The sequence below is a fragment of the Mesorhizobium sp. P160927 genome, from assembly GCF_057766385.1.
Genome location: NZ_JBYMDW010000001.1, coordinates 5,746,988 through 5,804,658 on the forward strand (window position 1 = coordinate 5,746,988; position 57,671 = coordinate 5,804,658).

Below are 57,671 nucleotides of genomic sequence, written 5' to 3' on the forward strand. Positions count from 1 at the left end.
CCTCCAAGGAAAAGACACAGGTCGAAATCAAGGCCCTGCAGGATCAGTTGAAGGCCTACGCCGATGGCGCCACCTTCTCCGGCACCAACATGCTTTCGGTGTCCACCGCTTCGGGCACGGCGGCCGACGTGAAGGTCGTTTCGGCCTTCAACCGCAGCGCCACAGGCGCGGTTTCGATCTCGACGATCGACGTCAACGTGGAAAGCATCAAGCTCTATGACGCCGGCGCAGCGCCGACAGCCAAGGGCATCCTCGACACAGCCCGTCTTGGCACCACTGGCGCTGCAACCACCACAGCACAGGCCCCGACCATTGGCGGCGCTATCGTTGCCGGCGATACCTATTCGGTCGCCAGCCTGGCCATCTTCTCGGGCACTACGGCCGCCAGCGACGCTCAAATCTCGCAGATGATGACGGTTGTCGACGCCGCGCTCAAGGACATGACGACCGCCGCCACCAAGCTCGGCGCCGCCAAGAGCTCGATCGACCTGCAGAAGACCTTCACCTCGAGCCTGATGGACTCCATCGATCGCGGCGTCGGCCAGCTCGTCGATGCCGACATGAACAAGGAATCGACCCGCCTCCAGGCCCTGCAGGTCCAGCAGCAGCTCGGCGTCCAGGCGCTGTCGATCGCCAACGGCTCGTCGCAGTCGATCCTGTCGCTCTTCCGCGGCTGATCCCTTTCGACCGAATCAAACTAGGCAAACGGGCCGCGCCAAAAGCGCGGCCCGTTTTGCGTTTGCTCCAGCTCCGCGCAACCCCCGTTTCTTAACCCTCGAAGGCCGGCTTTTAACAGGCCGTTAACCATAACGCGCTAGTCATGGTTAACCAATGACTTACAACGGATTGCCGAATCGGCCCGATCGGGTGACGGTAATCCACGAGCGGGTCGAGCGGCTCGCGAGGGCAACGCCGGTTTGAGAAAGACCGGTCTGGAAAAGGAGCGAGTTTCTTGGCGAGCATCATGACGAACGCCGCGGCGTTGACCGCACTTCAGAGCCTCAACGCAACCAACAAGTCGCTCGAGCAAACGCAGGCCCGAATCTCGACGGGCTACAGGGTCTCCGAGGCTTCCGACAACGCCGCCTATTGGTCGATCGCCACGACGATGCGCTCCGACAACCAGGCGCTGTCGACAGTCCAGGATGCGCTTGGCCTCGGCGCCTCGAAGGTCGACACTGCCTATACCGGCATGAACAATGCGCTGGATACGATCGGCAAGATCAAGACCAAGTTGCTTTCGACCATTGGCCAGACGGGTGCCGCCAAGGCAAAGACGCAGACTGAAATCACCGCGCTCCAGGCGCAGATGAAGTCCTTTGCCGATGCCGCCACCTTTTCGGGCTCGAATTATCTGTCGGTGACATCTACGCAGGTCGCCGCCCCCAATGATGGCGTCCAGGCAGACGCCAAGATCGTGTCGTCCTTCAATCGCTCATCGTCGGGCGCCATCTCGCTCGGGACGATCGACATTGATGTCGAGAGCACCAAGCTGTTCGATTCCGGTCTCTCCACCGCCGTCAAGAACCAGGGCACACTTGACCGCCAGACCTCGGTCTATTCCACGGCGGCGGCCCAGGACCTGTATGATACCGCTTATGCGGCCGCAATCGCCGGCGGCGGCACGGACATTGCCGCCAACACCGCCGGCCAGACCGCGGCCGGGGCGGTGGTTCCCAGGATCGACAATGTTTCCGCCTACAATCTCGATATCACCGCGGCCGGCGTGACCGACGACATCATCAACCAGATGGTCGGCAAGATCGACAAGGTCATGAGCCAGTTGACCGACTCCGCCACCATCCTCGGCGCGGCCAAGAGCTCCATCGACCTGCAGAAGACCTTCACGCAGAGCCTGATGGACTCAATCGATCGCGGCGTCGGCCAGCTGGTCGATGCCGACATGAACAAGGAATCGACCCGCCTCCAGGCGCTGCAGGTTCAGCAGCAGCTCGGCATCCAGTCGCTGTCGATCGCCAACAGCTCCTCGCAGTCGATCCTGTCGCTGTTCAAGAACGGCTAACCTCGGCGTAGCTGACGCATACTCCGAAAATCACGGGCCGCGCCGCAAGCGCGGCCCGATTTCATTTTCGCACAAGCTTCGGGGGCTAGTGTTCCGGCGGACAGTCATGCTGGGAGTCGCTCAATCGTGCCGGAACAGATCCAGAGCATCATCTCGAATCTCCGCGGCTTTGGCGTCAGGCGCCTGGCCATGCTGGCGGGCATCGCCGTCCTGGTGATGGGCGTCATCGGCATCGCCTCGGTCTACCTCAACCGCCCGGCCTACGACACGCTCTATGTCGGGCTCGATCGCTCCGACGTGAACCAGATCGGCCTGGTGCTGGGCGAGGCCGGCATCGGCTTCGACGTCGGCGCCGACGGAACCTCCGTGCTGGTTCCGGCCGGCACCACGGCGCAGGCGCGCATGCTGCTTGCCGAAAAGGGCCTGCCGACCAGCGCCAATGCCGGCTACGAACTGTTCGACAATGTCGGCGCGATGGGCCTCACCTCCTTCATGCAGCAGATCACCCGGGTGCGCGCGCTCGAAGGCGAGATCGCCCGCACCATCCAGTCAATATCGGGTATCAAGGCGGCGCGGGTCCACATCGTCATGTCCGAGCGCGCCAATTTTCGTCGCGACGAACAGCAGCCCTCGGCCTCGGTCGTCATCCGCTACGCCGGCATCGACGCGGAGAAGAGCGCCATGTCGATCCGCCATCTCGTCGCCGCCGCCGTCCCTGGCCTGTCGGCCGACAAGGTGACGGTGCTCGATTCCAACGGCAATCTGCTGGCCGCGGGCGATGACCCATCCAACACCAGTGCCGCTCGCACGCTCGGCGTCGAGCAGACCGTGGAAGCGCAGATCGGCGACAACATCCGCCGCGCGCTTACGCCCTATCTCGGTCCCGACAATTTCCGCGCCAGCGTCAAAGCCGATGTCAACACCGACACCCGCCAGACCGAAGAGACGATCTTCGATCCGGAGTCCCGCGTCGAGCGCTCGGTGCAGTCGGTGCGCGCCAACGAGAACAGCAACCAGAAACAGGCCTCGACCCCGGCCAGCGTCGAGCAGAACCTGCCGGAGACCCAAGCGACCAGCACCGAGGGTCCGCAGACCTCCTCGGCCAACGACCGCAAGGAGGAGATCACCAACTACGAGATCAACTCCAAGAAGATCGCCACCGTCTCCAATGGCTACAGCGTCACCAAGATGTCGATCGCCGTCGTCGTCAACCAGGATCGGCTGAAGACGATCCTGGGCAAGGATGCGACACCGGACCAGATCGCCAAGCGCGTCGCCGAAATCCAGAAGATGGTCAGCTCCGCCACCGGCTTCGACGACAAGCGCGGCGACGTCATCGACGTCTCGGCCGTCGAGTTCATCGACGGGCTGGACGGCGAGGCGGTGCCACAGGCGGGAATGCTCGATTCCATCGGCCAGCATGCCGGCACGCTAATCAATGCCGGCGCCTTCATCGTGGTGGTGTTCCTGGTCGCCTTCTTCGGCTTGCGGCCGATGGCGGCCGCGCTGACGGCAAAGGCGACGCCCGCTATAGCAGGCCCCAATTTCGATGAAGTCCAGCGCTCCCTGCCCACCCCGGAGGCGGCCGCTTCCGCCGATGCGGGTGCCGCCATTGGCGCTCTGCCCGGCACGCGTGCCGGCGCCACCCCGCTCGACGATCTGCGCCAGAAGATCAGGCCGGCTCCGCAGGAGCGGCTTGCTCGCATGGTCGACATCAACGAGGAACGCACCGCGCAGATCCTGCGCAAATGGGCGGCCCAGGAAGTCGCGGCGTAGACCATGCCCTCCGCAGCCCTCTTTGATCTTCTCCCGGATTTCGGCACGCGCGCGCAACGCGCCAGTCAGCCGCAGGCCACCGCCGAGCACAAGCCCGAGGCGGCAGCATCGACGGCCGATATCGGCACGCTGATCGCCGAAGCCGTTTCCCAGGCGGAGGCGGCGCTCGGCGAACGGCTTGCCGCGGCCCATGAAACGGCGCTGCAAGCGGAACGCCAGGCAAATGCCGACGAAGCGAAGGCCTTTCTCGACAGCTTCGGCGGCGATGTCGGCAAGGCGGTCTCGTCGCGCATCGACGCCATGGAGGCGCGCGTGACGGATCTTGTCGCCGCCACTGTCGCCCGCATCATCGGCGGCGTTGTCAGCGACGATCTGCGGGAGCGCTCGCTCGAAGCGCTCGCCGGCGCGATCCGCGAAGCCGTTGGCGATGGCGAAGCGGTGCGCATTGCCGTTCGCGGGCCGCTCTCGCTGTTCGAAACGTTGAAGGCGTCGCTTGGCTCCCGCGCCGCAAATCTCGACTTCATCGAGGCGCCCGGCTTCGACCTGATGGTCACCATCGACGAGGCCGTGTTCGAAACGCGCATGGCCGAATGGTCGGTAACCCTGTCCGAGGTCCTGTCATGAGCGTCGCCGAAGCCGATCATGGCAGGCACGAGATCATCATCGTGCGGCGCGGCCATGACGACCACGACGAAGGTCATCATGGGGGCGTCTGGAAGATCGCCTTCGCCGACTTCATGACCGCGATGATGTGCTTCTTTCTGGTCATGTGGCTGATCAATGCCGCCAACGAACAGACCAAGACGGCCGTCGCCAGCTATTTCAATCCCGTCAAGCTGGTCGACCGCGAGTCTAGCCGCAAGGGCCTTAAGGATCTCGGCAATGGACCGCGCGCGGCCGGGCCGACGGCCGACGACCCGCAGGAAGCGACCACCAAGGCTGGACAGGACGGCACCGGCGCCGCGGGCTCGTCCAATCGCAAACAGGACAAGCAGGAGCCACAGCAGTCGCAACAGTCCGACGAGCATCTTTTCGCCGACCCCTATGCGGTGCTTTCGGAGATCGCCACGGATACCGGCGTCATGCAGAATGTCAGCCAGAAGGGCGATGGCGGCGCGCAGAATTCCGGCCCCGCGACGGGCGCCTCGGGCGGCGCGTCCTACCGCGATCCTTTCGAGCCGGACTTCTGGTCGCAGCAGGTCGCCGCGCCCGGCGCCGAGGCGAGTGCCCAGCGCCCCAGGGTCGAGGGCGATCCGCTCAAGCCCGGCGACAAGGCTGCCGAGACACAGATCGCCAAGGTCAAGGCCGTGCCGCCGGCGCCGCCGGTCAAGGATGCACCACTGGAGCCCCTGGCCGGGGATGGCAAGGACACCGCGGCGAAAATGGTCACGACTGGCGATGCCAAGATCGGTGATGCCAAGGCGGGCAGCGCTAAAGCTACGGACAACAAGGCGGACGTGGCTAAGGCGGACACGGCCGCAGCGAAGCAGGAGGCCGCAAAATCCGAGGCGGACAAGGCTCCGACCGCCGCCGCGCTGAAGGCCGCCGCGGACGTTAAGCAGCTGCTGGCCGACGCCTTCAAGCCCGGCGACAAGCTGCATGACGGCGTCTCGGTGGAAGCCACCGACAAGGGTGTCGTCATCTCCATCACCGATCAGCTCGACTTCGGCATGTTCGAGGTCGGCTCTGCGGTGCCGAGCCGCGAACTGGTGCTGGCGATGGAAAAGATCGGCCGCATCGTCAACAGCCAGAAAGGCACCATCAGCATCAACGGTCACACCGATGCGCGTCCCTTCCGCGGTGCCAGCTACGACAATTGGCGGCTGTCGACGGCGCGCGCGCACTCGGCCTACTACATGCTCGTGCGTGGCGGCGTCGATGAACGCCGCATCACCGAGGTTGCCGGCTTCGCTGATCGCCAGCCCAAGGATGCCGCTGATCCAATGTCGGCGGCCAACCGCCGCATCGAAATCCTGATGGCGACCGGCGGATGAAACGGGCGGCGCTCACCAGCCGCATGATGGCGCTGCTGCTGCTGCTAGCCACGGCTAGTCCGTCCGTGGGCCTCGCCCAGGATGCGCTGCAGCCTCATCAGCTGGTCCGCTCGTTGCAGCTCGTTCAGGACCGCATCGCCGCCGGCGATCACGCCGCGATGCCGATGCAGGCCAAGCTGCTCGAAATGACCGATGCGCGGTTACGCGCGGCGGACGCCGAGGATTTCAAGGATGCCAAGAATTTTCGCGCGCTGCTGGTCTACGGCATGAGCGGCGGCAATCCGGTGACCGTCGAGGCGGCCGTATCGCGTGCCGCCTCCGATCCGCAGAACCTTGCCATAGCCAAAGGGGTAATCGACTATCTGAACGGCCGGCCAGGCGAAGCGATCGAAGCTCTGAGGCCGATCGACCCGATGACCCTGTCAGGCGATCTCGGCGCATTCCTCGCTTTGGTCAAAGGGTCACTGCTTGCCACGGATCAGCCGGCGGCCGCACTCACGCTGCTCGATGAGGCCAAGCTGCTCAGCCCCGGCACTCTGGTCGAGGAAGCGGCTTTGCGGCGATCGGTCGGCATTGCCGTGACGCAGGGCGACGCGGCGCGGTTCGCGCTTGCCTCCACCCAATATGTCGAGCGCTACCTCTATTCGCCTTACGCCAGCCAGTTCGCCGACTCCTTCGTCTCCGGCGTCATCGCACTGCATATGTCGATCAGCCAGGACAAGCTGGCCGACATCACCTCGATGATGGACCCCGAGCGCGAGAAGGTGATCTATCTGCGTATCGCGCGCCGCGCCGCGATTGACGGCATGAGTGACTTGTCGGCCTTCGCCTCGGCGCGGGCCGAACAGGGTCGCGACGGCAACACCAACCAGGGCGATCCGCGCGCCCTGCTTTATTCCAGCCTGTCCACGGTGACCTCCGACACCATCGAGGACGTGCGCACCAAACTTGGCAAGATCGACCGCGGCAAATTATCGGACGGCGACCGGGCCTTGCTCGATGCGGCCCAGGCCATCGCCGGCGAAGTGGTGGCGCCGCCTGCTTCCCTTCCGGTCGCCAATCCGGCGCCCGCGTCGGTCGTACCATCGCCAGAACCCGAAATTGCGGCCGCATCGACCACGGATGCCGCCGGATTGCCACCCGTCGAGGATGCCGTGTCCGAGAAGCCGGCCATGGCGCCCCAGGCGGCGGCGCCCGCTGCGCCGAACGTATCCGCGCCGGCAACCGACGCGGCAACCGTCCTGCCGGCATCGGCCCCGGCGGTCGCGGCCAGCGCCGACACGACAGACCCGACCGACGCCGCCATGACGAAAACCCGTCGACAGCTAGACCTGATCGACCAGATGCTTGGAGCCGCCCCGAAATGACCCCCAGCCTCGGCCCGGCCCTGCCAGGATTTACCACCGCGCGTACGGCCGAGCAGCCGGCCGCGTCCGGAAAGAAGGACGACACCGGCTTCGGAGAGATGGTACACTGCGGCGCAAGCCCTGCCCATTCGGAGAAGCAGCCACCGGCCGAGCCAGGCTCCCGCGATCCGCGGTGGAGCAAGCTTGCCGCGGAGCTTGCGGCAAAGGCAGGCGAGGACGAGCCCAGGCCGGCCAGCAAGGCAAGGACCACGCCGAGCGGATCGTCTGCCGCGAAATCCATGAAGGACGGCAAGGACGCCGGGACGGACAAGGATGCCTATGCCGACGCGCCGGCTGCCGAACCGGGCGCGACGCCGCTCGACGAGCATCTAGCGCTGCTGATGGCGTTTCATGACCTGCGCCATTTCTCGACATCGGCCAAAACGGCCGACCAGAGCGCGGCCGGAACGGGACAGGACGCCACGGTCGTTGGACAGCTTCCGCCGAAGGCTTATCGGCAGAAATCCGCCGCCGGGCGTGACGGTCTCGAGCTCATGGCCAAGCCCGAGCGGGTATCACTGGTCGACGTACCGCTGACGAAACTCGACGGCCGGCTCATTCGCGATGCCGCCGGCACGCCGAAACATGACAGTACGATCGCGGCCGGCCCCTTGCCCGAGGTGCCTGCGGAAGTGCCGGGCATGGAGACGAAACAGGCGGCGCCGCAGCTGAAATCGATCGCCGATCTCCAGTCCTCGTTGCGGTCCGAGCCGGGAAAACAGCAGTCGGCGGCGGCACGCATCGACGTTGTTTCCGAACGCAGCTTCCCCGCGCCGCCGCAGGCACCGATAAGCCAGGCAGCCCTCAACGTGATCGGCGCCATTTCAGCCGATGGCGGTCCGAACCAGGCGCTTTCCACCGCTTCCGCGACAGCTCAGCTGACGGGCTCTGTTGCCGTTCCGACACATGTGTTGAAGATCGAACTTCACCCGGCCGAACTGGGCATGGTCACTGCCCACCTTCGGCTCTCCGGAGAACAACTGTCGATTGAGTTGAAGCCCGAAACACACGATGCCTATCGCCGGCTTTCCAGTGACGGCGAGGCGATCCTTAAGTCGCTGCGCGGGCTGGGCTTCGAGGTCGACAAGGTCACCATCCTGCAACCTTCGGTCGCAATTCCCTCCACAACCCGCACGGATGCAACCGCCTCGGTGAGCGCTGCACCCGGCCGCGATCCGTCATCCTTCCAGCCCGGAAATTCCAGCGGCGGCAACAGTGGAGCCGGCGGCCAGCAGCCAGGTCAGCAATCCGCAAGGGGTAATCATGATGAAGCGCAAGCACACGGCCGCGCCGCTTCGCCTTCTCGCGAGCGCGCTGGCGGCGATGTTTTTATCTAGCCTAGCGAGCAGCGCAGGCGCCGCCACCAATCCTTGCGAACCCGAGATCCTGCGTGCCGCCGACCGCTATGGCGTGCCTGCTGGCATCCTCTATGCGGTCGGGTTGACGGAAACCGGAAACAAAGGCAGCCTTCAACCCAACGCATTGAATATAGAAGGAAAAGCAGTCTTCCCGAGAAGCCGGGACGAAGCTCTTGCAGCCTTCGCGGACGCCCAGCGCGAGGGCAAGACGCTGATCGATCTCGGCTGCATGCAAATCAACCATCACTATCATGCCTCGCATTTCCGAAGCGTCAAGGACATGCTCGACCCGCGCCAGAACGTCGACTACGCGGCACGCTTCCTGGCCAGCCTCCATGCCCGCCATGAGACCTGGTCCATGGCCGTCGCCCGCTATCATGCCGGACCCGACAACGACCCGGCGCAGAAGGTCTATGTCTGCAGGGTGATCGCCAACATGGTGGCCACCGGCTTTGGCAAATGGACGACGAACGCTCGCGCCTTCTGCAACCCGTAAGCGCATTCTCCACTTCTAATACATCAGTCCCGCGGCTGCGGAGCGGTCGATTCGACTTGGCCGGGACTTGGACCGCAAGCATATCTGGCTGCACGCTAATGCAACCGACACGTTCCAGACTCCCAAGAAACTAGTTACAAGAAATGACGGTTGTTCAGGATTCCCGCCAGCGGATACGCCTTTCTCCACGGGGCAAATGTGCTGATTCGGAGGCGGGGCCGATGATCGTTATCGTTGACGAGCGAGAGCTCGTGACAGAGGGCTACAATTCACTTTTCGACCGCGAGGGGATCGCCTGCGCCGGTTTCGCGCCGGGCGAGTTCGGCGAGTGGGTCAACTCGGCCGCCGACACCGATCTGCGATCGGTGCGGGCCTTCCTGATCGGCGACTGTCGCGACGGCGCGATCTCGCCGCGCCAGATCCGCGACCGCACCGGAGCTCCGGTCATTGCGCTCAGTGAGCAGCATTCGCTTGAAAACACGCTCCGGTTGTTCGAGAGCGGCGTCGACGACGTCATCCGCAAGCCGGTGCACATCCGCGAAATCCTGGCCCGCATCACCGCCATTCGCCGCCGCGCCAGCGAGGACGTCGCCTATACCGAGATCGGCGCCATGCGCATCTTCATGGACGGCCGCGATCCAGAGATCGACGGTCAGCCGCTGCCCTTGCCGCGCCGCGAGCGCCGTATCCTGGAATATCTAGCGAGCAACCGTGGCCGCCGCGTCACCAAGACCCAGGTGTTCAACGCCATTTACGGCATCTTCGACGAGGAGGTCGAAGAGAACGTGGTGGAAAGCCACATCAGCAAGTTGCGTAAGAAACTGCGCGAGAAGCTGGGCACCGACCCGATCGATTCCAAGCGCTTCCTCGGCTACCGGCTCGTGTTCTGATGCGGCTCCGCGCCAGCCTCGCGCAAGACAGGACGCGTAGCCTCGAAGCCAGTGGCATGGATATTGCGGAGACATCTCGATGAGCCTCTACGGAATGATGCGGACCGGCGTTTCGGGCATGAACGCCCAGGCGAACCGCCTGTCGACGACAGCCGACAACATCGCCAACTCAGATACCACCGGCTACAAGCGGTCCTCGGCCGAATTTTCGACATTGATCATGCCGTCGACCGGTGGCGCCTATAATTCCGGCGGCGTTACCACCACTATCCGCCAGGCGGTCAGCGATCCGGGCGTGCTTCAATACACGACCTCGGTCTCCGACCTTGCCGTCAGCGGCGATGGTTTCTTCGTCGTCCAGGATCCAAGCGGCACGCCTTTCCTGACCCGCGCCGGCGCCTTCGTTCCCGACGCACAGGGCCGGCTTGTCAATGCCGCCGGTTTCCAGCTGATGGCCTACAGCTACGCCAATGGGGCGCCGGCGGCCACGGTGAACGGCTTCGAAGGTCTCGAGCCGGTTGTCATCGCCGACCAGGGACTGACCGCGACTCCGAGCACCCAAGGCAATTTCAGCGGCAATCTGCCGGCAGGCGCGACACCCGTCGCTGCCGGCAACCTGCCCAGCACGAACTCGGCGGGAGCGCAGTATACTTCGAAATCGTCGATGGTCGCCTATGACAATCTCGGCAACAAGAAGTTGCTCGACGTCTATTTCACCAACACCGGGGCCGGCACCTGGGAGGTGGCGGTCTTCGACCAGTCGAAGGCGACAGCCGGAACTGGCTTTCCCTACGCTGCCGGCGGCGCCTTGGGCACGGCCAACCTAACCTTCGATACCACCACCGGCAAGCTCACCGGCACCCCGACCGGCATTTCATTCACCGTCCCGGGCGGCGCCAGCCTTGCCCTCGACTTGTCGAAGCTGACCCAGCTCGGCACCGGCTTCACCGTCACCGACGCCCAGGTGAACGGCAACGCGCCGAGCACCATCGACAAGGTGCAGATCAGCAAGGACGGCACCATCTACGCCCAGTACAAGGACGGCACCTCCAAGCCGCTCTACAAAATTCCGCTGGCCGACGTGCAGAGCCCCGACCAGCTCAAGGCGCTGCCCGGCAATGTCTACGCGCAAGGTACCGACTCCGGTGCGGTCCGTGTCGGCTTTGCCAACGAAGGCAAGGCCGGTTCGATCATCTCGGGCGCGCTCGAGAATTCCAACGTCGATATCGCGGAGGAATTGACCGACATGATCGCGGCCCAGCGCAGCTACACCGCCAATTCCAAAGTCTTCCAGACCGGTTCCGACCTGATGGACGTCCTTGTCAACCTGAAGAGATAAACCGGGCTTCGCCCGTGAAAGACCAGCATGTCGCTTTCCTCCGCACTGAGCATCGCCCAATCGGCGCTTCTGGCCACCTCGCGGCAGACAAGCGTCGTCACGCGCAACGTGGCGGACGCCGACAATCCGAACTATTCGCGCCGCATCGCGCTGGTCACCAGCACGACGCCCGGCGCGCGTTCGGTTGATGTCCAGCGTGCGGCGAACGATCTGCTGTTTCGCCAGAACCTCGGCGCTCTGTCCGCCTACGCCGGCCAGAGCGCGCTTTACAACGGCATGGATCAGCTCGACGTATCGGTGAATGGCGTCGACAATGCCTCCTCGCCTTCGACAGCGATCGGCAATCTGCAGCAGGCGCTGCAGCTATACGCCACCTCGCCGTCCAACCAGAATCTTGGCTCGAGCGTGATCGACGCGGCCAAACAGGTCGTGCGGTCCCTGAATGAAGGCTCCAAGGCCATTCAGGACTTTCGTACCCAAACCGACGGCCAGATCGATACCGCCGTCAAGGATCTCAATTCGCTGCTCAACCAGTTCCAGGATGCCAACATCGCGGTCATGTCCGGAACCCGTTCCGGCACCGACGTTTCCGATGCGCTCGACCAACGCGACGCATTGTTGAAGAAGATCGCCAATTACATTCCGGTGTCGACCTTCACGCGTGGCGACAACGACATGGTCATCACCACGGGTGACGGCACGACATTGTTCGAGACGATCCCACGCACCGTCAGCTTCGCTCCGTCTTCGGGCTATGCCGCGGGTGCGGCCGGCAACACGGTCTATATCGACAACGTACCGGTCTCGGCGGGCAGCGGCGGCAACACCACAGCCAGCGGCACGATTGCCGGCCTGCTGCAATTGCGCGACGGCGTCGCCTCGACCATGCAGAGCCAGCTCGACGAAACCGCGCGTGGCCTGATCACCGCCTTTGCCGAAACGGCGCCGTCGATGCCCAACGCGGCGGGCCTGTTCACCTGGTCGGGCGCACCGGCGGTGCCAGCCGCGGGCACGCTCGTCGACGGCCTTGCTGGAACGATCAAGATCAATGCCGCGATGGATCCCAGCACCGGCGGCAACCCGACATTGCTGCGCGATGGGGGCGCCAACGGCGCCGCCTACGTCGCTAACACCACCGGAGGGGCTTCATACTCCAACCTCCTGGTCGCCTATGGCGACCAGCTCGACAAACCGATGACGTTCGATCCCTCGGCCGGGATTTCGGCAACCTCCAGCGTTGCCGACTATACCGCCAATTCGATCGGCTGGTTGCAGGGCGTTCGTCAGCAGGCTTCGGCCGCCGCCGACGCCAAGGAAGCCCTGGCTCAGCGCAGTGCCGATGCCTTGTCCAACGCAACCGGAGTCAATGTCGATCAGGAAATGTCGTTGATGCTCGATCTCGAGCACACCTATCAGGCATCCGCCCGGATGATGAAGACCATCGACGACATGATGACGGCGCTGTTGAGCGCGGTGGGATAAGCCATGACCTTTGTCTCCTCTGCTGCCCTTACGAATGCCATGCGCTATCAGCAGATGCGCATGCAGGCCGATCTCGTCAAAGCCACGAAAGAGTCCTCGACCGGCAAGGTCGCCGATGTCGGTCTGGCACTTGGTGGGCGTACCGCCCAATCCGTTACCTTTTCGCGCGACCTCGACCGGCTCAACGTCATTGTCGATTCCAACGGACTGGTGGCCGCCCGGCTCTCATCCACCCAGACCTCGCTCGGCCAGCTCTCCAACGTCGCGCAGACTTTCCTGTCCAGCCTGACCACCGCGTCGTCGGGCGACAACTCCGACAGCCTGACCCAATCGACCGGCCAGACAACGATCCAGCAGCTTACGTCGATCCTCAACACCAGCGTCAACGGCGAATATCTGTTCGCTGGCACCAACACCGACGTCAAGCCGATCAACGATTTCACGGCCGCCGGCTCTCCCGCCAAGGCTGCCTTCGACGCCTCCTTCCTCGCCAAATTCGGCTTCACGCCCAATGACCCGGCCGCAGCCAACATCACCGCGGCCCAGATGGACGATTTCATCACCAACGATGTCACGCCGCAGTTCGTCGGTTCGGGCTGGCAGACCAACATGTCGAATGCCACCGACCCGCAGATCGTTAGCCGCATCGCGCTCAACGAAACCACCGAGACCTCGACCGGCGCCAACAGCGACGGCATCAGGAAGCTCGCCATGGCGGCGGCCTTGGTCTCCAGCCTGATGGCCACCGGCATCAGCCAGGCGGCAAAAGACATCATCATCGACCACTCGCAGAAATTGGTCGGCGAGGCGCTGAGCGGCATCGCGCAGGTCCAATCCCAGACCGGCATCGTGCAGAAGCGCGTCTCCGATGCGAGCGACCGCATGAAGACGCAGATCGACCTGTTCGAACGGCACATTCTGGATCTCGAGGCAGTCGATCCGGCGGAAGCGGCGACCCGCGTCGCCAATCTGACGCAGCATATCGAGACCTCTTTCGCCCTGACGGCGCGCCTGCAGCAGCTCAGCCTGTTGAATTACCTGACCTGACACCTCTAGCGGAACGGTAGAGCCACCGATGTACCAATTCTCCTACGCCGACGTTCAGAGCACCTCCGTCACGGACGCCAAGGACCGCGAGCGGGACCTCCTGACCCGCTCGATCGACATGCTGTCGGCCGCCGCCGCGGCCGGCCAGCATTCGATGGAGGCAGTGGAGGCGCTGCATTTCACCAATCGCGTCTGGACCACCTTCGTCGAGGATCTCGGCTCCAGCGAAAATGCGCTCCCCAAGGAGTTGCGCGCCAACCTGATCTCCATCGGCCTGTGGCTGCTGCGCGAGGCCGAGGACATCCGCCAGGGCCGCACCGACAATTTCGAGGGGCTGATCGAAGTATCCCAGATCATCCGCGACGGCATTCAATGACCAACACGTTGAAGTTATCGCTGAAGCCCAATGAGAAGATCTACATCAACGGCGCGGTCATCCGCGTCGACCGCAAGGTCACCATCGAGCTGATGAACGACGTGCAGTTCCTGCTCGAGAGCCATGTGATCCAAGCAGACGACGCGTCGACGCCATTGCGGCAGCTCTATTTCATCGTGCAGGTCATGCTGATAAACCCGACTGGTGCCGACGAAGCGCGCGAGATGTTCCGACGCTCGCTGCCACTGCTCATTGCAAGTTTCGAAGACGCCGAGATCGGCAGCGCGCTGAAACAGGTCGACCGCATGGTCGGCGAGGATAACATTTACGAGGCCTTGAAGGCGATCCGTTCGCTTTATCCTCTGGAACGCCGTGCGCTTGGCGGCAATGACGATGTTTCGGGCGCCGCGCGCCCGCTGGCCGTGGGAGCACTATACTGATGACCGTGGACATGACGACGACGGTGCCGGTTGGCGCCAACCAGACCACCACGTCGACCTCGAAGACGGCGGTCGACTATCAGTCCTTCCTGAAGCTTCTGATCGCGGAGATGAAGAACCAGGATCCGACCAAGCCCATGGATTCGACGGCGTATGTCGCCCAGCTCGCCACCTTCTCCCAGGTCGAGCAATCGGTGCAGGCCAACACCAAGCTCGACCAGATCATGCAGTCCTCGGCGCTGTCGCAGGCCGACGCTCTCATAGGCCGCAACATCACCTCGGCCGATGGCAAGACAACGGGCACCGTGGCGTCGGTGACGCTTGGCAGCAACGGACTGATCGCAGTGCTGCAGGATGGCACCACGGTCCCCGTCGGCGCGGGCGTGTCGATCAAGCCGGCGAGCTAGGCCAACCGCCGACATGAACGAGGCCGACGCACTCGACATCGTCCAGTATGCGGTGTGGACGGTGCTGACCGCATCCGCTCCGGTGGTGCTGGTCGCCATGGCGGTCGGCATTGGCATCGCTTTGATCCAGGCGTTGACACAGATCCAGGAAATCACCTTGACCTTCGTGCCCAAGATCGTCGCCATCATGCTGGTGGTGGCGCTTACGGGTCCCTTCATCGGTGGCCAGATATCGGCCTTCACCAATGTCATCTTCGAGCGAATCCAGAACGGTTTCTGAGCGATTTCCAGCAAGGGTGCTCGACCCTTCCGTCTATATTGCGCCGGATGGCGCACGGCTTGCGGGCGGCCGCGTTGCAGCTAGAGTGCCGTTCCATGATCCGGCGATTTGTCGGCCTGACATAGCGGTATTGTCTCGATGAGGTCTCGCGCACCCTTGAACCAGCCCGGCACTCCATGTGCGGCATAGCCGGCGTCTGGCGCAAACGCGATCCGATCGGCGGCGGCGACATTGCCGACGTCGCCCGCATGATGCAGGCGCTGGTCCATCGCGGGCCAGACGACCACGCCAGTTGGAACGACCGCCGGCTGGCGCTCGGTCACCGCCGGCTCTCGATCATCGATCTGTCGGCGCAGGCACGCGAGCCGATGCTCACCGCCTGTGGCCAGGGCGTGCTGGTCTACAATGGCGAGGTCTACAACTATCGCTCGCTGCGGGACACGCTGCGGGCTGAAGGCAGGCGGTTCCGGACAGCCTCTGATACCGAGGTGGTTCTCGAAGCGCTGCACCATTGGGGGCCGGACCAAGCCATCCCGATGTTCGACGGCATGTTCGCCATCGCCTATTTCGACGCCCGTGCCGACGCCCTGTGGCTCGCGCGCGACCGTCTCGGCATCAAGCCGATGTCGGTTGCCGAAATGGGTGAGCGGATCCTGTTCGCCTCCGAGGATAAGGCGATCCTGGCCTGCGATGGCGTCGCCCGAACCATCGATGCGCGCGAAATCACGTTGCGCCTCGCTTGGCAAAGCCGTGATTCCTGTTCCAGCCTGTTTCAGGGCATAGAGCGGCTGCCGCCGGCAGCTCTATGGAAGATCAGCGATGCGGGCGTCGAGAAGCGCTGTTTCTGGCATGTCCTCGACGTGCTCGATGCCGCCCGTATCGTTGGCGATACCGCCACCGACGCGGAGCACATGGCAACGCTGGAAGCGTTGATCGAAGATAGTGTCGGGCTCCATTGCATCGCTGACACCAGCCTCGCCGCTGCCTGCAGCGGCGGCGTCGATTCCGGCCTCGTCACCACGCTGGCCAAACGGTTCAGGCCGGAGATGACGGCCTATGTCGTCGACCCCCGCCTTGGCCACAGCGAGGCGGATGACGCGCAGCGTACCGCCAGCCACGCCCATGTACCGCTGAACAGGGTGCCGGTCGATAAGGACCGGTTCCTCGACCTGTGGCCGAAGACCATCTGGCATCTGGAAAGCGACGGCTGGCATGCAAGCCATGTCTGCCTGCTCGCGCTGGCCGAGCAATGCCGGGCCGATGGCTTCAAGGTGCTGCTGACCGGCGAAGGCGCCGACGAACTCTTTGGCGGCTACGACTGGCAGGAAGCCAGCCTGAAATTGTGGCGGCCATGGTCCTGGCCGGGTCGGCTGTTTCGGTCCAGGAACAAGCTCGCCCGCAGATTCGAGCGCCAGCGCCATGCCCCCTTCCGGACCGCGATCGGCTTTGCCCATGGCTGGGACCGCAACGCCGTGCTCAGGGCGCTTTCGCCGGAATTGAATTTCCTTCAGGCAAGGATCTTCGACCGGCTGGAGCCGGTGACGCCGCTTGGCGACCGCGCCTTCCTGGGATGCTGCCTTCACGACATGTATTCGCATCTGCAGGATCTGCTGAACCGGCATGACCGTCTCAGCATGGCGGCCTCGGTGGAACTCAGGGTGCCATTCCTCGAGAACCGGCTGATCGACTTCGCGATCCATCTGCCTCGGCGCCACAAATACCGCCAGCAGCAGGGAAAGTGGCTTTTGAAGAGGGTGGCGGAAAAACACATTCCGGTTCAGAATGTAAAGGCCAGGAAGAACGGTTTTCAGGTATCCGCGAACTTTACCACCGGCACCGAAACCCTGTTGAATGGTGGCTTTCTGCGCGATGCGATGAAGTGGCCGGCATCTTCGGTCGCGGATCTGGTCGACCTGGCCAGGCGCGACCAGCCGTCGAGGCTTCGGCTGGTGGGAATGGAGCTTTTCCTTCGTCTCCATGCCGGCGGCCAGTCCGCCGGCCAACTGAGCGAAGCGTTGCATGCGGCCGTGGCCGAGGCGCGTTGAAACGGCAGGCTGGATGCCAAAGGCGCGCCGTGGCCCTTCGCTCTCCCCTTGTTGGACCATGAGCTTCTCAGCAACGCATTCGCCCTTTGCGCCGCGATGCCATAGTTTCGGCAAATCATGCGGGGAAACGGATCCCCGCAAGGATCAGCGCGCCGTGGCAGGAACCCATCCATGACTGACGAGAAGCCCGATAGCGAAAGCGTCTCGGCGCTGGCGCCGTTCCGGCATGGCATCTTCCGGGCCGTATGGGGCGCGAGCCTCGTCTCCAATTTCGGCGGCTTGATCCAGGGCGTCGGCGCCGCCTGGATGATGACCACCATCGCCACCTCGCCCTACCAGGTCGCGCTGGTCCAGGCCTCGACCACCTTGCCCATCATGCTGTTCGCGCTTGTCGCCGGCGCCATCGCCGACAGCTTCGACCGCCGCAAGGTGATGCTGGTCGCGCAGACCTTCATGCTGGTCGTTTCGGTGCTTTTGACCGCGTTCACCTATCTGGACCTGATCACGCCGTGGACGCTGCTGGCCTTTACCTTCCTGATCGATAGCGGCACTGCGCTCAACAGTCCGTCATGGCAGGCCTCCGTCGGCGACATCGTTCCGCGCAACAAGGTGCCTGCCGCCGTGGCGCTGAATTCCATGGGCTTCAACCTGACACGTAGCGTCGGCCCGGCAATCGGTGGCATCATCGTCGCGGCCGCCGGCGCGGCCGCGGCCTTCGCGGCGAACGCGGTGAGCTATGTCGGACTTATCGTCGTGCTGGCACGCTGGAAGCCGGATCTACCGGCCTCGACCTTGCCGCGCGAGTCGTTGGGGGCGGCCATGGGCGCCGGCCTGCGCTACGTCGCCATGTCGCCCAATATCGGCAAGGTGCTGGTCAGGGGCGCCGCTTTTGGGTTCAGCGCCGGCGCGGTGCTAGCGCTGCTGCCGCTGGTGGCGCGCGACGTCGTCAAGGGCGATGCGCTGACCTACGGCATCATGCTGGGCGCCTTCGGCATCGGCGCCGTCGGCGGGGCGCTGATCAGCGTGCGGCTGCGCCAACTGCTCTCCAGCGAGACGATGGTGCGCTGTGCCTTCGCCGGCTTTGCGGCCTGCGCATTCAACGCCGCCGTCAGCCAGCATGCCTGGCAGACCTCGCTCGGCCTGCTGGTCGGCGGTGCCTGCTGGGTGATCGCGCTCTCGCATTTCAATGTCACCGTGCAGATGGCGACACCGCGCTGGGTGGTCGGCAGGGTTCTGTCGGTCTACCAGACCGCAACCTTCGGCGGCATAGCACTGGGCAGCTGGATCTGGGGTGTCGTCGCCGACGCGCATGGCGCCGAGACGGCGCTGATCGCCGCGGCCATCGCCATGCTGGCTGGCGGCGCCATCGGCCTCGTGCTGCCGCTGCCGCAACAGCAGGTGCTCAACCTCGACCCGCTCAATCGCTTCAAGGAGCCGCACCTGGCACTCGACCTGAAGCCGCGCAGCGGTCCGATCGCCATTATGATCGAATACATCATCAGGCATGAGGACGAGGCGGAATTCCTCGCCACAATGGCCGAGCGCGGCCGCATCCGCCGCCGCGACGGCGCCCGCAACTGGACACTGGCTCGCGATCTCGAAAATCCGTCGATCTGGATCGAGCACTACCACACGCCGACCTGGCTCGAATATGTCAGGCATAACGGTCGCATCACCCATGCCGACGCCATGGTCGGGGAACGCTTGCGGGCGCTGCACTCGGGCGACGAGCCGCCGCTCGTGCGCCGCGTCATCGAGCGTCCGACGACCGCCGGCACCGCGTTGGTGATGGCCAAGGGGCCGATTGAGCACTGACGAATTCGAAGGTTCGCGGCGCCTACCCCTCGCCCGACAGGTCCCGGCGCGCCTTCTCGAGCTCTTCCGCATAGCGCCGCATCAAATGGCCCTCGGTCAAAAGCCCGAGCACGATGTGGTCGGCGAAGTCCTCGACCACGGCCAGTTCCTCCGCGCCGGCGCGCTGGAAGGTCTCGGCGGCGGCCTGCACGTTCATGCTGGGCACCAGGACGGCATCCTTGTACTGGGCAAGGTCGCGCACCAGCGCCTCGCCCCCGGAAGGATCGCTGTGCAGTTCGGCCACGATCAGCACGCCGACATATTCATCCCCTGGGTCGACCGCGATCACGCGCTGGGCCGAACCCAACGGGAATTCCTTGCGGAAGGCGGCCAGCGTCGTCGATGCATCGATGGTCCTGATGTCCTCGCGCATCATCGAGCCGACGGTCAGGCTGCGCATCCAGCCGACATCGTGGGCGCTGCGGATCGTCTCGCCGCGCAGGTGGAACCGCCAGGTCGAGAACGAATAGCCGAAGGTCTCGCGCACCAGGATCGCCGCCATGATCGAGGCGGCAAGCACCACGCCGGTGAGCGTCAGGTCGCGGGTCGATTCCAGCGCCAGGAAAGTCATGGTCAGCGGCCCGCCGACGACACCGACGGCAAGCGACGTCATGCCGACGACGGCGGCGACGGAGGGGTCGATACCGGTCGCCGGCGACACGAGCGCCATGACACCGGCGAACGCCTTGCCGAGCAGCGCGCCAAGGAACAGCGAGGCGAAGAACAGTCCGCCGCGAAAGCCCGAACCCAGTGAGATCGCCGACGCCGCCAGCTTAAGCGCGAAGACGCTCGCCACCACCGCCAGCCCGTAATTCATGGCGAATTCGCGATGCAGCGCGCCGTGGCCGCTGGACAGGACCTGCGGCGTGACCAGGCCGAGGAGGCCGACCAGGACACCGCCGACGACGGGACGGAGCGAGGCATCGACCGACAGCCTGTTGAACCCGCGCTCGATCAACGTCACCAGTTGCATGATGGCGATCGAGGCAGCACCGCCAAGCAGGCCGAGCAACAGGAAGGGCACATATTGGCTGGCAGTGAGTTGCGGCAACCCTGAAAGCTCGAGCGGAAAGGGCACGCCGCCGAACACTTCCGCCGTCAGCGACGCCGAAATCGCGGCCGTCATGACGGGCGCGACATTGGCGACGGAGTAGATGCCGATGACCAGCTCGAAGCCGTAGAAGGCGCCCGTCAGCGGCGCATCGAAGGCGGCCGAGATGGCGCCGGCCGCACCGCAGCCGACGAGGATGCGCACATCGTTGCGGCGCAACCGGAAGGCGCGCGCCAGTCGTGAGGCGACGCCTGAACCGACCTGTGTGTAGCCCGCCTCCAGGCCGACCGAAGCGCCGAAGCCGCTGGAAATCATCGTCTGGACGACGATGATGAAGGTGTCGGTCAGCGACATGCGCCCGCCATAGAGGGCGTTGGCCTCGATCGGATCGACCGGCGTGCGGAATTTCCGGAGCCTCAGCCAGATCACCGATATTCCGAGCAGGATGCCGCCGATCGCCGGGGTCAGCGCCTGTATCGGATTGGCAAGCGAGAACATGCCCGACAGCCGGCCGCCGGGCTGAACGCCGAACAGCAGCCCGTGCAGGTCCTGTACGATCTGGCTCATCGCGGTGACCAGAATGCCAGCCATGACGCCGACAACGCCCGCCAGCATGACGACGGCGATGCCGCGCGCCTCCAGCAGAGGGACTGACCTCAAAAGCACCGCGCGCAGCCGGCGGGCGTAGACTTGGGGTTGGTTTCTGGAAAGCACCGGGACGGCTCGCCGATATCAAGGCAAAGGAAGACCCGCCTGATACGCCGGGCGGCACGTCGTGACAACCACAATGCCCACATCAGTGCGCCATTATGGCCGCGAAACCGCCAGATCCGGCCTTCCCGCCTTGGGCCGACGGGGCTGCCCGCCAGTTGCGAACTCACCATGCCCTTTCATCACAATGCGTACACCGAGCTGGAGCCGGCGAGGACCTAGCCGCCGGCCGCTCAGGTCGGCATGGCTTCGCCGGTCTCGTAGAGCACGAGATTGCGCTCGCCGATGCCAAGCCCCGGCCAGCTCGCGCGCCAGTCGGCAAGATGCGGAGAGCGGAAATGCGCATCCAGTGCCGGTCTGGCACGCCACACCTCGGTGATCCTGATCAAGCCGGGATCAAGCACATCCTGCGCATAGGAATATTCAAGGCAGCCGTCCTCGGAGCGGCTGGCGCGAACCATGCGCTCCATCACCGGCCTTGCCTCGTCAAGCCTGTCGGGCGGCAGGCGGATCGTACCGATGATCAGCAGCATGAAGTGTCCTTCGCGAGAGAGTCGATCCCGTCACTCTCCCACCCTCGCGCAAGCTTGGCCAGCTACCCTCGCCGGGCTGTCGCATGCTCGGCAGCCCTGTGGTTCGAGGACGAGAATGGCGATCAGCGAAAGCATCCAGCCCGGCGCGGTGGCCAAGAACGGCCGCGACGTCTTCTTCGCGCTCGGCATCGTCGTCATCCTGGCCGTGCTGTTCCTGCCGATCCCGGCCTTTCTCATCGACATCGGGCTTGCCTTCTCGATTGCGCTTTCGGTGCTGATCCTGATGGTGGCGCTGTGGATCCAGCGGCCGCTCGATTTCTCGTCCTTCCCGACCGTGCTGCTCATTGCCACCATGCTGCGCCTGTCGCTCAACATCGCCACCACGCGCATGATCCTGTCGCACGGCAATGAGGGCACGCACGCCGCCGGCTATGTCATCGCCGGCTTCTCCAAGCTGGTGATGGCCAGCGATTTCGTTATCGGCCTGATCGTTTTCATGATCCTGATCGTGGTGAACTTCATCGTCATCACCAAGGGCGCCACCCGTATCGCCGAGGTCGGCGCGCGCTTCACCCTCGATGCCATCCCCGGCAAGCAGATGTCGATCGACGCCGACCTCTCCGCCGGCATGATCGACGACAAGACCGCACAGCTGCGCCGCCGCGAACTGGAAGAGGAATCCTCCTTCTTCGGCTCGATGGACGGCGCCTCGAAATTCGTCCGCGGCGACGCCATCGCCGGCCTCATCATCACCGCCATCAACATCGTTGGCGGCATCGCCATCGGCTACATCAGGCACGGCATGGGCATGGGCGAGGCCGCCGACGTGTTTATCAAGCTGTCGGTCGGCGACGGTCTCGTTACCCAGATCCCGGCGCTCATCGTCTCGCTTGCCGCCGGCCTGCTGGTCTCCAAGGGCGGCACGCGCGGCTCGACCAACCAGGCCGTGTTCGGCCAGCTCGGCGCCCATCCGCGCGCGCTCTACGTGGCGGCCGCGCTGCTGGTGCTGCTCGGCCTGATGCCCGGCCTGCCACTGTTCCCGTTCTTCGCACTCGCCGCCGGTATGGCCGGCCTCGGCTATGTCATTCCGATGCGCCATAACCGGGCCATCGCCGAGGCCGAGGCGCTGAAGAGCCAGGAAAAAGCGAGCAAGGCCGAGGAAGAGAAGAACTCGGTCAAGGCCTCGCTCGCCACCGCCGAGATCGAACTGCTGATCGGCAAGCAGCTTTCCACGCGGCTCCTGGTCTCGCATCAGGAACTGGTCTTCCGCATGTCCAAGATGCGCAAGAAATTCGCCCAGCAGTATGGCTTCGTCGTGCCTGAAGTCCGCGTCGCCGACGACTTCGCCATCCCGCCGAAAAGCTATCAGATCAAGGTGCACGGCACCGTGGTCGCCGAATATTCGATGCGCGTCGGCGAGATAATGGTGCTGCTCGGCAACCGCGACATACCCGAAATCCCCGGCGAGGAAATTCGCGAGCCCGCCTTCGGCATGCGCGCCTACTCCGTCATGGAAACCTTCGCCGAGGATCTGAAGCGCGAGAACTTCACCTTCGCCGACAACATGTCGGTGCTGCTCACCCATCTCTCGGAAGTCATCCGCAACAATCTGCCGCAGCTCCTGTCCTACAAGGACATGAAGGCGCTGCTCGAACGTCAAGATCAGGAATACCGCAAGCTCGCCGACGAGATCTGCACCACCCACATCTCCTATCCCGGCCTGCAGGCGGTGCTCAAGCTGCTGCTTGCCGAACGCGTCTCTATCCGCAACCTGCATCTCATCATCGAGGCCATCGCCGAGATCGCGCCGCATGTGCGCCGCACCGAGCAGATCGTCGAGCATGTGCGCATCCGTATGGCCCAGCAGATCTGCGGCGACCTCTCCGAAGGTGGCGTGCTCAAGGTGCTGCGCCTCGGCAACCGCTGGGATCTCGCCTTCCACCAGAGCCTCAAGCGCGACGCCAAGGGCGAGGTGCGCGAATTCGACATCGATCCGCGCCAGTTGGAGGAATTCGGCCAGGACGCCACCAAGGCGATCAAGAAACACCTCGAAGCCGGCGAGCGTTTTGTCCTCGTCACCGCGCCCGACGCCCGCCCCTATGTGCGCATGATCATCGAGCGCCTGTTCACCACGCTGCCGGTGCTCTCCCATGTCGAAATCGCGAAGGGCGTCGAGATCAGGGTGCTCGGGACCATATCGTGAGCATTCTCTCGCAGGCCGCCGTCATCGCGGCGTTCCTCGCCTTCTGCCGCATCGGTGCCTGTTTCATGCTGATGCCGGGCCTGTCCAGCGCCCGCGTCCCGGTGCAGGTCAGGCTGTTCGTCGCGGTCGCCGCCACAGGCGGCCTGCTCGCCTTCCTGTGGGACAAGATCTTTCCCTTCGTCGATCCGCGTCCGCAGATCCTGGTGCCGATGATCGTCTCGGAGTTGCTGGTCGGCGGACTGATCGGCGCCATGACCAGGCTCTACATGGAGGCGCTTCGCTTCATGGGCTCGGCCATCGCCATGCTGATCGGCTATGGCGGCTCCGGCGGAGCGGCGATCGAGGAACCGGAGCCGCAGGCGGCCCTTGCCGCCATAATTTCATTCTCGGCGCTGCTGATGCTGTTCGTCTTCGACTTCGATCACGAGATCGTCCGCGCCCTGGTGGCGTCCTACACGGTCGCGCCAGTCAACGTCTTCTTCAACCCCCAGGCAGCGCTGGTCGACATCACCGACACCGTGTCGGACACGTTCTTCCTGGTCATCCGCCTCGGCAGCCCGTTCGTCGCCTATGCCATTCTCGTCAATCTGACGATCGGCTTCGTCAACAAGCTGACGCCGCAGATCCCGATCTATTTCATCTCGCAGCCCTTCGTCATCGCCGGCGGCATGCTGATCTTCTATTTCGCCGTCGGCACCATGCTGTCGCTGTTCGTCGACGGCTTCGTCGACCTCACGCTGGCGAGGTGACATGAGCACGCGTAAGGATCGTCTGAGGAAACTGATCAAGGTGCAGGAACAGCTGAAAGCCCTGCACGAGACCCGCCACGCCACCTTCGTCGCCGAGGCAAGCGCCGCCGAGACCGAAGCCCGCGAATTGATCGGCCATTTCGACCAGGACAATTCCCTCTCCAGCCTGTTTCCCGATCTCTATCATCGCCGCATCGCCCAGGCCGTCGTGCGCCAGGAGGAAAGCCTGGAAAGCGCCAGGAAGGAAGCCGGTCTGATCGCCGCGGCAAGCGCGCGCACCAACATGGTCGAGCGCGCCTACAAGGACCTGCGCAACCGTCACGAACGCGAGGCATCAGACCGTGAGCGGCTGGACCTGATCGCGCAGAAGCGACATCCCGAAGCAGGTGAATAGGCCTCCCACTCCCCGCAAGCCTGCCACAAGCTTGTTGAGGCATGGTCCTGGCTAAGGAAACCCGGCAAAAGGCGGACCTTCTTGGCGATTTCTCCACCCAGCGACATCGTGATGGATGTCGCCCGAGCTGCCGATCCGATGGATATCGAGGCTGCCCGCGCCGCGCTGACCAAGCGCGCCGGCAGCGTCGCCGGCACGTTTTCGGTCGACACCGCGGCTTCGGTCGATGCCGGCTCGGTCCTGTCGCGCGCGACGGCGGACAAGGCCGCCGCGACAGCCGACCCGGCCAAGAAGTTCAAGAAGTTCGAGGCGATGGTCCTGCAGACCTTCATCCAGAACATGCTGCCCAAGGACACCGAGGGCGTCTATGGCACGGGTCTAGCTGGCGACATGTGGAAATCGCAGCTCGCCGAGCGCGTCGCCGACGTCATGGCTGACCGCGGCGGCATCGGCATCGCCAAGTCGCTGCTCGCCGACCATTACATGGACGGCAAGCGCAAGGTTCCGATCGGCCCGGTCTCGAATGGGCCGGAAAAAACCGAGATCGATCAGCAGACCCGTCTGTCCACTTCGCTCGTCCAGGAGTTGCAGCGCAAGGCCGCCAAGTCGATGACCGGCGACGAGACAACCAAAAAAACAGACATCAAGATCTAGGACTGGGAAACACATGGCCGACTCTTCGGAATTCACCGCCAAGCTGCCGGCGCGCACCACCGCGTCGGACGCACCGACTCCTTTCGCGCGGCCCGGAAACCTTGCCGCCATCATCGGCCGCATCGAGGAGGTGGTCGAGGAAGAGACCGCCGGCATCCGCAACGATACAAGTTATGACCTCAAGGCGTCGAACGCCCGCAAGAGCCGCTATCTCTACGAGCTGACCCGCGCCATGAAGGGCGGCAGCGAAGCCGAATTCCTCGAGCAGCACCGCGAGGGCCTGACCCGGCTGCGCCAGAAGCTGGCGAAGAACGAAGCTGCTATCCTGGCGCATCTGAGCGCCGTCAACGAGGTCGCCAGCCTGCTGCGCAGTGCCATCCAGCGCGCCGAGACCGACGGCACCTACTCCGCCGGCGAGTTCGGCTGGATGAAAGGTTAGAGCGCGGCAATGCCGGGCTCGGGTTCAAAATGATCAAGGTCATCGCCATAGCGGTCTGGATCTGCGCCGCCACGCTCGGCGCGGTGTTCTATTCGTTCCAGGCCGCCGGTGAACAGGGCGTCGGTGAGAAGCCCAAGCCGATGCTGGGCGGGCTGGACTACGTCAAGACCGACATCATTTCGGTGCCGCTGATCCACGACTCCAAGATCGACGGCTATTTTCTGGCCAAGCTCGTCTACACCGTGGAGCCGGAGCAGATAAAGAAGCTGTCGATCCCGGCCGAGGCTCTCATTACCGATCAGGTCTACAGCTATCTCTACGCCAACCCCCAGATCGACTTCACCAAGAAGGCGACGCTCGACCTCGATGCCTTTCGCGCCGCGATCCGCGACACGATCAACACGCGTGTCGGCGCAACCCTGGTCCATGAGGTCCTGATCGACCAAGTCAATTTCCTGAGCAAGGATGAGATCCGCGACAACTGGCTGCGCCGGCGGCAGGATGCCAGCACCCCGGCGACCGAGACTCCCAAGCCGGTCAGCGCGCATTGAGCCATCGGCCCAGTACCGGTGGCCCTAGAACGGTCGGCGTTGGGACCAATCCCTGCAATCCGCGTTGACGTAAACGTCAATTCGAAGCTATATGCGGCAGCGATCATGATCGCCAGGGATGCCGCATGGACTTCGGCTGGACCGAAGTGCGTCGCGTGACAGATGCAACAGACAGGGAGAATAGCGTGAGCGTTCAGGATATAGCCGAGAAGATCAAGTCGCGCGTGGCAAGCAGCGGCTTCGACCGTTCCGTGAAGTTCGACACCGGCAGCGACGGCGTCATCGTCATCGACGGCGCGACCGTCTCGACCACGGACGCTCCCGCTGACTGCACCATCAAGCTGTCGCTCGACGATCTGGATTCGCTGATCGCGGGCGACCTGAACCCGACCATGGCGTTCATGACCGGCAAGATAAAGGTCGAAGGCGACATGACCGTCGCCATGGCGCTGAGCCAGTTGATCGGTTGACAGGCACGGTCGCCAGAAGCGACCTCGAGATAAACGAAACGCCGCCTTTTGAGGCGGCGTTTCGTTTGAAAGGCGGTCGCGCTTAAGCCCTCACGCCGCCAGGGTCGACGCCCGTGCCTTGAGCTTGCGGCCGGACGCCTTCAGCGTGCCCTTGGCGCCGTCGAGCACGCCCTCCACCAGTTCCAAGGCCAGCAGACGGTGCCGTTCGTAAGGCCCCGGCATGGCGAGCGCCCCGGTCCTCGCGGCCGAAAAGCCGAAGCGGCCATAGTAAGGCTCGTCTCCGACCAGCAGGATCACAGTGTGGCCGAGGCGCGCGGCTTCCGCGATGGCATGCCGCATCAGCGCCGAGCCTATGCCGGCATTCTTGGACGACGGGTCGACGGCGAGCGGGCCAAGCAGCAGCGCTGCCGGACCGCCCTCGCCCAGCGTGACGTCCCATAGCCGCACCGTGCCGGCCACACCGCCCGAGGCATTGCGTGCGACGAAGGCAAGCCCCTCCGAGGGCCGGCGGCCGCGGCGCAGCTTCTCCGATGATTTGGTCTTGCGCTTCGGCCCCATGGCGCGATCGAGCAAGGCTTCGCGCGCCGCCACGTCGGCAGCGGTTTCGGCGACCGTGGCGAAGGCCGGCGCATGAGCTACGAATTCGACTGACATTTCCATTTCCGCAATCCCTGGCGAGCGGATATCTGTTCCACAGGCGAGCCCAAGCGGGCGACAGGCGCCCACCTGGGGTGATACGAGCGGTTCTTTCGAACCCTCAGATCACGTAGGATCGGAGAGGCTCGAAGCCGTTGAACGCGACCGCCGAGTAGGTGGTCGTGTAGGCGCCGGTGCCTTCGATCAGCACCTCGTCGCCGATGGTCAGCGACAAGGGCAGCGGATAGGGCGTCTTCTCGTACATCACGTCAGCCGAATCGCAGGTCGGGCCGGCGAGCACGCAAGGCGCGGTCTCGCTGCCGTCATGGCGGGTGACGAGGGGATAGCGGATCGCCTCGTCCATGGTCTCGGCCAGACCGCCGAACTTGCCGATGTCGAGGAACACCCAGCGAACATTGTCGTTGTCGGCCTTCTTCGAGATCAGCACGACTTCCGACTTGATGACGCCGGCATTGCCGACCATGCCGCGGCCCGGCTCGATGATCGTCTCGGGAATGGCGTTGCCGAAATGCTTGCGCAGCGCCGAGAAGATCGCCTGGCCATAGGCCTGCGCCGCCGGCACGTCACGCAAATAGCGCGTCGGGAAGCCGCCGCCCATATTGACCATCTTGAGCACGATGCCTTCTTCCGCGAGCGTCGCGAACACCTTCTTGGCGTCGGCCAGAGCACGGTCCCACGCGGTGAGGTCGGTCTGCTGCGAGCCGACATGAAACGACACGCCATGGGCGTCAAGACCGAGGCCCTTGGCATGGCGCAGCACGTCGACAGCCATGTCGGGCACGCAGCCGAACTTGCGCGACAGCGGCCATTCGGCGCCTTCGCCATCGGTCAGCACGCGACAGAACACGCGGGAGCCTGGCGCGGCGCGCGCGATCTTCTCGACTTCCTCGACGCAATCGACCGCGAACAGCTTGATGCCGAGCTGGTAGGCGCGTGCGATGTCACGCTCCTTCTTGATGGTGTTGCCGAAGGAGATGCGGTCCGCCGGCGCACCGGCGTCCATCGCCATCTCGACTTCGGCAACGGAAGCGGTGTCGAAGGACGAGCCCATCGCAGCAAGCAGGCGCAGGATTTCGGGCGCCGGGTTTGCTTTCACCGCATAGTAGATCTTGGAATCGGGCAGAGCCTTCTCGAAGGCGCGGAAATTGTCGCGCACGACGTCAAGGTCGACGACGAGGCAGGGGCCGGACGGACGTCGGGTGGCGAGGAAGTCGAGGATGCGCTGTGTGGCCATCGGGATTCTCCATCGCGCCTTTCGGCGCGCACAAGGGTGCGGGCGCGGGCTGTCGGCCTCGCGAACACGCGGTCAAACAAAGGCGGGACGGAAAATCCATGGAACCAGCCGGTGGAGACCCCGGAACCATGAAACGCCGTCTCGCGGCGATGAACCTTAGCCTTGCCCGGCTTCGGTTCGCTTTGTCTGCCTTGGCTTGGATTGGGAGAACCCCGTTCCGCACTGCCGGCAATGAAGGTGTGCCTCTTCAGTAACCCCGGTCTTTGGACAACCGGCAGAGAACCAGAAAGGCCCGCACCGTCGTTGCTTCAAGGTGTCCTCGGTCTGGCGGTTGGCCGCTAAACCGACTGGAGGGGTTAGCTCCAGTTACCTTACCGATTTCCCTCACCATTCGAGGATCGGCGGACACCCACAGGCACGTGCGACTTTGGGCAAGGGCGATATAAGAGCGAAGCATTTCACAATCAATAAAAATCGTATCGCCGGTTGTAAAATTTCTGGCATCGAACAATGTTGGCGCAAGCGTATACGGATATCGAACGATGACAGGCACGCACGGCCCTTTCAACGCCTTTCTCGACCTTCGCCAGATGCCCGTGGCGCACGCCGAGCTTGGGCCCCTGGCCGGCCTGCGGCTGGCGGTCAAGGACATTTACGATGTTGCCGGCTACCGCACCGGTTGCGGCAATTTGCAGAAATTCGCCAATGGCCACGCCGCTTCGCGCACGGCGCCGGCCGTGCAGGCGATTCTCGACGCCGGTGCGCGCTTCATCGGCAAGACGCAGACCGACGAACTCGCCTTCGCTCTGTTCGGCCAGAACGCGCATTTTCCGTTTCCGGTGAACCCCGCGGCTCCCGATCGCGTCACCGGAGGCTCGTCGTCGGGGTCGGCGGCGGCGGTGGCGGGCAGGCTGGCCGACATTGCCACGGGGTCCGACACCGGCGGTTCGATCCGCGCGCCGGCGAGTTTCTGCGGGTTGATCGGGCTGCGCACCACGCATGGCCGCATTTCCCTCGACGGCACCATGCGACTGGCGCCGAGTTTCGACACGTTCGGCTGGTTCGCCGACGACATCGAAACCTATGAGACTGTCGGCAAGCTGCTGCTTGGCCGGGATCCGCACCAGCATTCCCTGGACCGCCCGCTTGCGCTCGGCTGGCTGGACGAGATGGTCGCCCCGCCGGCGGCCGCCGAATATGCCGGAATGAAGGCGCTGGTGGCCACGGTGTTCGGCACGCCGGCGACGCCGACGACGCACTTCAGCTCGTCCCCGGACGAACTCTACTGGTGCTTTCGCCGCCTGCAGGCCAGGGAGGCCTGGGCGGTGCATGGCGAATGGATCACCAGCGGGGAGCGCGAGCTCGGGCCCGGCGTCGAGGAGCGGTTCGGCTTTGGCCGTGCGGTCGACGACGGGACAGCACAGGCCGAGAAGGTGCGCCGGCTGACCTTCCGCGGCGAACTCAGCGCCATGCTCGGCAAGCACGGCTTTCTTGTCCTGCCGACAGTGCCGGGCCCGGCACCCTATGTCGACAGCACACCGGAGCAATTCCAGGCCTACCGCGAACGCGCGCTCCATCTCCTGTGCCTGGGCGGGCTCTCCGGCTTTCCGCAAATCACCTTGCCGATCGGCTCGGTCGCCGGCGCTCCGTTCGGTCTCTCGCTGCTTGGCCCTTCCGGCAGCGACATTGCCCTGATACGGCTCGGCCGAAAACTTCTCGACGCAGCACAAAGAGCCTGAACAATGGATACACTGACCCGCATGCGCGCCTTCATCGACGTCGTGGAGGCCGAGGGATTCTCGGCGGCGGCACGCAAGATCGGCCGCTCCAAGGCGCTGCTGTCGAAATACGTGCGCGAGCTGGAGGACGAGCTCGGAGCGCTGCTGCTGAACCGCACCACGCGCCAGTTCTCGATGACCGAGGCCGGCCACACCTACTACCGCCGCGCCTCGGAGATCGTGCGCGAGGTCGACAGCCTGGCCGACGCCGTGCGCGAATCCTCCGGCGACGTGCGTGGCCGCATCAAGCTGTCGGCGCCGCGCACCTTCGCCGACGCGCCGATCGGCCAGTCGCTGATCGACTTCGCCAAGCAGTATCCCGACATCGTGCTCGACATCCAGCTCGACGACCGCTTCGTCGATCTGGTCGAGGAAGGCTTCGACCTCGCGGTGCGCATCTCGCGGCTGGAGAACTCGTCGCTGATCGCCAGGCGGCTGGCGCCGTTTTCGATCAAGCTCTGCGGCTCTCCCGAGCTGATCGCCAAGCACGGCATGCCGACGCGACCGCAGGATCTCGGCCATATGCCCTGCATCGTCGACACCAATGGCCGCGGACTGAACAACTGGCCGTTCAAGGGCGACAATGGCGATCCGGTGAGCATCGCCGTGTCGGGCCCGATCGAGGTTAACAGCCCGATGGCGGCGCGGGCCGCGGCCCTGTCGGGGTTAGGATTTTGCATCCTGCCGGATTTCATCGCCGCGCCCGACCTCAAGAGCGGCCAATTGGTGGCGGTGCTCGACGACCGCATCCTGTCGGGCGGCGGCATCTTCGCCGTCTATCCGCACCGCCGCTATCTGCCGGCGAAGGTGCGCGTTTTCGTCGACTTCCTGGTGCAGTGGTTCAGGACGCGCGAAAGCGCCTGACCTGCCCCAGCCTGGATACCGCACGTTTTGAGGTCTCGTGCAGACGTGGCGCTATCCCAAAGCCTCGCGCACTTTTGGGCACATGCGCCCGCAGTCCCAATTTCGCCCCCTTTCTGGTAACCTTACCACGCTCTCGAAAGCCAAGGGAATCGCGACCGCGAATGCATCTGAAACGGCACGCAATCATGCTGGCTTCGGCCTTGGCCGCGACATTTGCCACCGTTGGGCCGGCCGAGGTGCATCCGCACGTCTTCGCCGAGGCGCGCCTCGACGTGATCCTGTCCCCGGATCACCAAAGTGTGAAAGCGTTGCGTCATCTGTGGCGCTTCGACGATCTGTTTTCGAGTACGGTGATGATGGAGTTCGACAAGAACTCCGACCTGAAGCTTGACGACAAGGAGCTGAAGGATGTCGCCGACACCGTCCACGCCTCCCTGGCCGAGTTCAATTATTTCCAGCTCGTCACGCAAAACGGCAAGGACGTGACGATGGTGCCGCCGCCGCATCTGATGGCCAATTTCGACAACGACCAATTGATCATCCTGTTCGAGTCCGAACCTAAGGTGCCGATCAAGCTGTCCGGCACGATCGACATCGGCGTCTACGATCCGACTTTCTACACGGCCATCGACTTCACCGAGGATTCCAACATTGCCGTCGAGGGCCTGCCGTCGAACTGCACGAGCAAAGTCATCCGGCCGGACCCGGACGAAGCGATCAAGGAAAACCAGAAGACCCTGACGGATGCTTTCTTCAACGATCCGACAGGCACCGACATGAGCAAGATCTTTGCCACCAAACTCGAACTGACCTGTCAGCCAGAAGGATAAATCCGGTGAACCTGATCGGCAACTGTTCGAAACCGTCCCCGCGTTTGGCAGTCGGCCTGTTGGCCCTTACCTTTGCCATGATGCATGTCGCCAGTGCCGCGCACGCCCAGAGTTCGCTCGGCATCGGCGTCAATGACGGCATGGCACCCACCACAGGTCCGTTCGCCCATATCCTGATGTGGATCAATCTCAGGCAGCAGGAATTCTACCGCGCGCTGGCGACAGCCATGAAGGCAATGCGCCAGGACAACAGCAAGATCTGGATACTTATCGGCCTGTCCTTCGCCTATGGCATTTTCCACGCCGCCGGCCCCGGCCACGGCAAGGCGGTGATCTCGTCTTATATGGTGGCCAACGAAGTGGCGCTGAAGCGCGGCATCCTGTTGTCCTTCGTCTCGGCGCTGCTGCAGGGCCTGACGGCGATCCTGGTGATGGCGGTCGCCTATTTCGTCCTGCGCGGCACCGCGATCTCGATGACCGACGCGGCCTGGTTCATGGAGATCATGAGCTTTGTCTTCGTCACCCTGTTCGGCGCCTGGCTGTTGTGGCGCAAGCTCGGCCCGTCCATCCTGCGGCTGTTTGGCAGAGGGCCCGCCTACAGCCTGTCGGCTGCGCACGTCGGTCATCCGCATGCGGGTCACGCGCACGCTGGGCATTCTCACGCGGGTCATTCCCACGCCGGCCATTCGCATGCCGCGCACAGCCATTCGGCGCACGCTCAGCACGGGCATGACGACCATGTCCATGAACATTCGCACGACCATCACGACCACGCCGCGCATGACCACCATCACGACCATGGCGCGCACGATCATGCGCATCATCATGACCATGCGCATCACGGCCACGCCGGCGGCGAGGTCTGCGACACCTGCGGCCACTCGCATGCGCCCGATCCGGCGCTGCTGTCGGGTGATCGGTTCGACTGGCGAACGGCCTGGACGGCGGTGGCCGCCGTCGGCATCCGCCCCTGCTCCGGCGCGCTGATCGTGCTGAGCTTCGCGCTGCTCAACGGGCTCTGGCTCGGTGGCCTGCTGTCGGTGCTGGCGATGTCGATCGGAACCGCCATCACCGTCTCGGCGCTGGCGACGCTTGCCGTGACCGCCAAGAACTGGGCGGTGTATTTCGCCGGCGACGGCCGCATGGGCAACCGCATCCACTCGATCGTCGAGATCGGCGGCGCGGCCTTCGTCTTTCTGTTCGGACTGCTGCTGCTGTCTGCGAGCCTGACGGGCAGCGTTTAGACCCTACCATTCCGTCGGAATGGGATAGGCAACGTGCGCTACCAACTGGGAATGTTGCCGCCCAGTTCATCCTCGATATGCGCGCGGATGATCTCGTCAAAACTCTTTTCGGCACTGAAGCCAAGTTCCCTTGACCGGCGCGCCTCGAAGCGGGTCGGCCAGCCCTTGACGATCGCCCAGATCGTCTCGTCCGGAACTTCTCGGATGAGGCTTGTCGTCTTCGATCCGGCCACCCGTTCCAGCGCCTCGATCTGTTCGCCGACCGTGACGGCGACACCCGGCATCGTCAGATTGCGGCGCGGCCCGACGGCATCGCCGTCAATCTCCGCGCCGTGGATCAGGAAATTCACCGCCGAGCGCGGGCTGGCATGGGTATGCACGACCGAGCGCGGCACCGGCAGGATCGCCTCCTGCCCGCTCAACGGCTCGCGGATGATGCCGGAGAAGAAGCCGGAGGCCGCCTTGTTGGGCTTGCCGGGCCGCACGCAGATCGTCGGCAGCCGGATGCCGATGCCGTCGAAGAAGCCGCGCCTGGAATAGTCTGCCAGCAGCGCTTCGCTCATCTGCTTCTGCGTGCCGTAGGAGGTCAGCGGCGTCGGGTGGAATTCGTCCGGTATGACATCCGGGAATGGCGCGCCGAACACCGCGATCGACGAGGTGAAGACGATGCGCGGCGCAAACCCTGCCAGCCGGATGGCGTCGAACAGCGCGCGCGTGCCGTCGAGATTGACGCGGTAACCGAGGTCGAAATTCGCTTCCGCCTCACCCGACACGATGCCGGCGAGGTGGAAGACGACATCGGGGCGCGACACAACCAGGCTTTCCGCGGCGCCTGCTTCGGCAAGGTCACCCGTGTGCAGCGCGACGCTGACGCCGTCCATGGCTGGCGCCTGCGGCGGCACGATGTCGTGCAGGTCGAGCGCGGTGATCTTCTCCCCGCGCAGCGTGCCGTCCTTGGCCAGCCGGGCGATGAGCTTGCGGCCGACCATGCCCGCGGCGCCAGTGATCAGAATGCGCATGTCCGATATCCCTTACTTCCGATTTTTGCGCTGGGTGCGCGCGCGCAACCAGAACACCAGGAAAAACGCCAGCACGAAGACGGTGCCGAAGATACCTGCCAGCACGGTCGAATAACTGCCGAGTGCCAGCATCACGGACGGCAGGTAGAAAGCGGCAATGCCGAACAGAAGCATGATCCAAACCGCCGCAATGGCCGCATTGCGCGTGTCACGGTCCATCATGCCGCACCGGAACGGCGGTCGTTCATCGAGCTGAGTTGCAAAGCTGGAGGACTCCTGAGGCAGGTCCGATCAATGGCCATCGATCGGACCTAGTGATAGTGGCCGTGATGCGCGGCCGCATCGTGCTCATGCTCGTGATGATGGTCGTCGCCATCGTCGGCGCACCGGCCGAATTCCGGTTCCACTGTGGCATGGCTGATGCCGTGCTCGCTGGCAAGCCGCTTCTTGATGGCGCTGACCGCCTGATGGGCATCGACGCCCTCGTTGAGGCAGGCATGCAGCGTCGCCATGCTGCTCGACCCGTCGAGCGACCAGATATGCATATGGTGCACCTCGCGCACGCCTTGGACCGTTGCCTGAATGTCCCCCGCGATCAGGTCGCGATCGAGGCTTGGCGGCACGCCTTCGAGCAGGACGTGGGCGGCGGCGCGCATCAGCGACCATGCGGTGGACAGGATCAGCAGCGAGACCAGCACGGACAGGATCGGGTCGATCGGCGTCCAGCCGGTCGCCAGGATGACCAGTGCCGCGACGATCGCGGCTGCCGAGCCGAGCAGATCGCCGAGCACATGCAGGATGGCGCCGCGCATGTTGAGATTGTCTCGATCGCCGCCATGCAGCACCAGGAAGGAGCCGATATTGACCAGCAGGCCGAGGATCGCCACCACCAGCATCGGTCTGCCCAGCACCGGCGCCGGTGTCAGCAGGCGATCCCACGCCTCGTAGACGATCCACAGCGCGATGACGAAAATGGCGATGCCATTGGTGTAGGCCACCAGCGTCTTGACGCGGCCGAAGCCGTAGGTGAGCTGGCCGGTTGCCGGCCGGCCCGCCAGATGGAAGGCATACCAGGCCAGGCCAAGCGCAATGGCGTCGGCGAGCATGTGGCCGGCATCGGCCAGCAGCGCCAGCGACCCGGTGAACAGGCCGCCGAGCGCCTCGGCCACCATGAAGCCGGCGGTCAGGCAGGCCGCGATCAGCACGCGCTTCTTGTCCGTCGAGCCATGCACATGGCAGCCGCCGTGATCGTGCCCGCTGTGATCGTGGATATGCGCCAAATGGCAAACTCCCGTTAGGCGCCGAATTCCGCGCGAAAATCCTCGAGCCGGCGGTTCTGCTGGCCATTGGCGTCGAAGTTGGCCGGATCGAGCCAGGCTTCATAAGCCTTGCGCAGAGCTGGCCATTCCTTGTCGATGATCGAATACCACGCGGTGTCGCGGTTTTCACCCTTGACGATGAGATGCTGGCGGAAAATACCCTCGAACTTGAAGCCGAACCGTTCCGCCGCGCGCTTCGACGGCTCGTTGCGGTTGTTGCACTTCCATTCGTAGCGGCGATAGCCGAGTTCGTCGAAGATGTATTTCATGAACAGGAACTGCGCTTCCGTCGCTGCCGGCTTGCGCGAGATGAGCGGTCCCCAGTAGATGTTGCCGATCTCGATAACGCCGTAGGTCGGATCGATGCGCATCAGCGTCTGGCGGCCGGCGACCTTGCCGCTTGCCTTGTCGACAATGGCGAAGAACAGCGGATCCTCGCTCGCCTCCACCTTGTCCAGCCAGGGCTGGAAGGCGGCGCGGGTTTCGGGCGGATAGTCCGGCAGCCAGGCGAAGCGGCCGTCGACGTCGGCCACGGAAGACGCTTCATAGAGGCCGTCGCCATGTGTTGCGGCACTCAATGGCTCGATCCTGACATAGCGGCCCTCCAGAACCTTGCGCTCCGGGCGCGGACGCGGCTGCCAGTCTTTGAGATTTTCCGACACCGAAAACTCCAATCCGTTTGACTTTTGCGGGCGGACGCTCACAAAAACGCTCGCCAACAGTAAGAACCACAGGGACGGGAAAAATGCTCCACACGATTTCGGCCTTCGACCGGCTCGGCGAGGAAAACGCTTTTGCCGTGCTGGCCCGGGCGACGGCGCTGGCGAGCCAGGGCCGTGACATCGTCAACCTCGGCATCGGTCAGCCCGACTTCAAGACGCCGCAACACATCGTCGAGGCGGCGATCAAGGCGCTGCGTGACGGCCACCATGGCTACACGCCGGCCAATGGCTTGCTGGCGACCCGCGAGGCGGTGGTGCGGCGCACGCTGACGACCACCGGCGTCGAGGTCTCGCCGGAGGCGGTGATGATCCTGCCCGGCGGCAAGCCAACCATGTTCGCCGCTATCCTGATGTTCGGCGAGCCCGGCGCCGAGATCCTCTATCCAGACCCCGGCTTTCCAATCTACCGCTCGATGATCGAGTTCACCGGTGCAACCCCCATTCCCGTGCCGATGCGCGAGGAGAACGGCTTCGCCTTCTCGGCCGAAGAGACGCTGGGGCTGATCACGCCGAAGACCAGGCTCTTGATCCTCAACTCGCCGGCCAACCCGACCGGTGGCGTCACCCCGCGCACCGAGATCGAGAAGCTGGTCAACGGGCTTGATAAGCATCCAGACGTCGCCATTCTCTCCGACGAAATCTACGATGTCATGACTTATGATAGCGAGACGCATTGCTCGCTGCTTGGCTTTCCCGAGATCCGCGACCGGCTGATCGTGCTCAACGGCTGGTCCAAGACCTGGGCGATGACCGGCTGGCGCATGGGCTGGTCGATCTGGCCGAACGGCGACAAGGGCGCCCACCTCTACGACAAGGTTCGCAAGCTGGCGGTCAATTGCTGGTCCTGCGTCAACGCGCCAAGCCAGTTCGCCGGCATCGCGGCGATCGACGGCCCGCAGGACGACGTCGACACCATGATGCGCGCCTTCGACAACCGCCGGAAAATCGTGGTCGAAGGCCTGAACGCCCTGCCAAACATCTCCTGCATCACGCCCAAAGGTGCGTTCTATGCCTTCCCCAATGTCTCGAAGACCGGCTGGAAGGCAAAGAAACTCGCCTCCGCTTTGCTCGACGAGGCCGGCGTGGCGCTGATCGGCGGTCCCGATTTCGGCATCCTCGGCGAAGGCTATGTCAGGCTTTCCTACGCCAATTCCGAGGAAAACATCCTGCGCGCGCTGGAACGGATCGGGGCATTCCTGGCCAGATGAGCTTCAGCGTCCGCCGCGCGAGCCGGATAGCCTGCCACCGCATTCCATGACGGTGTCATGAGCCGTCCGGAGGCGCGTAGCCAGAGGCTGTGCGGGCGTACCGAAAACGGCTACGAACTCCGGTATCAGGACCAATGAGGGATCTCGGATGTTCTATGCAATCCTTGCCTATCACGTGGAAGATGCGATCGAGGCGCTGACGCCGCGGGAAGATGCGGCGCTGATGGCCGAGTTGCTCAAGATCAACACCAGGCTTCATGCGGAAGGCACGCTTGGGCCGTCGGCGCGCCTGGGAACGACACGGGATGCCTGCACCTTGCGCGGCCCGGGCGACGGTGTGATCATCGATGGGCCCTTTGCCGAGACCAAGGAACAGTTGCTCGGCCTCTATGTCGTCGATTGCATCACCAGGGACGACGCCATCGAGATCGCCCGCGACCTTCGTCGTGTTAATCCAACCGCCGTTTACGAGATAAGGCCCATTCTGCTCTTCAAGCCCGGCGTGCCGCTGGCGGAAAAATGAGACACGGGCAAAAGCGCCGCCAGCACCCGCTGCTCACCCGCGCCCCACGAACGGCATCTTGGTCGCCATCACGGTCATGAACAGCACGTTGGCGTCGAGCGGCAGGCTGGCCATATGCACGACCGCGTCGGCGACGCGCTGGACATCCATCACCGCTTCGGCTGATATCGAGCCATTGGCCTGCGGCACGCCGACGGTCATCGGCTGCGCCATGTCGGTCAATGCATTGCCGATGTCGATCTGTCCGCAGGCGATGTCATAGGGGCGGCCATCGAGCGCCAGTGTCTTGGTCAGGCCCGTGATGGCGTGCTTGGTCGCCGTATAGGGCACCGAGCCCGGGCGCGGCGCATAGGCCGACACCGAACCATTGTTGATGATGCGGCCGCCCATCGGCTTCTGCTTGCGCATGGCGCCGAACGCCGCGCGCGCGCACAAGAAAGATCCGGTGAGGTTGACGCTGACGACATCGTTCCAGACCTCGATCGGGATTTCGTCGATCGGCGTCGACTTGTAGCCCATGCCTGCATTGTTGAAGAGCAGATCGACCCGCCCGAAAGCCTCCGCCACGGTCTCGAACAGATCGTCGACTTCACTGGCCTTGCTGATGTCGCAGGCAACCGCCAACGCCCTGGCCTCGGTCGGTCCGGCCTCGGCGATCGCGGCATCCAGCACCGGCTTGCGGCGCCCGCAGAACACCGTGTTCCAGCCGGCCTTGAGCAATGCCGTGGCTACGCTCTTTCCGATCCCGGTGCCGGCGCCAGTGACGATGGCGGTTCTTTGCTCGGTCATCGCTGATGTCCTCCGGCAGCGCAGTGCGTGCTCGCCTGATCTACAAATTTGGTTCGAGTGGAGAAGGCATCGCAAATGATGGCAGCGATGGCAAGCGCGGCCACCGGGACATGCCCTCGAAAAGTGAAGCCATTTGGTTGGAGGGCAGCCTGCATGGGCCGACAAAAAGGGCGGTCATTGGCGACCGCCCTGATCTGGACCGGGCTTGGGAGGAGGAAAAGCCGATCCGACTGTGTAGAATCATGCGCTTCCTGAGTTAACGAAAGACTAACGCCGGAAGGTCCGCCTGTGCCGATTTGACCTTACCAGCGCGGATTGGGTGAAGTTCCTGCCTTGGCCGGCACCTTGGCCGCGAAAACCGTCGCCTCGACATGGTCGACCAGCGCGTCCGGCAGGCCAAGCCGTCCGGCGAGCAGGTCGAGATAGCCGCGCTCGGCGCGCGAGTCGGGGTCGATGGTGAGGCGCGACGCCGTGTAGAGTTCGAGCTTCTGCGCATCGGTATGAGCACCCGCCACCAGCGCGTCGAGGTCGAGTGGGCTCTCTAACTCCGCCATCAGGAATTTTTCCGCATCGGTGCCGATCCCGGCGAGGCTGAGCTTGCCGGCGATCTTCCGGCGTTCTTCGTCGTCGACATGGCCGTCGGCCTTAGCCGCCGAGATCATCGCCCGCACCAGGGTCAGCGTGAACTCGTCCTCGCCTTGCGGCGCCTGCGAGGGGTGGAAGGCGGTGTCCTTGGGCGGCGGCAGCAATTCCGGCTCGCTGGCGGCGGGCGCCTGTTCCGGTGCGTTGCCGGCCTTGTAGTTCTGGTAGGCCTTGTAGGCGAGACCGCCGATGGCGGCCAAGCCGCCGAGCTTCACCGCGGCACCCGTCACCTGCCGGCCGGCGCCGGTCCCAAGCAGCACGGCGGCCAGCGTGCCGGCGGCCAGCGGATTGTCCTTGGCCATCTGCACCGCCTGGCCGGCCTTGTCGCGGACCGTGCCGTTGGCACCGGGAACTTGCGAGCCGAGCAGATCGTCGAGAAGCTTCTTGGGATCGAACATCAACGCCTCCAGGATTTGCCCGGCCGAACGGGCAGGTTTCGAACGCCGAAGAGGTAGGTCCCGAGGGTTGCCATTGCAATGACAGAGTCCCGGTTTGCTGGGCTCCGGTGCCCTCGATCAGGACCCGATGTGCGGTCCCCTACCCCGGGCTTGCGCGAGCTCGACCTGTCGCTGCCGCTCCGCGTAGCGCTTTCGGTCTTCGTCCGAGCGGGCTTCGAAGCAGTGCGGGCACGAAACCCCGACGGCATATTTCGGCGACACCAGGTCGCTCTCCATCAGGGGATGGCGGCATGCGCGGCAGAGTTCCCCGTTGCCCACCGCGAGGCCGTGCGACACCGAAACCCGCTCGTCGAAGACGAAGCACTCGCCTTGCCACAGGCTCTGCTCCGCTGGAACCTCCTCAAGGTATTTGAGGATGCCCCCCTTGAGGTGGAACACGTCCTCGAAGCCGAGCGACTTCACATAGGCGGTCGCCTTTTCGCAGCGAATGCCGCCGGTGCAGAACATCGCCACCTTGCGTCCTTCGAGATCGGTCCGGTGCGCCTCCACCCAGGCCGGGAATTCGCGAAAGCTCGCCGTCGCCGGGTCGACGGCGCCCTTAAAGCTGCCGATCGAGACCTCATAGTCATTGCGCGTATCGATGACGATCGTGTCGGCTTGCGAGATCAGCGCATTCCAGTCGCCCGCCTCCACATAGGTGCCGGCACTTGCCGCCGGGTCGATGGTCTCGACGCCCATGGTGACGATCTCGCGCTTCAGCCGCACCTTCATGCGATGGAATGGCATGGCCGCGGCACTGCTGTACTTGACCTCGAGACCTGACAGGCCGTCGATCGCTTCGATCTGTTCGATCAGCGCGGCGATCGCCTCGTCGCTGCCGGCGACGGTGCCGTTGATGCCCTCATGCGCCAGGAGCAGCGTGCCCTTGATGCCGCGCCCGCAGCAGAAGGCAGCAAGCGGCGCGCGCAACGCCTCGAAAGCATCGAGCCGGGCAAAACGGTAGAGTGCGGCGACGCGGACTGGCTGGGATGGCGCGGACAGTGTTGTCATTGCCAGAGCAACTAGACGCTAGTAGAAGCCGATTCAAGTGAAACGGGTTCGATCCGTCTGTCATGGCCATGTCGAGAACCTTTAAGCTGAGCGGCAACGCGTGACATCGCGCCGCGACCGGTTCCGTGGACATGGCAATACCGGTCTGCTAATCGGTTGAAATCCCATCGATACGCCGCCGACAAGGAGACACCGAATGTCCAGCAAGACCGAGAACCTCCTGTCGCTCCTCAATGGCCAGCCGGTCATCCCGGTGTTGAAGATCGCCAACGTTGCCGATGCGGTGCCGCTGGCCCGTGCCCTGGCGCGTGGCGGTTTGCCGGCGATCGAGATCACGCTGAGGACCGCGGATGCGCTCGAAGCGATCCGTCGCGTGGCGGGCGAAGTCGGCGAAGCCATTGTCGGCGCCGGCACTATTCTGGATGCCAGCCAGTTCGACGAAGCGGCCGCGGCCGGTTCGCGCTTCATCGTCAGCCCCGGCATCACCCGCGAGCTTCTGGCTGCCGCCTCCGACAGCGAGGTTCCGCTGCTGCCCGGCGCCATCACGCCCGGCGAGATCATGGCCGCGCGCGAAGCCGGCCTGCGCTTCCTGAAATTCTTCCCGGCCGAACAGTCCGGCGGCATCGCTTCGCTCAAGGCTTTTGCCTCGCCGCTGGCGGACGTCAAATTCTGCCCGACCGGCGGCATCACCAGCAAGAACGCGGCCGATTATCTCAGCCTGTCCAATGTCATCTGCGTCGGCGGCTCGTGGGTGGCGCCCGACGACATGGTCAAGGCCGGCAAGTGGGACGAGATCGAAGCGCTCGCACGCGCTGCCAGCGAGCTCGGGAAATAGCGTCTTTCCGGACGGCATGAAAAAACCCGGCCGACCAGCGTCGACCGGGTTTTTTTGACTGGCTAATCCAAATTGCGATCAGTTGCAGACCTTCACCGTCTCCTTGCGATGGTGCCGCCAGTGCGTCACCACCTCAGCGCGGCAATGCTTCTTCATCATGTGCATATGATTGTCGGTCTTGACGACAACGGTCCGCCTGTGACGGAGCGATCGCGGCCGATGCTGCCGCCAGCGCCACAACTGCTGCCAGTAGAATCTTTTTCATGAGTATCGTCGGGTTGGAGCGTACCCGCACCAAACCGGAAATGAGTGAGCCGTTCCCGCTTCACGAGAAGTTCAGCCGCGCGTGATCCTCAGGGATCGGAAACCGCCTGTATCGCACTCTGGGTTAGCAAAAGGCCGCGCGGGTCGCCCGGCGCGGCCTCAGCATGTTGCGGCCTGCTCGTTACTTCGTCTGGAAGCGGGCGACGGACAGGAATTTGACGGCGTTGCCGGTAAAGCGATTGGCGTCGGCGACCTGATTGTCCTGCTGGAAGCCGGCCGTATAGACCTCGCTCGGCGGCGTATGCACGATGTTGTAGGCGTAACCCGGCGCGGTCGTCGCACTCGAAACGGTGGCGACGTTCTCGCCGCTGGTCAGTGCCCAGCGGGCGGCCTGCGGCGCCGCGGCAACCACCACGGCCCTGGGGCCGGGCTTCTGATCGCGGGCGGTGGCCCTGGCTTCCTTGCGGGTCGTCTTCACACCGGCGCCGATCGCGGCGGCCGGATCCGAACCGGCCGGCCGTCCGGCAACAGCCTGGCGCGGCGATGCCGCATCGATACCAGACGGATCGTTGAAGGCCGAACGCGGTTCTACGGATAGCGAGGCCAGCTGATATTCGTCGGCGGCGCCGACCTTGGCATTGGCATTGGCCTCGTCGAGCACGGCCTTGACGGCATCCGGCTTGGCCGGCTCGGGACGCGCCGTCGGCACCACGGAGAACGCATCCGTCGCGGTCTTGCCTTGGTCAGCCGTTTCGGCCAGCGCCATCAGCACATCCTTGCTGGGCGGCGGCGCGAGATCCGCCGGCAGCGTGCGTTCGGGACGCCATGTCGGCAAGGGGATGTTGTTGACGGCGACCTGCGCCGGATCGGCGGCCGCGGCCGCTGCTAGCACTGCCGGATCGGCCTTGCCGAAAGGCATGTTCGCCGGCGCCTGCGCGGTCGCCACGGCCTGTTCCGTGGTGGCCGTCGCATCCGCCGTGGCGAAGGGAACGTTTTCAGGCGTCTGTGCGCCGACATCGGCCTTCGGCCGCGGCGCGAAATCGGGCAGCGGGATTTCCTTGGCCGGCAGCGCCGCGATGATTGTCTCCGGCGTGTCCTTCTCCGGTTCCGGAGCCTGCTCGTCGGCAATCCGCGGAATATCGGCGCGCTGGGCATTCTCGGGGGCCACGATGGCGATGCCAGGCAGGTTGCCGCTCTTGGCTGTCACGGCCGGCTTCAGATTTCTAGCCTTGGGCGCAGGTGCGGCCGAAGCGGTCTCGACGTCGGCGCTGTCGTCGGCCTCGTCGCCGCCGCCGCCGAAGAAGGCAGCGAGGAACCCGCCGGATTTCTTGCCGCTGCCGCCGGCGCTGGCCACTTCGATATTCGGTGTGCCCGAACCCTTGCGCGACTTGTAGGAGGCCAGCGCCTGTTCATAGCCGGGCAGCGGCCGACCATCGCTCGGCACATGCAGCGTCTTGCCATTGGGGAACAGGCTGACCAGTTCCTGGCGGCTGATGCCGGGCCAGTGGCGCACATTGCCGACATCCATGTGGACGAATGGCGAACCGGAGGTCGGGTAATAGCCGACGCCACCGCCCTGCATCTTGAGGCCGATGTTGCGCAATTTCCTCAGCGGTACGCCGGGAATGTAGAAATCCATCGCCTTGCCAAGCATATGCTGGCTCTTTTCGGCGACACCGCGGCTGCGGCTGCGCAGCATCGAATTGGTCGACGGCGAACGGTAGCCGCAGACGACCTGGATATAATCGGTGGCGCCGCTTTCCCGATACGCCTCCCAGACCAGGTCCAGCAGACGCGGGTCCATCTTGGTCGGCTCGTTGCGACGCCAGTCGCGCAGAATGATGTTGATCTTCCTCAGGCCTTCGGGAACGTAGCGACCATTGCGCTTGTAGACGATCTCCGCCTTCTCATGCGTGTGGAGATGGTAGAGCTTCAGCGAACGAACTTCGGCCTGGGCGCCAGTAGCGGCCGCTGCAACAAGACCAAATGCGACAATCACCGCCGCCAACCATCTCGGCCAGACGCTCAAATGATAGTGCCGCCCGTTTGTGAGTCGTTCGATTCTATTCAAATCAAAAGGCCTTGCAGGCTGCCGTTTGTCCCCGGATTTCCCCAAACGGACGTGTCATTTTCACATCCGAATATCGATCCTAATGGTTAATCATCGCTTATTGAAGCCAAAATGCGGTAAGACCATGGCGATATCCCGTCAAAAATTGTCCGCAAGGTATGTTGGTAAACCGCTGGTTTACATTAAGATTCCGGCTTTGGTCGAACACGATCTGTTACCGCCGGCCTCAATGCGTGAACAATACCCCGTCGAGAGCCGCCATTATCCGGCGACGGCGCTCTGTCAGACCAGATAATGGCGGAGGAAGCTGGCCCCGGCCTTGCGGTTCAGGAAGCGAGCCTGTCTACGCGGCCGGTTTCCGGGTCGATGCCGTATTCCTTGAGCTTGCGGTAGAGCGTCGAGCGACCGATGCCGAGCCGGCGGGCGACCTCGCTCATCTGGCCATTGTAATGGTCAATGGCGAGCTTGATCATTTCAAGTTCGACATCGGCCAGGGCACGCACATTGCCACGCTCGTCGAGCGCCCGCAGCATGCCGAATCGGGACTGGACCCCGGCCGGCAGCACAGCCGCCGGAGCCATCCGGTCGGGCACAACGTCCTCGTCGCGCGGCTCCAGCGACGGCGGCGGCGCAGCGCTGCTTGCTGCCAACGTGTCGTCCCGGTCGAGATTGACGGTGCCTTCCACCTGCGCCCGGATCTGCGGGAAATCATCGGCGGTCAACACATCGCCTTCGCACAGCACCGAGGCGCGGAAGACGGCGTTTTCGAGCTGCCGGATGTTGCCGGGCCAGTCATAAGCCTGCAGCACCGCAAGTGCTGCCGCCGAAATGCCTTTCAGCCGATGGCGCGGGTCGGCCGGCGCCACCTTCTCCATGAAATGCGTGACCAGATGGGGAATGTCGTCGCGGCGGTCGCGCAGCGGCGGCACGAAGATCGGGTAGACGTTCAGCCGGTAGAACAGATCCTCGCGGAATTTGCCGTCCTTGACCTGTTGCAGGAGGTTGCGGTGCGTCGCCGAGATGAGCCGGATGTCGACCTTGACGGTCGAGCGGCCGCCGACCGGATCGACCTCGCCTTCCTGGACTGCGCGCAGCAGCTTGACCTGAACGTCGAGCGGCAGGTCGCCGATCTCGTCGAGGAACAGCGTGCCGGAATGCGCCTCGACGAATTTGCCGGTGTGCTTGTCGGTGGCGCCGGTGAACGAGCCTTTCTCATGGCCGAACAGGATGGATTCCACCAGATTGTCGGGAATGGCGCCGCAATTGACGGTGACGAAGGGTTTCGAGCGGCGGTCGCCGCTGCCCTGGATGGCACGCGCCACCAATTCCTTGCCGACGCCGGACTCGCCCTCGATCAGAATCGGGATGTGAGAGGCCGCCGCTTTCTGGCCGAGACGTATCACCCGGTCCATGGCCGGACTGTGGGTGATCATGTCCCTGAAGGTCAGCAGCCCGCCGCGTTTTCGCGACGTGCGCTTGACCTCGCCCTCTACCGCCTCGACCTTGAGCGCATTGGAGATCGAGGCCTGTAGCCTGTCGGGCGAAGCCGGCTTGACGACAAAATCGAAAGCGCCGTGGCGCATCGCCGAAACCACGGTTTCGATGCCGCCCTGCGCGGTCTGCACGATGACCGGCGTATTGATGTCGCGCTCGCGCATCGCCTTCAGCACGCCGATGCCGTCGAGACCGGGCATGACAAGGTCGAGGATCACGACCGAGACATCGCGGGCGCCAGGCCCGTCGAGAACTTCGAGGCCGGCGGTACCGCCATCCACAACGATCGCGGTATGGCCGAACCGCGTCACCGCGGCCTCGAGCAGCCGGCGCTGCACGGGATCGTCATCGACTATGAGTATGGAACCTGTCATGACTGTCTTGCTTCGCCCGCGCCCGAAAACCCCATGGATCATCTTGGCACAGGGTTCTAAATAAGGTTTCAAAAAACCCGGTGAACGAATTCCTTAGGATTTGACGGGCTTCTCTATTCCCGTTGAGTCCGGCTCCGTGATTGCGGCCACGTGATTCAACCCAGGCCACTTGATTCAAAGAAGGTATCTCGATGCGCATGATGTTTGATCGGCGGATTGCAGCGCCAGCGTCCGGTCAGGGCGCTGCCGGGCTTGGCGATCTGCCGGAATGGAACCTCGCCGACCTTTATGCCGGCATGGACGCGCCGGAACTGAAGCGTGACATTGCCAAGGCGGCCGCCGACGCCGTCGCATTCGAGGCCCGCTGGAAAGGCACGCTCGCCGCCGAGGCCGGGCGCGGCAGTACCGGCAGGCTGGGGGAGGCACTGGCCGCGTACGAGGCACTTGAGGAACTGATCGGCCGTATCGTCTCGTATGCCGGCCTCGTTTATGCCGGCAACACCGCCGATCCGCAGCGCGCCAAGCTCTATGGCGACATCCAGGAGAAGATGACCGACGCCAGCGCGCATCTGTTGTTCTTCGCGCTTGAGCTGAACCTGATCGACGATGCGGCGATCGAGGGCGCGCTGGCCGCCGATCCCGCCTTCGGGCATTACCGCCCGTGGGTGCTCGATCTCAGGATGGACAAGCCCTATCAGCTCGAGGACCGCGTCGAGCAGCTTTTCCACGAGAAATCGATAACCGGGCGCGGCGCCTGGAACCGCCTCTTCGACGAGACGATGACCGATCTTCGCTTCGATATCGACGGCGAGGAACTGACGCTGGAGCCGGCCCTCAATCGCCTGCAGGATGCCGACGGCGAGGTCCGCCGCCGCGCCTCGGAGGCGTTGGCCACGACCTTCCGCAAGAACCTGCGCACCTTCACGCTGATCACCAACACGCTTGCCAAGGACAAGGAAATTTCGGACCGCTGGCGCGGCTTTGAGGACATTGCCGATTCACGCCACCTCGCCAACCGCGTCGAACGCGGCGTGGTCGATGCGCTCGCCACCGCCGTGCGCGAGGCCTATCCGCGCCTGTCGCACCGCTATTATGCGATGAAGGCGCGCTGGCTCGGCATGGAAGTGATGAACCACTGGGACCGCAACGCGCCCTTGCCGGAGACGCCGCAAGGGGTGATCGGCTGGGATGAGGCCAGGAACACGGTTCTGTCGGCCTATCACCGCTTCTCGCCCGAGATGGCCGAGATCGCGCGCACCTTCTTCGACCGCAACTGGATCGACGCGCCGGTGCGTCCGGGCAAGTCGCCGGGCGCCTTCGCACATCCGACCGTACCCTCGGCTCACCCCTATGTGCTGCTCAACTACATGGGCAAGCCGCGCGACGTGATGACGTTGGCGCATGAACTAGGACACGGCGTGCATCAGGTGCTGGCCGCCGGCCAGGGCGCGCTGATGGCCTCGACGCCGCTGACGCTGGCGGAGACGGCATCCGTCTTCGGCGAGATGCTGACCTTCCGCTCGCTGCTCGAGCAGACCACCGACCGGCGCGAGCGCAAAGCCATGCTCGCCCAGAAGGTCGAGGACATGATCAACACGGTGGTGCGCCAGGTCGCCTTCTATGAATTCGAGCGCAAGGTGCATGCCGAGCGTCGCAACGGCGAATTGACATCAGACAGGCTGGGCGAGTTCTGGCTGGAGGTACAGGCCGAAAGCCTGGGGCCCGCGATCAAGTTGCGCGAGGGCTACGAGGTGTTCTGGACCTACATTCCGCACTTCATCCACTCGCCCTTCTACGTCTATGCCTATGCGTTCGGCGACTGCCTGGTGAACTCGCTCTACGCCGTCTACCAGAATGCCGAACGCGGCTTTCAGGACAAATATTTCGAGATGCTGCGTGCCGGCGGCACCAAGCATCATTCGCAGCTTCTGGCACCCTTCGGCCTCGACGCCACCGATCCGGCCTTCTGGCAGATCGGGCTCGGCGTGATCGGCGGCCTGATCGACGAGCTGGAAACGCTCGACGACTGAGACGCCTCTCGCCAGCAAGAACAGTTAGCCGGAATGCAGGTTTGGGCCGCGCTATTCTTGCCCTAAATATTTGTTCTTGAAGAACTCTACATCGACATTTTCCCATAGCTTTCCGCAAGCTCTATGATAGCTTTCCCTTTAAGCTAAGCCGGAGCGAATGCGGATCGGCGAGGGAATCTCAGCCGGCCGTGGCGCTCAGGCGAACGCGACAACGGCCGTTGGCCATGGGCAGGCAAAGCCAATCGCCGACAGCTTGACCGAAGCCGGCTGTTCCGCGAACCGCGGAACCATCATCGAGTAGTCCTGCGCCGAAGGCCATGACCCACGGCAGACGGATCTGACTGGAGAGAGACAATGGGCACTTTTTTCTACGTGGTCCTGGCGTTGTTGGTAGGCGTGTTGGTCGGCTGGTTCATCTGGGGACGCCTGCGCGGTGAGCTCGACAGTCTTCGCGGCGACCTCGATCGCACCCGCAGCGAGCGCGACAAGTTGCGCGCCGACAGCGACCGCCTGACCGGCGAACTCGGTGCATGCGGCAAGACCCGCTCCGACCTCGAGCGTCAGCTGCGCGAGGCGCAGGCCTCGTCGGGCGCCGGCGGAGCAAAGGCGTCAAGTCAGCCACCGGCGGCCTTGATGTCGACGCCGGCCGCGGCCAAATCCGCTCCGGCGGCGGCCAAGGCTGCTCCTGCCAAACCAGTTGCAAAGGCCGCGCCGGCGAAAGCCGCCGCCGCCAAACCCGCCCCGAGCAAACCCGCGGCCGCCACTGCTTCGGCGGCCAAGAGTTCGGCAGCCGCCAAGAAGGCCGCACCGCCGGCGGCCAAGCCGGCGTCGGGCAACCCTGATAATCTGCGCCGGCTGATCGGCATCGGCCCAGTCAACGAAAAGCTGCTCAAGGCGCAAGGCGTCACCACATACGCCCAGATCGCCGGCTGGACATCAGCCGACATCAAGCGGATCGAGGACGTGATGAACTTCGACGGCCGCATCGCGCGCGAACGCTGGATCGAGCAGGCCAAGCTGCTCGCCGCTGGCAACGAGGCCGAATTCGCCAAGCAGTTTCCGACGGCCGGAACCGCCAGCAATACCTGAACGACGGATACAGAGGCCTTGTGACCGGCGGCGCCAAGGGCGCCGCCGCTTTCTTTTGCCGGCAAGGTTCGATCCGGCAAAGGTCGGCTTTGAGGGACAGGGTGCCGTTCCCTCGATTGCGCGCGCCCGGCCCCCCATATAGAGCGATCGTCGGCTCCATCGATCCCGGTTCCCATGTCCCTGCCCGCCGCAATTTTCCGCAACGACGAAAGCGCGCGCCAGCTCGTTTTCGAGCGGCCCGCCGATGTCATCGTCGCGCATGAGGCCAAGGACTTCCCGGCGGCGCTGCAAGCGGCGCAGGCTGCGCACGATGCCGGCAAATGGCTGGCCGGCTATTTCTCCTACGAGGCCGGTTACCTGCTGGAACCGAAACTCGTTCCCTTGCTGCCGGGCCGGCGCCGGGCCCCGCTGGTCTGCCTCGGGGTCTTCGATGCTCCTGAGGAAGAAGCGGTGCCGCCGCCAAGCACGCCGACCAACGGCCCGATCTTCGACGCAAGGGCGACGTGGTCGTTCGAGGACTACGAGAAGCGGTTCTCGCGGTTGCATCGGCACATCAGGCAAGGCGATTGCTATCAGGGCAACCTGACCTTTCCGGTGCACGCGCAATGGTCCGGCGATCCGCTCGCCGCCTTCGACGCCCTGACCGAGCGTCAGCCGGTGAAATATGGCGCCCTGATCGCGCTGGGCGATCCGATCGTCCTGTCGCGCTCGCCCGAACTGTTCTTCGAGATCGATGCGGCGGGGATGATCGAGACGCATCCGATGAAGGGTACCGCACCGCGCGGCGCAACCAGGGACCAGGACGAGCGGCAGAAGAATTTCCTGCGCAATGACGAGAAGAACCAGGCCGAGAACCGGATGATCGTCGACCTCCTGCGCAACGACATATCGCTGATCAGCGAGGTCGGCACGCTGGAGGTGCCGGAACTGTTCCGCATCGAGACCTACCCGACCGTGCACCAGATGGTGAGCGACGTCAGGGCCAAGCTGCTGCCCGGGCTCTCGATACGACAGGTGTTCGCGGCGCTGTTTCCCTGCGGCTCGATCACCGGCGCGCCGAAGATCCGCGCCATGGAGATCCTGCACGATCTGGAGGCCACGTCGCGCGATGTCTATTGCGGCGCCATTGGCTGGATCGCACCCGGCGGCACGATGCGCTTTTCCGTGGCGATCCGCACCATCTCGCTCTTTGCCAGCGGCGAGGCCGTCTACAATGTCGGCGGCGGCATCGTCTTCGATTCGGTCGCGGAAGAGGAGTACCAGGAATGTCTGCTCAAAGCCCGCTTCGCGACGGGGACACCGCCGATTTCGAGCTGATCGAGACCATCCGCTGGGAGCCCGCATCGGGCTTCCTGCGCCTCGATCGCCATCTTGCACGCCTTTATGGCTCGGCGGCGGAACTGGGCTTCAGCTATGATCCGCAAAGGGTTGGCGAGGTCCTGAGCAACGCGGTCGATCGATCGCCCGTCGCCATGCGCACGCGGCTCGCCCTGTCGCGCAATGGCCAGGCCAACGCCTCGGCGCAGCCCTATGAACCGCTTGCCGCCGACAAGATATGGGCGCTGCGGCTGGCGCGGACGAGGCTCGATTCGAGCAACATTCTGCTGCGCCACAAGACCAGCCGGCGGCAGCTCTACACCCATGCCCGCTCCGAATACCTCGTCACCCAGGCCGATGAGGTGCTGCTGGCCAATGAGCGCGGCGAGATCTGCGAAGGCACGATCACCAATGTCTTCGCCGATTTCGGCGACGGCGTGCTGGCAACACCCCGGCTCGACTGCGGCCTGCTGCCTGGCGTACTGCGCGGCGCGCTTCTGGATGAAGGCCGCGCCAGTGAAGCAATCTACAGCTTGAATGACCTGAAATCCGCCAAGGCGCTGTTCGTCGGCAATTCGCTGCGCGGGCTGATCCCGGCAACACTGATCTGAGGCATGACGTCCCTACCCGCCCACACGCCGTATGACGGCTCGTCGAAACTCTTCACCATCGGGCTGAAGCCGCTCGACCCCGCGGACTGGATCGAGGTAGACGGCCATTTGCTGCCCTACCTCGCCGAAAAGCGCCGGCTCTATGCCGAAATCCCTGAACGAGTCTTTGTCGAGCAGGAGGGTACGCGCGACGCCCAGCAGGAAGTGCTCGAATTGCTCGGCGCTTACCTGCCGGAAAGATTTCCCGACACCCACCGGCGCAGCGATGCAGGCGTTGCGGTCGTGGGTGCGACGAGCCGTCCCACGATCCCCTCCAGCCTCGCCGGCGCCCCCCTCGTCGCGGCCTCGCTGCTGGTCCAGGAAGACCTGATCCTCATGCGGCGAGGCGAAGACGGCTGGCGGCTCGTCGCGGGTTCGCTGTGCTTTCCTTCGTCCTGGTCGCTTGTCGAAAAATTCGGCAAGCCGCTGCAGCAGATCCACGAGCCGGTGCCGGGCTTCGGCCCAGGCACAAGGCCGGCCGATGTGATCAACCGGATGTTCGATGGCCTGCAGGGCCAGGCTGTCGAACGTTACAATTGGTCGATCCAATCAGGCGATGCACTCTACCATCCGCTGTCCAATATCGAGCGCATCGACCGGGCCACCAGCCGGCCGACGCGTTTCCTCGACGGTGACGTGAAGACGCACGCCTTCATCCGGGTCGAGCGTCAGACGCTGCGCAAACTGCCCGCCTCACGCGATATCCTGTTCACCATCCGCATCCATCTTGACCCGCTCGCCGTGCTGGCGCGGCACCCGGACCGGGCAACGCTGGCAGCGTCCTTTGCCGCGCAGCTCGAAGCGCTCGATGTCGCCCAGCTCGACTACAAGGGCCTGACATCGGATCGCGATCGGCTGATCGCTGTCCTTAACCACATGGCCAAGCACGCGTAGTCGCTGGTTGGCGCTTTTCGCTGGTTTGTGACAATGATCTGTGATGTAGCGCATGGCCGTTGGGCGAAAATGCCCGGCTTTTACACGCAGTTGTCCAGCTTTTGCACGCGGTTGCCCAGCTTTTGGACGGAGTTGAAGGAGTGCCCGATAAAATGGCGAATGAAAACTGGCCCGTTTACGGTGAGATCACCGGCCCCGTGGTGATGATCGGCTTCGGCTCGATCGGACGCGGAACGCTGCCGCTCATCGAGCGCCATTTCAAGTTCGACAAGTCGCGCATGACAGTCCTCGACCCCCGCGATACCGATCGCAAGCTGCTCGACGAGCGTGGCATCGCCTTCGTCCGGGAAGCGGTGACCGAGAAGAACTACAAGAAGCTTTTGACCCCGCTTCTGACCAATGGCGGCGGCCAGGGCTTTTGCGTCAACCTGTCGGTCGATACCGGCTCGGTGGACCTGATGCGGCTCTGCCGCAAGCTCGGAGTGCTCTATATCGACACCGTCGTCGAGCCTTGGCTTGGCTTCTATTTCGACGCCAAGGCCGATAATGCCAGCCGCACCAACTATGCGTTGCGCGAGGCGCTGATCAAGGAAAAGCACGACAAGCCGGGTGGCGCCACCGCGATATCGACCTGCGGCGCCAATCCCGGCATGGTGTCGTGGTTCGTCAAGCAGGCGCTGGTCAACCTCGCTACCGATCTTGGCATGGAATTCTCCGAGCCCACGCAGGACGACCGCGAGGGCTGGGCCAAGCTGATGAAGAAGGCCGGCGTCAAGGGCATCCACATCGCCGAGCGCGACACCCAGCGCACCAAGAAGCCCAAGCCGATGGATGTGTTCTGGAACACCTGGTCGGTCGAGGGCTTCATCTCCGAGGGGTTGCAGCCAGCCGAGCTCGGCTGGGGCACGCATGAGACCTGGATGCCCAAGAACGGCAAGAAGCACAAGCATGGCTCCAAGGCCGCGATCTACCTGGAGCAGCCCGGCGCCAACACCCGCGTGCGCTCCTGGTGCCCGACGCCGGGACCGCAATATGGCCTGCTGGTGACGCACAACGAGGCGATCTCGATCGCCGATTTCTTCACCGTGCGCTCCAAGAAGGGCAAGGTTCAATACCGCCCGACCTGCCACTACGCCTACCACCCCTGCAACGATGCGATGCTGTCGCTGGACGAGATGTTCGGTGCGGCCGGCAAGCCGCAACCGGTGCACCACGTGCTCGACGAGAACGAACTGGTCGACGGTGTCGACGAACTCGGCGTCCTGCTCTACGGCCATGACAAGAATGCCTACTGGTACGGTTCGCAGCTGTCACTCGCCGAAGCGCGCAAGCTGGCCCCCTACCAGAACGCCACCGGCATGCAGGTCACCTCGGCTGTCCTGGCCGGCATGGTCTGGGCACTGGAAAATCCCGCCGCCGGCATCGTCGAGGCCGACGAGATGGATTACAAACGCTGCCTGGACGTGCAGTCGCCCTATCTCGGACCGGTCAAGGGCTATTATACCGACTGGACGCCGCTCGACAGACGCCCGGGCCTCTTCCCGGAGGACCTCGACCGAAGCGACCCGTGGCAATTCCGCAACATCCTCGTCCGATAGCAGCACCCGGACCATGCGCCATTGCCTTGCAATCGCCCGGAAATCGGGCGATTGAAGGGAGGCGGCCTGGGGTGGCGATGTGCGTCCGTTGAACGCTTAAGGCATACCCCGGCACTTTGGACGTTCGCGTCAATTCCCAGAAATCGCCCGATTTGTGGGACGGCGCGTTTGGAGAGGATTTCATATGACGATTGCGCGCAAAGTTCTTTCGACGGGCCTGGCGGGCGCCCTTGCCTCGATGCTTGCTGCCTGTGCCACCAGCGGCCCAGATACGCCGCCCATGGCCGCCGCCCCGAAAGGGGTCGAAGGTTCCTGGATCGATGCCAAGGGCACCGGCCTGTCGACCTTCACCGGCGGCACCTTCACGACCGTCGCCACCGACACGGGACAGAAGCTTGCCGATGGCAGCTATACGATGACCGGCGCCACTTCGGTGCAGATCAACGGCACCTCACTGATCCGCCAAACCCCGGTAAGCTTCAATTGCCTGATGGTGTCGACCAGCCAGCTCAACTGCACCAGCTCCGCCGGCCAGAATTTCGTGCTGACGCGGCGCACCTGAACTCGGCGAACATTCCAGTCACAAAGGACGGCGGCCCCTCGGTCGCCGTTCTTTTTTGTGCCGGCAATAGCCCGGGTTTCGCGCCTGGAGATACCGCCGCATTTCCGCTTGCGTCGGCCCGAACGCGATGGGAACATGATCGAAACGCTGGCTCTAATACCAGTCGAGCAAGGGCGCCAGACGCCTCTGATCAGCCTACCGGGAGACGAAGATGAAGAAGCTTGCCGCCATTGCCGCCCTTTCCGCGTCGACGCTTGGCCTGTCGGCCGGCGCATCCTTTGCCGACTACACACTGAACGTCCTGCACATCAATGACTGGCACAGCCGCATCGAAGGCAACAACAAATACGAATCGACCTGCTCGGCCGAGGAGGAGACCAAGGGCGAATGCATCGGCGGCGCCGGCCGGCTGATCACCGCCATTGCCCAGGAACGCAAGAAGCTGGAGGGCCAGAACGTGTTGCTGCTCAGCGCCGGCGACAATTTCCAGGGTTCGCTGTTCTACACGACATACAAGGGCAAGGTCGAAGGCGAGTTCCTCAATGACATGAAGTTCGACGCCATGGCACTCGGCAACCATGAATTCGACGACGGCGAGGCGGCGCTGGCGCCGTTTCTCGACATGATCAAGTTCCCGGTGCTCGGCGCCAACGTCAAGGCCAACGCGCAGTCCAAGCTCGGCGACCGCGTCAAGCCGTCGATCGTCGTCGAGGTCGGTGGACAGAAGATCGGCATCATCGGCGCCGTCACCAACGACACGCCCGAACTCGCCTCCCCTGGTCCCAACATCCAAATCGAGGACGACGTCAAGTCGATCACTGCCGAGGTCGAGAAACTCAAGGGAGAAGGCGTCAACAAGATCATCGCCGTGACCCATATCGGGTACAACAGGGAGCGCGACGTCATTGCCAAGATCCCTGGCATCGACATCGTGGTCGGCGGCCACAGCCACACGCTTCTGTCCAATACCGATCCGAAGGCGGCTGGCCCCTACCCGACCATGGTCGACAACCCCGGCGGCTACAAGGTGCCGGTGGTGCAGGCGGCGTCCTATTCGAAATATCTCGGCGAGTTCAAGGTGGTGTTCGACGACAATGGGGTCGTCAAATCGGCAAGCGGCGACCCGATCTATCTCGACAAATCGATCACGCCGGACCCAGCCGCGCTCGCCCGCATCAAGGAGCTTGGCGCGCCGATCGAGGCCTTGAAGAACAAGGAAGTGGCCGCGACCACCGACGTCATCGACGGCAGCCGCGAAAGCTGCCGCGCCAAGGAATGTGCGATGGGCAACCTCGTCTCCGACGCCATCCTCGACCGGGTCAAGGGACAGGGCGTCGAGGTCGTCATTTCCAACGGTGGCGGCCTGCGCGCCTCCATCGACAAGGGCACCGTCACCATGGGCGAGGTGCTGACCGTGCTGCCGTTCCAGAACACGCTGGCGACCTTCCAGATTTCTGGCAAGGACCTGGTCGCCGGCCTCGAAGGCGGCCTCAGCCAGATCGAGGACGGCGCCGGCCGCTTCCCGCAGGTGGCGGGCCTCAAATACTCCTTCGACAGATCGGTCGCGCCCAATGCCGGCCGCGTCAAGTCGGTGGAGGTGATGGAGAACGGCGTCTGGACGCCGATCAATCCGACCAAGGATTATCTGGTCGCCACCAACAACTATGTCCGCCAGGGCGGCGACGGCTACAAGGTCTTCGCCGAAAAGGCCAAGAACGCCTATGATTACGGCCCTGGCCTCGAACAGGTCGTGGCCGACTATCTCGGCGCGCACCGGCCCTATACGCCGAAGCTCGATGGCCGCATCACCGAGATCGCCGCGACGACAGCGGCAGCTCCCCCCGCCGAACCAACCAAGCCTGCCGAACCAGCAAAGCCCGCGCAGACCGCAGCGCCGGCGCCGGCCCCGGCTGCTAAACCGGCTGCACCGGCCATGCCGGAATTGCCTGCCAACTCAGGCGATATCGCCAACACGCCGCCGGCCATATCGACGGAAAACGCGCCTGCACCACCGGCTCCGCCGGCACCTGACGAACCGGCGAAGCCTGCCAAGACCGCTCCCGCGCCGGCCACTCCTGCCCCGGCGACGCCCGCGCCCGCCGAGCCGGCAAAGCCCGCTGAAGCCGCGCCAGCTACCGGCGGCCATGTCGTCGTGACTGGCGATACGTACTGGGCTCTGGCGAAGAAGGCCTATGGCGATGCGACCAAGTGGAAGCTCATTTATGAGGCGAACAAGGGGCAAAAACCGCATCGGCTTATGCCGGGCGCGACACTGAACATCCCGGCGAAGTAATTTCGCCCAGTTCCGCCACATCGCCCGCCCGGGGGAACCGGACGGGTTTATAATTCTATGGCCTAATGCATGTCGCCCGGAAGTGTCCTCCGGGACCACGATATGCACAAATCAGAAGCTTACGGCAGGCCGGGCGAATCCTATCCGCCGCGACATGCTGCAAGGTGCGGCCAGACGCGGCATTGAAAGCTCCTGCAGGATGGTTAGGTTCACGTCTCGGAGACCCATATGCCGCTTTCCACTATTGTCGATCCCAAAGCCGCGAAAGCCCCTGGTCCACGGCCGGTCGGGCATCCGCCAGTCACGACCGGCAAGGTAGGGGTCATGCTGGTCAATCTTGGAACACCAGACGGCACCGAGTTCAGGCCGATGTGGCGTTATCTCAGGGAGTTCCTGTCCGATCCACGCGTTATCGAGCTCAACAAGGCGATCTGGTATCCGATCCTCTATGGGCTGGTGCTGACCACGCGACCGAAGAAGTCGGGCGCCAACTACGCCAGGATCTGGAATCGGGAGAAGAACGAGTCGCCTTTGCGAACCTATACCCGCGCACAAGGCGAAAAACTGGCCGAGGCACTACGCGATCTGCCCAACGTGGTCGTCGACTGGGCGATGCGCTACGGCAACCCTTCGACGTCGAGCGTCGCCGAAAGGCTGGTCGCGCAAGGCTGCGACCGCATCCTTTCGTTCCCGCTCTATCCGCAATATTCGGCGACGACGACCGCCACCGCAAACGACCAGCTGTTTCGCGCCTTGATGAAGATGCGGGCAGCACCTGCCGTCCGCGGCGTGCCGCCCTATTATGATGAACCTGTCTACATCGAGGCGCTGGCCAATTCGATCGAACGGCACCTGGCGACCCTGGATTTCCAGCCGGAGGTGATCATCGCCTCCTATCACGGCATTCCAAAACCCTATTTCGAGAAGGGCGATCCCTATCATTGCCATTGCCTGA

General features: G+C 64.1%; 54 protein-coding genes (2 of these 54 running past the window's edge). 41 read left to right on the forward strand and 13 right to left on the reverse strand.

The annotated features are described in order from the left end of the window. The 18 genes from AC3CB8_RS28150 to AC3CB8_RS28235 form a co-directional block, all read left to right on the forward strand. Positions 1-677 carry the 3' portion of a flagellin N-terminal helical domain-containing protein gene (locus tag AC3CB8_RS28150; RefSeq protein ID WP_023770452.1) on the forward strand. 310 nt of this gene lie to the left of the window's left edge, so the window shows 677 of its 987 coding nt (coding positions 311-987); the start codon falls outside the window, past its left edge; it ends in the stop codon at positions 675-677. A gap of 275 nt (positions 678-952) precedes the next feature. Beyond that, entirely contained in the window at positions 953-2,023 is a 1,071-nt protein-coding gene (locus AC3CB8_RS28155) for a flagellin N-terminal helical domain-containing protein (protein WP_352563737.1), read from the forward strand. Positions 2,024-2,149: 126 nt separating this feature from the next. Then, positions 2,150-3,799 carry a flagellar basal-body MS-ring/collar protein FliF gene (gene fliF / locus AC3CB8_RS28160; RefSeq protein ID WP_023781317.1) on the forward strand — a complete coding sequence of 550 codons (1,650 nt, stop codon included), beginning with the start codon at positions 2,150-2,152 and terminating at the stop codon, positions 3,797-3,799. 3 nt (positions 3,800-3,802) lie between these two features. Beyond that, the gene (locus AC3CB8_RS28165) at positions 3,803-4,423 is read left to right on the forward strand and encodes a hypothetical protein (protein ID WP_352563736.1); all 621 of its coding nucleotides are present in this window, start codon (positions 3,803-3,805) and stop codon (positions 4,421-4,423) included. Next, on the forward strand, positions 4,420-5,793 hold the full coding sequence (locus AC3CB8_RS28170) for a MotB family protein (RefSeq protein ID WP_352563735.1): 1,374 nt from the start codon (positions 4,420-4,422) through the stop codon (positions 5,791-5,793). Before AC3CB8_RS28165 ends, AC3CB8_RS28170 begins: the two co-directional genes overlap by 4 nt. Further along, complete coding sequence (locus tag AC3CB8_RS28175; RefSeq protein WP_352726364.1) at positions 5,790-7,160, forward strand: chemotaxis protein MotC; 1,371 nt, start codon at positions 5,790-5,792, stop codon at positions 7,158-7,160. Before AC3CB8_RS28170 ends, AC3CB8_RS28175 begins: the two co-directional genes overlap by 4 nt. After that, a complete protein-coding gene (gene fliK / locus AC3CB8_RS28180; protein ID WP_352563733.1) occupies positions 7,157-8,536 on the forward strand; it encodes a flagellar hook-length control protein FliK in 1,380 nt (459 codons plus the stop codon). The genes AC3CB8_RS28175 and fliK overlap by 4 nt, the downstream gene beginning before the upstream one ends. Then, positions 8,466-9,053: a transglycosylase SLT domain-containing protein gene (locus AC3CB8_RS28185; RefSeq protein ID WP_023770459.1), complete on the forward strand. Its 588-nt coding sequence runs from the start codon at positions 8,466-8,468 to the stop codon at positions 9,051-9,053. Before fliK ends, AC3CB8_RS28185 begins: the two co-directional genes overlap by 71 nt. A 221-nt stretch (positions 9,054-9,274) precedes the next feature. Continuing rightward, positions 9,275-9,943: a response regulator transcription factor gene (locus AC3CB8_RS28190; RefSeq protein ID WP_015315897.1), complete on the forward strand. Its 669-nt coding sequence runs from the start codon at positions 9,275-9,277 to the stop codon at positions 9,941-9,943. Between the two features lie 79 nt (positions 9,944-10,022). After that, entirely contained in the window at positions 10,023-11,282 is a 1,260-nt protein-coding gene (locus tag AC3CB8_RS28195; protein ID WP_023781311.1) for a flagellar hook protein FlgE, read from the forward strand. A gap of 27 nt (positions 11,283-11,309) precedes the next feature. Beyond that, the gene (gene flgK / locus AC3CB8_RS28200; RefSeq protein ID WP_023793933.1) at positions 11,310-12,764 is read left to right on the forward strand and encodes a flagellar hook-associated protein FlgK; all 1,455 of its coding nucleotides are present in this window, start codon (positions 11,310-11,312) and stop codon (positions 12,762-12,764) included. Between the two features lie 3 nt (positions 12,765-12,767). After that, on the forward strand, positions 12,768-13,811 hold the full coding sequence (locus tag AC3CB8_RS28205) for a flagellar hook-associated family protein (RefSeq protein ID WP_023793931.1): 1,044 nt from the start codon (positions 12,768-12,770) through the stop codon (positions 13,809-13,811). A 28-nt stretch (positions 13,812-13,839) separates the two neighbouring features. Continuing rightward, on the forward strand, positions 13,840-14,187 hold the full coding sequence (gene flaF / locus AC3CB8_RS28210) for a flagellar biosynthesis regulator FlaF (protein ID WP_023770463.1): 348 nt from the start codon (positions 13,840-13,842) through the stop codon (positions 14,185-14,187). Further along, on the forward strand, positions 14,184-14,627 hold the full coding sequence (flbT, locus tag AC3CB8_RS28215) for a flagellar biosynthesis repressor FlbT (RefSeq protein WP_352563732.1): 444 nt from the start codon (positions 14,184-14,186) through the stop codon (positions 14,625-14,627). The genes flaF and flbT overlap by 4 nt, the downstream gene beginning before the upstream one ends. Further along, positions 14,627-15,034, forward strand: a complete 408-nt coding sequence (gene flgD / locus AC3CB8_RS28220) for a flagellar hook assembly protein FlgD (protein WP_023770465.1) — start codon at positions 14,627-14,629, stop codon at positions 15,032-15,034. Before flbT ends, flgD begins: the two co-directional genes overlap by 1 nt. Positions 15,035-15,047: 13 nt before the next feature. Beyond that, the gene (gene fliQ, locus AC3CB8_RS28225) at positions 15,048-15,314 is read left to right on the forward strand and encodes a flagellar biosynthesis protein FliQ (protein WP_023770466.1); all 267 of its coding nucleotides are present in this window, start codon (positions 15,048-15,050) and stop codon (positions 15,312-15,314) included. Positions 15,315-15,490: 176 nt separating this feature from the next. Continuing rightward, the gene (gene asnB / locus AC3CB8_RS28230; RefSeq protein WP_352563731.1) at positions 15,491-17,359 is read left to right on the forward strand and encodes an asparagine synthase (glutamine-hydrolyzing); all 1,869 of its coding nucleotides are present in this window, start codon (positions 15,491-15,493) and stop codon (positions 17,357-17,359) included. 171 nt (positions 17,360-17,530) lie between these two features. Next, positions 17,531-19,174: an MFS transporter gene (locus AC3CB8_RS28235; protein WP_352563730.1), complete on the forward strand. Its 1,644-nt coding sequence runs from the start codon at positions 17,531-17,533 to the stop codon at positions 19,172-19,174. Between the two features lie 22 nt (positions 19,175-19,196). On the opposite strand, the gene AC3CB8_RS28240 is transcribed toward AC3CB8_RS28235, so the two are convergent. Then, complete coding sequence (locus tag AC3CB8_RS28240; RefSeq protein WP_352563729.1) at positions 19,197-20,978, reverse strand: chloride channel protein; 1,782 nt, start codon at positions 20,976-20,978, stop codon at positions 19,197-19,199. Between the two features lie 230 nt (positions 20,979-21,208). Further along, the gene (locus tag AC3CB8_RS28245) at positions 21,209-21,508 is read right to left on the reverse strand and encodes a putative quinol monooxygenase (RefSeq protein ID WP_352563728.1); all 300 of its coding nucleotides are present in this window, start codon (positions 21,506-21,508) and stop codon (positions 21,209-21,211) included. A gap of 115 nt (positions 21,509-21,623) precedes the next feature. Here AC3CB8_RS28245 and flhA point away from each other — a divergent pair, with 115 nt between their 5' ends. From flhA to AC3CB8_RS28280, 7 genes are all read left to right on the forward strand, one after another. Continuing rightward, positions 21,624-23,711: a flagellar biosynthesis protein FlhA gene (gene flhA, locus AC3CB8_RS28250; RefSeq protein WP_023781306.1), complete on the forward strand. Its 2,088-nt coding sequence runs from the start codon at positions 21,624-21,626 to the stop codon at positions 23,709-23,711. Next, on the forward strand, positions 23,708-24,460 hold the full coding sequence (gene fliR, locus AC3CB8_RS28255) for a flagellar biosynthetic protein FliR (RefSeq protein WP_352726371.1): 753 nt from the start codon (positions 23,708-23,710) through the stop codon (positions 24,458-24,460). Before flhA ends, fliR begins: the two co-directional genes overlap by 4 nt. A gap of 1 nt (position 24,461) precedes the next feature. Beyond that, positions 24,462-24,854 (forward strand): hypothetical protein, encoded by a 393-nt coding sequence (locus tag AC3CB8_RS28260; protein WP_023770472.1) that lies wholly within the window; start codon positions 24,462-24,464, stop codon positions 24,852-24,854. An 81-nt stretch (positions 24,855-24,935) separates the two neighbouring features. After that, positions 24,936-25,508 (forward strand): rod-binding protein, encoded by a 573-nt coding sequence (locus AC3CB8_RS28265; RefSeq protein WP_023770473.1) that lies wholly within the window; start codon positions 24,936-24,938, stop codon positions 25,506-25,508. A 13-nt stretch (positions 25,509-25,521) separates the two neighbouring features. Beyond that, positions 25,522-25,947 (forward strand): hypothetical protein, encoded by a 426-nt coding sequence (locus AC3CB8_RS28270; RefSeq protein ID WP_352563727.1) that lies wholly within the window; start codon positions 25,522-25,524, stop codon positions 25,945-25,947. A gap of 29 nt (positions 25,948-25,976) precedes the next feature. Continuing rightward, the gene (locus tag AC3CB8_RS28275) at positions 25,977-26,498 is read left to right on the forward strand and encodes a hypothetical protein (RefSeq protein WP_023770474.1); all 522 of its coding nucleotides are present in this window, start codon (positions 25,977-25,979) and stop codon (positions 26,496-26,498) included. Between the two features lie 185 nt (positions 26,499-26,683). Beyond that, positions 26,684-26,968, forward strand: coding sequence for an SCP2 sterol-binding domain-containing protein (locus tag AC3CB8_RS28280; protein WP_015315878.1), 285 nt, complete (start codon positions 26,684-26,686; stop codon positions 26,966-26,968). Between the two features lie 90 nt (positions 26,969-27,058). Here the strand turns inward: AC3CB8_RS28280 and AC3CB8_RS28285 are convergent, their stop codons facing one another. Together AC3CB8_RS28285 and odc2 are read right to left on the reverse strand one after the other, a co-directional pair. Continuing rightward, entirely contained in the window at positions 27,059-27,628 is a 570-nt protein-coding gene (locus AC3CB8_RS28285) for a GNAT family N-acetyltransferase (RefSeq protein WP_352563726.1), read from the reverse strand. Between the two features lie 97 nt (positions 27,629-27,725). After that, on the reverse strand, positions 27,726-28,859 hold the full coding sequence (gene odc2, locus AC3CB8_RS28290) for an ornithine/lysine decarboxylase (RefSeq protein WP_023770475.1): 1,134 nt from the start codon (positions 28,857-28,859) through the stop codon (positions 27,726-27,728). Between the two features lie 542 nt (positions 28,860-29,401). On the opposite strand from odc2, the gene AC3CB8_RS28295 reads away from it, so the two are divergent. The 4 genes from AC3CB8_RS28295 (at position 29,402) to AC3CB8_RS28310 (ending at position 33,575) form a co-directional block, all read left to right on the forward strand. Then, positions 29,402-30,598: an amidase gene (locus AC3CB8_RS28295; protein ID WP_352563725.1), complete on the forward strand. Its 1,197-nt coding sequence runs from the start codon at positions 29,402-29,404 to the stop codon at positions 30,596-30,598. Between the two features lie 3 nt (positions 30,599-30,601). Then, positions 30,602-31,501 (forward strand): LysR family transcriptional regulator, encoded by a 900-nt coding sequence (locus tag AC3CB8_RS28300; protein ID WP_015315874.1) that lies wholly within the window; start codon positions 30,602-30,604, stop codon positions 31,499-31,501. Positions 31,502-31,662: 161 nt separating this feature from the next. Beyond that, complete coding sequence (locus AC3CB8_RS28305) at positions 31,663-32,331, forward strand: DUF1007 family protein (RefSeq protein ID WP_023770477.1); 669 nt, start codon at positions 31,663-31,665, stop codon at positions 32,329-32,331. Between the two features lie 77 nt (positions 32,332-32,408). After that, positions 32,409-33,575, forward strand: a complete 1,167-nt coding sequence (locus AC3CB8_RS28310) for a nickel/cobalt transporter (protein ID WP_435053026.1) — start codon at positions 32,409-32,411, stop codon at positions 33,573-33,575. A 38-nt stretch (positions 33,576-33,613) separates the two neighbouring features. Here AC3CB8_RS28310 and denD read toward each other — a convergent pair whose 3' ends face one another. The 4 genes from denD to AC3CB8_RS28330 form a co-directional block, all read right to left on the reverse strand. Beyond that, the gene (gene denD, locus AC3CB8_RS28315; RefSeq protein ID WP_023770479.1) at positions 33,614-34,594 is read right to left on the reverse strand and encodes a D-erythronate dehydrogenase; all 981 of its coding nucleotides are present in this window, start codon (positions 34,592-34,594) and stop codon (positions 33,614-33,616) included. 12 nt (positions 34,595-34,606) lie between these two features. Next, the gene (locus AC3CB8_RS28320) at positions 34,607-34,816 is read right to left on the reverse strand and encodes a hypothetical protein (RefSeq protein ID WP_352563723.1); all 210 of its coding nucleotides are present in this window, start codon (positions 34,814-34,816) and stop codon (positions 34,607-34,609) included. An 89-nt stretch (positions 34,817-34,905) separates the two neighbouring features. Then, a complete protein-coding gene (locus tag AC3CB8_RS28325; protein WP_352595561.1) occupies positions 34,906-35,874 on the reverse strand; it encodes a cation diffusion facilitator family transporter in 969 nt (322 codons plus the stop codon). Between the two features lie 14 nt (positions 35,875-35,888). After that, a complete protein-coding gene (locus AC3CB8_RS28330) occupies positions 35,889-36,575 on the reverse strand; it encodes a GNAT family N-acetyltransferase (RefSeq protein WP_352595564.1) in 687 nt (228 codons plus the stop codon). Between the two features lie 83 nt (positions 36,576-36,658). Here AC3CB8_RS28330 and AC3CB8_RS28335 point away from each other — a divergent pair, with 83 nt between their 5' ends. Continuing rightward, a complete protein-coding gene (locus tag AC3CB8_RS28335; protein ID WP_023781296.1) occupies positions 36,659-37,843 on the forward strand; it encodes a pyridoxal phosphate-dependent aminotransferase in 1,185 nt (394 codons plus the stop codon). Between the two features lie 148 nt (positions 37,844-37,991). Beyond that, the gene (locus AC3CB8_RS28340) at positions 37,992-38,366 is read left to right on the forward strand and encodes a YciI family protein (protein ID WP_023781295.1); all 375 of its coding nucleotides are present in this window, start codon (positions 37,992-37,994) and stop codon (positions 38,364-38,366) included. A gap of 33 nt (positions 38,367-38,399) precedes the next feature. Here the strand turns inward: AC3CB8_RS28340 and AC3CB8_RS28345 are convergent, their stop codons facing one another. The 3 genes from AC3CB8_RS28345 to trhO all read right to left on the reverse strand — a co-directional run bounded on the left by AC3CB8_RS28345 (position 38,400) and on the right by trhO (position 41,245). Continuing rightward, a complete protein-coding gene (locus AC3CB8_RS28345) occupies positions 38,400-39,155 on the reverse strand; it encodes an SDR family oxidoreductase (protein ID WP_023781294.1) in 756 nt (251 codons plus the stop codon). A 302-nt stretch (positions 39,156-39,457) separates the two neighbouring features. Next, a complete protein-coding gene (locus AC3CB8_RS28350; RefSeq protein ID WP_352563720.1) occupies positions 39,458-40,195 on the reverse strand; it encodes a tellurite resistance TerB family protein in 738 nt (245 codons plus the stop codon). Positions 40,196-40,312: 117 nt separating this feature from the next. Then, positions 40,313-41,245: an oxygen-dependent tRNA uridine(34) hydroxylase TrhO gene (trhO, locus tag AC3CB8_RS28355; RefSeq protein WP_352595572.1), complete on the reverse strand. Its 933-nt coding sequence runs from the start codon at positions 41,243-41,245 to the stop codon at positions 40,313-40,315. A 196-nt stretch (positions 41,246-41,441) separates the two neighbouring features. On the opposite strand from trhO, the gene AC3CB8_RS28360 reads away from it, so the two are divergent. After that, the gene (locus AC3CB8_RS28360) at positions 41,442-42,080 is read left to right on the forward strand and encodes a 2-dehydro-3-deoxy-phosphogluconate aldolase (protein ID WP_023781290.1); all 639 of its coding nucleotides are present in this window, start codon (positions 41,442-41,444) and stop codon (positions 42,078-42,080) included. Between the two features lie 445 nt (positions 42,081-42,525). Here AC3CB8_RS28360 and AC3CB8_RS28365 read toward each other — a convergent pair whose 3' ends face one another. Next, complete coding sequence (locus tag AC3CB8_RS28365) at positions 42,526-44,373, reverse strand: peptidoglycan L,D-endopeptidase MepK (RefSeq protein WP_435053024.1); 1,848 nt, start codon at positions 44,371-44,373, stop codon at positions 42,526-42,528. A 368-nt stretch (positions 44,374-44,741) separates the two neighbouring features. Next, positions 44,742-46,283 (reverse strand): sigma-54-dependent transcriptional regulator, encoded by a 1,542-nt coding sequence (locus AC3CB8_RS28370; protein ID WP_023781288.1) that lies wholly within the window; start codon positions 46,281-46,283, stop codon positions 44,742-44,744. 191 nt (positions 46,284-46,474) lie between these two features. Here AC3CB8_RS28370 and AC3CB8_RS28375 point away from each other — a divergent pair, with 191 nt between their 5' ends. From AC3CB8_RS28375 to hemH, 9 genes are all read left to right on the forward strand, one after another. Further along, positions 46,475-48,313, forward strand: a complete 1,839-nt coding sequence (locus tag AC3CB8_RS28375; protein ID WP_023793892.1) for a M3 family oligoendopeptidase — start codon at positions 46,475-46,477, stop codon at positions 48,311-48,313. A 354-nt stretch (positions 48,314-48,667) separates the two neighbouring features. Continuing rightward, positions 48,668-49,402, forward strand: coding sequence for an NADH dehydrogenase (locus tag AC3CB8_RS28380; RefSeq protein WP_023781286.1), 735 nt, complete (start codon positions 48,668-48,670; stop codon positions 49,400-49,402). A 162-nt stretch (positions 49,403-49,564) separates the two neighbouring features. Next, positions 49,565-50,719, forward strand: coding sequence for an aminodeoxychorismate synthase component I (locus AC3CB8_RS28385; protein WP_435053025.1), 1,155 nt, complete (start codon positions 49,565-49,567; stop codon positions 50,717-50,719). Further along, positions 50,668-51,330 (forward strand): aminotransferase class IV family protein, encoded by a 663-nt coding sequence (locus AC3CB8_RS28390; RefSeq protein ID WP_352563716.1) that lies wholly within the window; start codon positions 50,668-50,670, stop codon positions 51,328-51,330. The genes AC3CB8_RS28385 and AC3CB8_RS28390 overlap by 52 nt, the downstream gene beginning before the upstream one ends. Positions 51,331-51,333: 3 nt before the next feature. Then, on the forward strand, positions 51,334-52,263 hold the full coding sequence (locus AC3CB8_RS28395) for a heme-dependent oxidative N-demethylase family protein (protein ID WP_352563715.1): 930 nt from the start codon (positions 51,334-51,336) through the stop codon (positions 52,261-52,263). A 152-nt stretch (positions 52,264-52,415) separates the two neighbouring features. Beyond that, the gene (locus AC3CB8_RS28400; protein ID WP_352563714.1) at positions 52,416-53,861 is read left to right on the forward strand and encodes a homospermidine synthase; all 1,446 of its coding nucleotides are present in this window, start codon (positions 52,416-52,418) and stop codon (positions 53,859-53,861) included. Between the two features lie 184 nt (positions 53,862-54,045). Beyond that, positions 54,046-54,423 carry an outer membrane lipoprotein Omp10 gene (gene omp10 / locus AC3CB8_RS28405; protein WP_023770500.1) on the forward strand — a complete coding sequence of 126 codons (378 nt, stop codon included), beginning with the start codon at positions 54,046-54,048 and terminating at the stop codon, positions 54,421-54,423. Between the two features lie 211 nt (positions 54,424-54,634). Then, positions 54,635-56,716, forward strand: coding sequence for a 5'-nucleotidase C-terminal domain-containing protein (locus AC3CB8_RS28410; protein WP_352563713.1), 2,082 nt, complete (start codon positions 54,635-54,637; stop codon positions 56,714-56,716). A gap of 228 nt (positions 56,717-56,944) precedes the next feature. Further along, positions 56,945-57,671, forward strand: the 5' portion of a protein-coding gene (hemH, locus tag AC3CB8_RS28415; RefSeq protein ID WP_023793884.1) for a ferrochelatase. Its footprint extends 338 nt past the window's final position; 727 of the gene's 1,065 nt are visible here — the first part of the coding sequence; its start codon is at positions 56,945-56,947; the stop codon falls past the right edge of the window.

Bases quoted from the DNA above. Each gene is read 5' to 3' on its own strand.
- AC3CB8_RS28335 (WP_023781296.1), top strand. From the start codon at position 36,659: ATGCTCCACACGATTTCGGCCTTCGACCGGCTCGGCGAGGAAAACGCT.
- asnB (WP_352563731.1), top strand. From the start codon at position 15,491: ATGTGCGGCATAGCCGGCGTCTGGCGCAAACGCGATCCGATCGGCGGC.
- AC3CB8_RS28310 (WP_435053026.1), top strand. From the start codon at position 32,409: ATGATGCATGTCGCCAGTGCCGCGCACGCCCAGAGTTCGCTCGGCATC.
- AC3CB8_RS28395 (WP_352563715.1), top strand. From the start codon at position 51,334: ATGACGTCCCTACCCGCCCACACGCCGTATGACGGCTCGTCGAAACTC.
- AC3CB8_RS28305 (WP_023770477.1), top strand. From the start codon at position 31,663: ATGCATCTGAAACGGCACGCAATCATGCTGGCTTCGGCCTTGGCCGCG.
- AC3CB8_RS28370 (WP_023781288.1), bottom strand. From the start codon at position 46,283: ATGACAGGTTCCATACTCATAGTCGATGACGATCCCGTGCAGCGCCGG.
- AC3CB8_RS28170 (WP_352563735.1), top strand. From the start codon at position 4,420: ATGAGCGTCGCCGAAGCCGATCATGGCAGGCACGAGATCATCATCGTG.
- AC3CB8_RS28345 (WP_023781294.1), bottom strand. From the start codon at position 39,155: ATGACCGAGCAAAGAACCGCCATCGTCACTGGCGCCGGCACCGGGATC.
- AC3CB8_RS28190 (WP_015315897.1), top strand. From the start codon at position 9,275: ATGATCGTTATCGTTGACGAGCGAGAGCTCGTGACAGAGGGCTACAAT.
- AC3CB8_RS28360 (WP_023781290.1), top strand. From the start codon at position 41,442: ATGTCCAGCAAGACCGAGAACCTCCTGTCGCTCCTCAATGGCCAGCCG.
- flgD (WP_023770465.1), top strand. From the start codon at position 14,627: ATGACCGTGGACATGACGACGACGGTGCCGGTTGGCGCCAACCAGACC.
- AC3CB8_RS28205 (WP_023793931.1), top strand. From the start codon at position 12,768: ATGACCTTTGTCTCCTCTGCTGCCCTTACGAATGCCATGCGCTATCAG.
- AC3CB8_RS28165 (WP_352563736.1), top strand. From the start codon at position 3,803: ATGCCCTCCGCAGCCCTCTTTGATCTTCTCCCGGATTTCGGCACGCGC.
- AC3CB8_RS28175 (WP_352726364.1), top strand. From the start codon at position 5,790: ATGAAACGGGCGGCGCTCACCAGCCGCATGATGGCGCTGCTGCTGCTG.
- AC3CB8_RS28185 (WP_023770459.1), top strand. From the start codon at position 8,466: ATGAAGCGCAAGCACACGGCCGCGCCGCTTCGCCTTCTCGCGAGCGCG.
- AC3CB8_RS28410 (WP_352563713.1), top strand. From the start codon at position 54,635: ATGAAGAAGCTTGCCGCCATTGCCGCCCTTTCCGCGTCGACGCTTGGC.
- AC3CB8_RS28300 (WP_015315874.1), top strand. From the start codon at position 30,602: ATGGATACACTGACCCGCATGCGCGCCTTCATCGACGTCGTGGAGGCC.
- AC3CB8_RS28285 (WP_352563726.1), bottom strand. From the start codon at position 27,628: ATGGAAATGTCAGTCGAATTCGTAGCTCATGCGCCGGCCTTCGCCACG.
- flhA (WP_023781306.1), top strand. From the start codon at position 21,624: ATGGCGATCAGCGAAAGCATCCAGCCCGGCGCGGTGGCCAAGAACGGC.
- AC3CB8_RS28320 (WP_352563723.1), bottom strand. From the start codon at position 34,816: ATGATGGACCGTGACACGCGCAATGCGGCCATTGCGGCGGTTTGGATC.
- AC3CB8_RS28275 (WP_023770474.1), top strand. From the start codon at position 25,977: ATGATCAAGGTCATCGCCATAGCGGTCTGGATCTGCGCCGCCACGCTC.
- AC3CB8_RS28340 (WP_023781295.1), top strand. From the start codon at position 37,992: ATGTTCTATGCAATCCTTGCCTATCACGTGGAAGATGCGATCGAGGCG.
- flgK (WP_023793933.1), top strand. From the start codon at position 11,310: ATGTCGCTTTCCTCCGCACTGAGCATCGCCCAATCGGCGCTTCTGGCC.
- flaF (WP_023770463.1), top strand. From the start codon at position 13,840: ATGTACCAATTCTCCTACGCCGACGTTCAGAGCACCTCCGTCACGGAC.
- denD (WP_023770479.1), bottom strand. From the start codon at position 34,594: ATGCGCATTCTGATCACTGGCGCCGCGGGCATGGTCGGCCGCAAGCTC.
- trhO (WP_352595572.1), bottom strand. From the start codon at position 41,245: ATGACAACACTGTCCGCGCCATCCCAGCCAGTCCGCGTCGCCGCACTC.
- odc2 (WP_023770475.1), bottom strand. From the start codon at position 28,859: ATGGCCACACAGCGCATCCTCGACTTCCTCGCCACCCGACGTCCGTCC.
- AC3CB8_RS28245 (WP_352563728.1), bottom strand. From the start codon at position 21,508: ATGCTGCTGATCATCGGTACGATCCGCCTGCCGCCCGACAGGCTTGAC.
- AC3CB8_RS28390 (WP_352563716.1), top strand. From the start codon at position 50,668: ATGTCTGCTCAAAGCCCGCTTCGCGACGGGGACACCGCCGATTTCGAG.
- AC3CB8_RS28375 (WP_023793892.1), top strand. From the start codon at position 46,475: ATGCGCATGATGTTTGATCGGCGGATTGCAGCGCCAGCGTCCGGTCAG.
- AC3CB8_RS28270 (WP_352563727.1), top strand. From the start codon at position 25,522: ATGGCCGACTCTTCGGAATTCACCGCCAAGCTGCCGGCGCGCACCACC.
- AC3CB8_RS28295 (WP_352563725.1), top strand. From the start codon at position 29,402: ATGACAGGCACGCACGGCCCTTTCAACGCCTTTCTCGACCTTCGCCAG.
- AC3CB8_RS28380 (WP_023781286.1), top strand. From the start codon at position 48,668: ATGGGCACTTTTTTCTACGTGGTCCTGGCGTTGTTGGTAGGCGTGTTG.
- AC3CB8_RS28260 (WP_023770472.1), top strand. From the start codon at position 24,462: ATGAGCACGCGTAAGGATCGTCTGAGGAAACTGATCAAGGTGCAGGAA.
- omp10 (WP_023770500.1), top strand. From the start codon at position 54,046: ATGACGATTGCGCGCAAAGTTCTTTCGACGGGCCTGGCGGGCGCCCTT.
- AC3CB8_RS28350 (WP_352563720.1), bottom strand. From the start codon at position 40,195: ATGTTCGATCCCAAGAAGCTTCTCGACGATCTGCTCGGCTCGCAAGTT.
- fliQ (WP_023770466.1), top strand. From the start codon at position 15,048: ATGAACGAGGCCGACGCACTCGACATCGTCCAGTATGCGGTGTGGACG.
- AC3CB8_RS28235 (WP_352563730.1), top strand. From the start codon at position 17,531: ATGACTGACGAGAAGCCCGATAGCGAAAGCGTCTCGGCGCTGGCGCCG.
- AC3CB8_RS28195 (WP_023781311.1), top strand. From the start codon at position 10,023: ATGAGCCTCTACGGAATGATGCGGACCGGCGTTTCGGGCATGAACGCC.
- flbT (WP_352563732.1), top strand. From the start codon at position 14,184: ATGACCAACACGTTGAAGTTATCGCTGAAGCCCAATGAGAAGATCTAC.
- AC3CB8_RS28400 (WP_352563714.1), top strand. From the start codon at position 52,416: ATGGCGAATGAAAACTGGCCCGTTTACGGTGAGATCACCGGCCCCGTG.
- fliK (WP_352563733.1), top strand. From the start codon at position 7,157: ATGACCCCCAGCCTCGGCCCGGCCCTGCCAGGATTTACCACCGCGCGT.